We start from the raw sequence: 55,969 nt of genomic DNA, 5'->3' as shown, positions 1-55,969 counted from the left end.
CAGACCTCCCCGGTATGCTCGGAGCCATGGAACCGACCGCGGACGACGGCGGGCGGGCGCCCCGCGCCGTCATCTCGCCGAGCCGAAACGATCCCCTCGTCCACACGCTCTCTGAGGCAGTCGGTGGCCCTCTCGGCAACCACGCCGCACCGGGTCTTGTGCGCAGCGGGTGGTGGACCGCCGAACTGGTGCTCATCATCCTCACGGTGATCGCGGCAATCGCCGGCGTCCTCATGAAGGGCTACTGCCAGGCAGTCGGCTGGAATCCGCCTACCGAGTTCTACGCGACGTGCTACTCGGACTTTCCGACGCTCTTCAAGGAGCGCGGCCTCGCGGACGGTGTCCTCCCCCTCTTCTCGCACAGCGCCCTCTTCGAGTACCCCGTCATCACGTCCCTCATCGCGGGCTTCACCGCGCTCCTCGTTCCCGGGGTAGGCGCCACGGATGCGCGGGCGACGACCTATTTCGACATCAACGCGATCCTCGTCGCCGTCATGTGGCTGATCACCGTGATCGCTACGGCCCGCTCGAATCCCCGCAGGCCCTGGGACGCCGCCTTGGTCGCGATCGCCCCGGGGATCATCCTCTCGGGGTTCATCAACTGGGACATGTGGGCCGTCGCCCTCCTGGCTCTGGGCTTGCTCGCGTTCTCGCGCAACCACCCAGCGCTCGCAGGGGCCGCGATCGGCCTCGGCACGGCCACCAAGTTCTATCCCGTCCTGGTCCTCAGCGTGTTCGTGCTGCTTGCCCTCCGGACCGGCCGTTGGCGCCAGACCCTCGTCGCGATTGGGTCGGCCGTGCTCGCGTGGTTCGTCGTCGATTTCCCAGCAGCGCTCGCGAACTCCCGCGACTGGTCCTTCTTCTTCGCGTTCTCGACGAACCGCGACCCCAGCTTCTCATCCGCCTACTACTCGTGGAACCTGCTCGCCGACCGCATGCATCTGGCCAAGCTCTCAGCAGCCACGACCAACACGATGTTCGTCGTGGCGTTCGGCCTGTGCTGCCTGGCCATCGCCTTCATCGCGCTCCACGCTCCGCGCCGGCCCCGCGTTGCCCAGCTCGCCTTCCTCGTCGTCGCCGCATTCGTCCTCACCGGAAAGGTCTACTCGCCCCAGTACGTCGTGTGGCTCATTCCGTTGTTCGCCCTTGCGCGCCCACGTTGGCGTGACTTCCTCGTGTGGATGGCAGGTGAGGCCCTGCATTGGGTCGCGGTCTGGATGTACATCGGGTGGACCACGAGCAACGGGCCCGTCCAGAACAACATCGACACCCCGTATTACGTCCTGGCTGTCGTCGTTCACATGATCACCCTGCTCTACGTGTGCCTCCACGTCGTGGCGGACATCTACGATCCCACCTCGGATCCGATCCGCCGAAGCAGGGAGGACGACCCCCAAGGCGGTGCCTTCGATGGGGCACCTGACCGGTGGACGCTCGCGAGCCTGTGGAAGCCGCGGGAGCCGGTGGAAAGCAGTGCCCCCTGAGCTTGGTGCGCCAGTTCGATCTCGAGGCCATAGGGTCCGGTCTCGTCGTTGCCCAGATCGAGGACCGGCTCACGCGCGCCCTCGCGCTTGAGGGTGCGGCCGCCGTCGTGCAGGCCCCGCCGGGGACTGGGAAGACGACCCTCATTCCGCCGCTCGTCGCCAATCTTGTAGCCGTGCGGGCGGACGAATGGGCGCCGGCCACCGCGCGTCGTCGTCACCCAGCCGCGGCGCATCGCGGTGCGGGCAGCGGCCCGGCACCTCGCGGCGCTGGACGGAACCCCTCTGGGCGACCGAGTCGGTTTCACCGTCCGCGGCGAAAGGAAGGTCGGCTCGGGAACGCTCGTTGAATTCGTGACACCGGGCATCCTCCTCCGGCGGCTCCTCGCCGACCCCGCGCTTGAGGGCACGGCCGCGGTCATCCTCGACGAGGTGCACGAGCGCGGCCTCGAGACAGACCTTGCAGTCGGCATGCTCGCGGACGTGCGCGCGCTGAGAGGCGACCTCGCACTCGTGGCGATGTCCGCAACTGTCGACGCTCGCCGCTTCGCCGAGCTCCTCGCGGACGACGGCGGAGACCCGGCACCCGTCGTCGACTCACCGGCCGCGCTGCACCCACTCGAGGTGGCGTGGGCGCCGTCGTCCGTTCCGCGCCTCGACGAGCGCGGAGTGACAAGGGGATTCCTCGACCACGTCGCCGAGACCACCGCCGATGAGCATTCCCGTCTGCTCAGGACCGGCCAGCAGGTTGACGCGCTCGTCTTCCTGCCCGGGGTCCGCGAGGTCCGTGCCGTCGCCGAGCGGCTGCGGGCACGTCGGGACGGCGTGAAGAGAGAAGTGCTCGAACTCCACGGTCAGGCTGCGTCAGCCGAGCAGGATCGGGCCGTCGGCGGGCGGCGGCCCGGGGACCCGCCCCGGATCGTGGTCTCGACCGCCCTCGCCGAATCCTCGCTCACCGTCCCAGGCGTGCGGCTCGTGATCGACTCCGGCCTTTCTCGCGAACCCCGGCGGGATGCCGGCCGAGGGATGACGGGACTCGTCACGGTGTCCTGCTCGCGCGCGTCCGCAGAGCAGCGGGCCGGGCGCGCCGCGCGGCAGGGACCGGGGCGCGCGGTCCGGTGCTACGACGAGCGCTCCTACGCGGCAGCGCCAGCACAGTCCACCCCGGAAATCGCGACCTCGGACCTCACGGAGGCAGCTCTGGTCCTCGCATGCTGGGGAGCACCCGGCGGCCGTGGTCTCGCTCTCCCCGATGCCCCGCCCCCCTCTGCGCTCGAGGACGCCACGCGGACGCTCGACGATCTCGGGGCCATCACCAAGGAAGGCCTCGCGACCGACCTCGGGCGCACCCTCGCCGGAATACCTGCCGACCCGCGCCTCGGTCGCGCCCTGCTCGAGGGAACGCCCCTCGTTGGCGCCCGCGTCGCGGCCGAGACGGTCGCCCTCGTCGCGCGGGACCTGCGCCCGCCCGGGGCAGACCTTCCTCGGCTTCTCGCCTCGCTTCGCTCAGGGCACGACGCGTCTGCACGTTCATGGGATGACGACGTGCGGCGCTTGGAGCGCATCGCACGCGAACATCCGCGGGCCGGCGGGAACGCGGAGCCACGTGCTCCGCTGCCGGAGACGGATGCGCAGCGGGTGGCCCTCGTCGTCGCCCTCGCCTTCCCGAGGCTTGTGGCACGGCGGGTGCCCGGCGCGGAGGAGCGCTATCTGCTCGCATCGGGAACGCGCGCTGGGCTGCCCTCGGGAAGCCCGCTCGCCGGCCACGAATGGCTTGCGATCGCAGACGTTGCACGTGCCGAGGGTCGCGACGCGGCGGGCACGGGAGCCATCGTGCGTGCGGCCGCCCCGTTCGATCGGGCTGCCGCGGAGTTTGCGGCCGGTCACCTTCTGAGCGAAGAGGTCGAGGCGCGGTACGAAACTGGGCGAATCGTCGCGAGGCGGGAAGCCCGGCTCGGGGCGATCGTGCTCTCGTCGACACCCGTCCGGCCGTCCCCCGCGGACGGTCGCGCCGCCGTCGCCCGTGCGCTGGCGGCGGACGGATTGGGCGTCATCGGATGGTCGCCCGCCGCGGAGGCGCTGCGGCGCCGGCTCGCGCTCGTGCACCGCGAGCTCGGCGAGCCGTGGCCCGATGTCTCCGAGGCCGCGCTCCTCGCACGGCTCGACGAATGGCTCGGTCCTGAGCTCGAGGCGCTCGCAGGCGGGGCCCCGATGCGGGGCATTGACCTCGCCGAGCCCCTCCGGCGGCTCCTGCCGTGGCCCGCGGCAGCGCGCTTCGGCGAGCTCGCGCCCGAGCGGCTCGAGGTTCCGAGCGGCTCCCGCGTGCGCATCGAGTATCCGGCCGTGGGCGAGATCGGAGCCGACGACGGCGCTCGGCCGGTCGTCGCGGTCAAGCTTCAGGAGTGCTTCGGGTGGGCGGAGACGCCACGCCTCGTGGACGGGCGCGTGCCCGTGCTCTTCCACCTGCTGTCCCCGGCGGGCCGCCCCCTCGCCATCACCGACGACCTGGCCTCATTCTGGTCCGGCCCCTACGCCCAGGTCCGGTCCGAAATGCGAGGGCGGTACCCCAAGCACCCGTGGCCGGAGGATCCCTGGACGGCGGTCGCGAGCGCGAAGACCAAGCGGCGCCTCGAGGGTCGGTGAGCGCTGGGCGTCGGAACGGGAGACGGCCGGGGGCCCCTCAGGACCGATCCTCGTTCAGTACTCGCCCTTGATGACGAAGAACGAGCCGCGAATGGTCCCCGCGAGCCTCGACTTCTGGCGCGCGAACTTGAAGCTGGCCGCCAGTTCCTCAGGCACTTCCATTCCCTCGGCCAGCTTGAATCCCACTGCCCGCTTCGCTCCGTCCTCGATGCCGTACATCACGTTGATCGAGAGCCCCGATTCGTAGAACACATAGGCCATTCGGAAACCCTCCACCTCGAAGGAGGTCACCTCGAGCGGTCGGGAGGAAATGACGAGGTTGCGTTCTTCAGAAAGGATGCGGCTCACCCAGTCGAGCGTTTCGGGTGCCTCGCTCGCGGGCGTGACGGTGAAGACGTGATCGTACTTGTTCTTGAAATAGCGGGCCTCATTGGCCCGCAGCCCTGCCAGCGCGTCGGCTACCGGGGACGTTTCCAACCCGGTTGTGGACACTTTCTCGAAGTCAACGGTGTAGGGCATTAGTCCTCCTGACAATGGTTCATTCCCAACCCTCACCCTAGGTCCCTATCGCCTTGGCCGCTTCTCGATTCCTGATCGATTGGGCGTCAGCCGACGGGACCGGTCGTGACCATCACATCCATGCGTCCGGTCTGGACGGTCTCCCCGTGCTGGTTGCGCAAGGTCAGCTGGCGCTCGACGATTCCGTACTGGCCCGAACTCGTGGGTCGCGTCGAGAGGATCTCGACCGTGCACGTGAGCGTGTCTCCGATGAAGACGGGCGCAGTGAACTGCCATTGGTCGATCCCGAGCAGAGCGACGGCACTTCCCTCGAAGACTCCTGTGCGCGCTATGAGTCCCAGGCACAGGGACGCGCCGAGCATGCCGTGGACGATCCGTTGGCCGTAGCGGGTGTGCTTGGCGAATTCCGCGTCCGTGTGCACTTGATTGTTGTCGTTGGTCCAGGCAGCGAAGGACATCACGTCCGCCTCCGTGATGGTGCGTCCCGGCGTCACGAAGGTCTGGCCGGCCCGCAGGTCGTCGAGGTACAAGGGCATTTCTGGATTCCTTTCCATTCCGCCATTCATTCTCACTCGTGACCGGATCTACAATGCGCTATGGCCAGGACCCCTTCGGTAGCCCGTCGCACATTCGATGCGTCCGCGGCCGGCCGCTTCCCCGAGTTCGATGGGTTGACCGGCGTCGCCCAGGTCCGCAGCGGAGAGGATCTCGTCTTCGAGGAGCAATTCTTCGACACCGAGGACTTCCGGCTCGGCTCCCACGGCATTGTCGTGTACCGCCGCTCAGGCGGCCCCCTCGAAGGGTGGCACCTCGAGCTCCCCGATGGGCGGACAGCCGTCGAACCCTTGGGTTCGCATCAGTCCCCACCGGAGTCGCTGACCGATGGGCTCCAGTTCTACCTGCGGGGCCGGCACCTCGTGCGGAGCGCCGACGTCACGATCGTCCGCAGGGTCGCCCTGCTGGTGGCGGACGACGGCGGCGAGCTGGCCGAGGCGGCCGACGAGCACCACCGTGCGGAGCCCCTCTTCGCGAACGGCTCGCCGCGGGCGTGGCGGCTGTGGGACTACGAGGTTCGTGAGCCCCGGAACAAGAGGCTCGCGAAGGAGCTTCAGGCGGCGTTCGCCGAATCGGGGGCGGAACCGGGGAGCCGCAGCAGTTCGCTCCTGACCCTCGCGGCCTCGACTCCGCCTCCCGCCAAAGCGGCTCCCAAGACGGCCGCCCTCAACGGGCACCGCCCGGGGAAGGGTCCACGGAAGGCACAGCGGCCCGCGAAGGGCCAGCGGGCATTCGCCGACTATGTAGCGGAGCAGCTCGCCCACTGGGAAGAACTGGACCCTCAGGTGCGCGCAGCGGTCCCCGACTCTGTCCACAAGCTCCGTGTCGCGGTCCGCCGCCTTCGCTCGTGCCTCTCCGCGTTCCGCAAGGACCTCGATCCCGAGACCGAGCGAGCGCTGCGCGACGAGCTCCAGTGGCTGGGCCAGGTCCTCGGCCGGCTGCGGGACGCCGAGGTCATGCGCGACCGCCTTCGCGAGCAGGTGGACAACGAACCGTCTGAGCTCGTGCTCGGGCCCGTGAGGCGGTCCTTCGACGAGTCACTGGGAGCCGAGCACAGCGAGGCGGCAAGGGAGCTCACCGCCGCCATGCACTCGGAGCGGTACTTCCGCCTCATCGACGGTGTCAGCGCGCTCGCGGCTTCGGTCACCGAAGCCGACGGGAAGTGGCAGACCAAGGCGAGTGTCTCCGGCGTCGTGCGCCGTGACACCAAGCGCCTGGGTGCGGCGATCCGCACCGCCGAGGACCTCGAGGGCACGGAGAAGCACGACGTCGGGCTCCACGATGTGCGCAAGGCAGCCAAACGCCTCAGGTACGCTGCCGAGGCCGCAGCCCCCTTCGACGCCAAGAAGGCAGCACGCCTCGGGCGCCGGGCCCAGAAGATCCAGAAGGTGCTCGGCGAGCACCAGGACTGCATCATCACTGCGGACCTCGTGCGCAGGATCGGGGTCGAGGCGTACGGCCGCGGCGAGAACGCGTTCACTTATGGGCGCCTGCACGCGAGGGAGCTCCGGCTCGCCGAGGAAGCGGAGGCGCGCTACGAGCGCCTGCTGCCGAAGCTCTCCGCGAAGCTCGGGGTCAAGGGATGACCGAGCCGTGCCGACGGTAGTCGTGACCGGCGGCTCGGGGTTCCTGGCCGCCCACGCTATCGCCCAGCTCCTCACGGGCGGCCACGATGTCCGAACCACGCTGCGTTCCCTCGGCCGCCAGCCCGACGTCGAGCAGATGCTGGCCGTGGCGGGCGCGCCGCACCAGGAGCGCGTCGCCTACTACGCTGCGGACCTCCGGTCCGACCAGGGCTGGGCCGAGGCCGTGTCCGGGGCCGACTACGTGCTCCACGTCGCCTCCCCGTTCCCGAGCCGGCAGCCGAAGGATCCAGACGAGCTCGTAGTTCCAGCCCGCGACGGTGCCCTTCGCGTACTGCGGGCCGCGCGCGACGGCGGGGTCCGGCGGGTCGTCCTGACGTCCTCGTTCGCTGCGGTCGGCTACGGGCACGAGGACGTGCACCACATCTTCGACGAGGGCGACTGGACCGATCCGGACGCGCCCGAGATCACCCCTTACGTGAAGTCGAAGACCGTCGCAGAGCGGGCGGCGTGGGACTTCGTGGAGCGGCAGGGCGGAAGCCTCGAGCTCGCCGTCGTGAACCCGGTCGGCATCCTCGGGCCCGTGCTCGGCCCGGACCTCTCGAGCTCCGTCCGGATTGTCTCGACCCTCCTGAGCGGCCAGCTTCCCGCGGCCCCGCCGATGTGGATGAACGTCGTCGACGTCCGTGACGTCGCCGACCTGCACGTTCGGGCGATGACGAATCCCGATGCCGTGGGCAAGCGCTTCCTTGCCGTCGCCGGGCAGCCGATCTCGTTCCATGAGATCGCCCTCGCGTTGCGTCGCGCCCTCGGCGCGGCCGCTTCGAAGGTGACCACCCGCACGGCGCCGGCGTGGGTCTTCAAGGCGCTCGCCGCCGTCGTCCCTCCCGTGCGGGAGATCTCGCCCCAGCTCAACGTCATCCGGGCAGCGAGCAACGCGAGAGCCCGCAGCCTCCTCCAGTGGGAGCCGCGCCCGAACGAGGAAGCGGCGGTCTCGTGCGCCGAGAGCCTCCTTCGGCTCGGGATCGTCCGCACGAACTCGGATCGATTCCCCAAGGCTAGGCCTCGACGGGGCTTTCCCCAGCATTCTGACTAACCGACGCAGCATTCTAGGTGCGGCCGTGAGGCGCCAGTAGGCTGAGCCGGTGGGGAACATTCGCGCCGCTTCGCTTGTCTTGACAGCCTTCCTCGTGGGAGCCGTCCTGACGTCGTGCGACGACGGGTCGAAGGCCGCCGCCGAAGCCGCCGCGAAAGAGCTCAGCACTGGGCTCTCGTCGCTCGACGTCTCCCACGTGACCTTCACCGGAACGGACCCGTCCGCGGCCCAGGATCAGCTCAAGACGGTCGTCGCAGGGCTCGGCGACGTCAAGCCGGCCGTCACGGCGGGCCAGGCCACGAGCTCGAACGGCACCATGTCCGTGCCGCTCGACTTCCGCTGGGATCTCTCGGGCCGCGAATGGAAGTACACGACGACGGCGGAGATCGCCCAGTCGAACGGGCACTGGGGTGCGAAGTGGGCGCCGGGGCTCCTCGCCCCCGGGCTCCAGGCAGGCGAGGTCCTCATGCTTCGGACGACGGCGCCCGCCCGCGGCGACATCCTCGGGGCCAACGATGCCCAGCTCGTCACGGAGAGGCCCGTCAAGCGGGTGGGCATCGACAAGGCGAAGACCCCCTCTTCTGCCCTCGACTCCTCGGCCCGCGCGCTCGCCGCCCTCGTGGGCCTCGACCCGGCCGAGTACTCGCGACAGGTCGCGGCCTCCGGGCCTCAGGCGTTCGTCCAAGCCGTCGTGCTGCGCAACGTGCCCGGACGAACGCCGACAGACGACCAGATCGCCGCGATCCCGGGCGCGTTCGCGCTTGACGGCACCCTGCCGCTCGCCCCGACCCGCGAGTTCGCCCGTGCCGTGCTGGGGACAGTCGGCGATGCGACCGCCGAGCAGATCCAGAAGTCCAACGCCGAGCTGCACGCGGGCGACCAGACCGGCCAGGGCGGGCTCGAGGCGAAATACGACGATCAGCTGCGCGGAAAGGACGGCCTGACGGTTCTCGCGGTACACCAAGACGGCGCGTCGGCGACGTCGAGCGCGAGCCCCAGTCCGTCGTCGTCCTCCGGATCCCAAGCTGGGAGCCAGCAGTCGTCCCCAACCCAGCCGGACCAGCCCCGCACGCTGTTCACGGTCCCTGCCCAGGCGGGAACCCCGCTCCGCACGACGCTCGACCCGAAGCTCCAGCAGCTCGCCGACGACACGCTCGCGTCGGTCGGGCCGGCGTCGGCCGTCGTGGCGATCCGCCCGTCGGACGGCTCGGTGCTCGCCGCGGCGAGCGGCCCCGGCAGCAATGGCTACAACACCGCAATGCTCGGCCAGTACGCGCCCGGCTCGATCTTCAAGACCGTCGACTCGCTCGCGCTCTTCCGCCAAGGAGCGACCCCAGACCTCAAGGTCCAGTGCACCCCGACCCTCACTGTCGACGGCAAGACGTTCCAGAACGCGACCGGCTACCCCGACGACCACCTCGGCACCATCACCCTCGAGGACGCCTACGCTCACTCGTGCAACACGGCCTTCATCTCCCAGCGGGACAAGGTCTCCCAGGGACAGCTCGAGGCGGCGGCGACCTCGCTCGGCGTCGCAGTCGACGCCCCGCAGCTCGGTGCCGACGCCTTCATGGGTTCGGTGCCGGCCACGGCCGGGACGACCGAGCACGCGGCATCGATGATCGGCCAGGGCCAGATCCTCTTGTCACCCCTCTCGGCGGCTGTCATGGCGGCCTCAGTACAGAAGGGCGGCCTTGTCTCGCCACGGCTCGTCGTGAACGCAGGCGAGGACACCACGTCGTCGTCTTCGAGCGCGGCCCCGAGCGGCTCCGCGGCCCCGAGCGGCTCCGCGTCGGCCGCGCCGGACAGCGCAACCGCGAGCCCGGCTCAGGCCGCGGCCAAGCCGATCACCCCCGCCGAAGCTGCCCCGCTCCAGGCCATGATGCGCGCTGTGGTCACGAGCGGCCATGCCGGATTCCTGCTCTCGGTGCCAGGCGCACCCGTCGGCGCCAAGACCGGCACCGCCGAATTCGGCAGCGACAACCCGCCCAAGACGCACGCCTGGATCATCGGGGTCCACGGCGATCTCGCAGTCGCAGTGTTCGTGGACGAGGGCGGCCTCGGCGCGACCATCTCCGGCCCGCTCCTGACGAACTTCCTCACGAAGGCGGCCCAATGACCACGGATGGCGAGCAGAACATGACAGTCGGCACCGAGGCTTCGGTGGACAGCCGGGCGGTGGGGCGAGCGGCCATCGCGACGTTCATCATCTTCGCGACCAACGGCTTCATCTTCGCGAGCTGGGCGGCCCGTATCCCGGCCGTCACCCAGACCCTCGGGCTCTCGACAGGCGAGATGGGACTCGTCCTGCTCGTCGGAGCCATCGGATCGCTTTGCTCGATGCCCCTGGTCGGGCCCATCTCGAACCGCGTGGGCATCGTACGGACCGTGCGTCTCGGCGGACTGCTCGCCGTCGTCGCGGGCGCCATGCTCGCCGTCGGACTCCTCGTCGTGTCGGTGCTGGTCGTCGCCATCGGCCTCGCCGTGTTCGGCATTGGGATCGCGCTGTGGGACGTGGGGCAGAACATCGAGGGGGCCGACGTCGAGCACCGCCTCGGCCGCACGATCATGCCCCAGTTCCACGCGGGGTTCAGCGGCGGCGCGTTCCTCGGCGCGATCGTCGGGGCGGGGCTGAGCGCGATCGGGGTGCCACTGCCGCTGCACCTCGGCGCGATCATGGCCGCCGTCCTCGTCATCATGGTCCTGGTCCCGCGCCACTTCCTGCCGCTCACGGCCCACGGGCCCGCGCCCGAGGAGACCGTCCCCGCGGACGTGCCTTCCATGAACGCGTCGTCCGGGAACGCGCGCGACGACGCGTCCCCGGCTCCCGCGGCGAAGGCTCGAGGCGGGGCGAGGGGTGCGTGGACCGACGGCCGGACCCTGCTGATCGGCGTCGTCGTGCTCGGCGCTACCCTCACGGAGGGCGCGGGCAATGACTGGATCGCGAAGGGGTCCGTCGACGGCCTCGGCACAAGCCAGGCCGCCGGTGCCGCCCTCTTCGCGCTCTTCGTAGGCGCCATGACGCTTGCGCGCTGGTTCGGCGGGCGCGTCATCGACCGGCTGGGCCGCGTCGTCGCCCTGCGCCTCAGCATGGTGTCGGCACTCATCGGCCTCGCGGTCTACGCGCTCGCGGGGTCGTACTGGCTTGCGGCCGTCGGCGCGCTCCTGTGGGGACTCGGCGCGGCGCTCGCGTTCCCCATGGGCATGTCCGCAGCGTCGGACGATCCGCGCCACGCAGCCGCCCGCGTCTCCGTGGTGGCGACCATCGGCTACGTGGCGTTCCTTGCCGGGCCGCCATTCCTCGGCTTCCTGGGCGACCACGTCGGCCTCCGCAATGCGCTGCTGGCCATTCTCGTGCCGATCGCCGTCTCCCTCGTGCTCGCTGGAGCCACGCGCAAGCCCGACTGACGGCACGCGTGCCGACGGCCGGGTCCTGCTGGTGGCAACCAGCGGACCCTGTCGTCAGCCCCTGAGGACGGTCAGCCCTGGGTAGGGCTAGAAGCCGCTGACGCCGTCGGGGGTGCCGAGGCCTGTGGGGCCGTCCCAGCCGGCCCGGGCGTTGCACCACTGGGCTGGCGTGCAGTTGCCGTTGCTGCCGGACGCCACGTCGAACAGGCTGCTGGCGTGGCCGTAGGGGATCGAGTTCGCGTAGGTGCCGGTCGCCGCCGAGCCGGTGTTCCCGCTCAGCGCGTACACCGACGCGATGATCGGCGAGGCTTCGCTCGTGCCGCCGAACTGGCCCCAGCTGGAGGCCGAACTCGACGTCGGGTAGTAGACCGCGAGGCCCCCGTTGTTCGGGTCCGAGGCGGCCGCGACGTCGTTCATCGCCCGCCCCGCGCAGCCCGTGCCGTCGGCAGAAGCCGCCGGGAGCGCGGCGTTGAGGCTCGAGCAGCCCGATCCGGTGCCGCTCCAGACCGTTTCGCTCCAACCGCGCACGTTGGCAGCCGGGACGAGAGACGTCCCTCCGACAGCGGTCACGTAGCTCGAGGACGCCGGGTACGAGGCCCCTTTGTAGCCGTTGTCGCCTGCGCTCGCGGTGACCGCGATGCCGGGGAAGCTGTAGTACTTCCCGTACGTCGAATCGGCCGCGTCGGATCCCCCGTAGCTGTTGGAGATGGCGGAGACGCCGGGCAGTGTCGCGGCGGTCTGGACGGCGGTGCCGAGGTCGGTGAACGAGGCAGAATTGGCCTCCAGCACCACGATCCTGCAGTCGGGGCATGCGGCCGAGACGGCGTCGACGTCGAGGGACTGCTCCTGGGCCCAGCCGAGGTTGAAGCGGGGGAGCTTGGTACCGCCGGTCTCGTTGACCACGCTCAGGCAGCCGTTCGACGTCGTGCACGCGGGGAGGCCGAACTGCGAGCGGTACGTCGCGAGGTCGCGGGCCAGGTTGGGGTAGCCGTAGGCGTCCACAATCGCCACGGTGCGTCCCCCGGAAGCCGTCCCCGTGAGCTGGTAGGCGCTCCGCAGCTGCGACGGCGTGAGCCCGGTCGCGGGCGGAGCGACCGCGTTGGAGACGACGTGACCCGAGGGATCCACCGCCTGACGCGCGGTGCAGGCCGCCTCGCCGGCGCTCGGCGTCGGACAGACTTAGATCGAGCGGTCTCCGTGTGCGGAAGGGCTCGGCGCTGCTGACGCCGGTGTGGCGGTCACGGCGAGACCCGCGACGAGCAGCAGCGCCGAGCCCATGCCTGCGAAGATCTTCCTGTTCACGAGACATCCCCTTTGTCCGGCGACCGCAGGAGATTGACAGGAAATATCAATGCGGTCTGCAGGACCTTCGCAGGCCACGGCGCCGACCACAAGACTCCGAGGACTATTTCGAGACTATTCCCAGCTTCGCTAGTCTGCCGCAGCGCGGGAGAGGGACCGCCGCACGAACCACGCAAGGCCCCCGATCACCAGTAGCACAAGGATCGCAACCGGGATGGCCCATACGGGGAAACCGCCCGAGGAATCGGTGGGGGAAGCCGATGCCGCCGCTGCCGGCGTCGAGGCGCCGCCCGCCTGTGCTGCGGCGCTCGAGGAGCCCCCGCCTCCGGCCTTTGCGGTGAACGTGAAGGTTCCCTCGATCGGGTGCGAATCGGAGGAGACAACCCGCCACACCACCGTGTACTTGCCCGCCGGGGCATCCGGCTTGATGGCCTGCGTCACGTTGTTGTCGACGACGGTGGCCGAGCCGTCGGATTCGTTCGTTCCGTTCGCGTCCTTGACCTGGATCTCAGTGCCGATGGCGATCGGCGTGTGGTCATAGGTCAGCACGACCGAATCCGGGACCGACGCGACCGTCGAGCCGTTCGCGGGGTTGGTCGCCTCGAGGACGTCATGTGCCTGCGCGGCCGCCGCCGGCAGGGCGAGGCCAACGGCCAGGCCCACGACGGCGGCGGCACGCGCGAGGGTGCGGAGTCCGCTGGTCACCGATCGGCTGCCTTGCGGCGCCCGCTGAGGACGAGGCCCAGAGCCGCGGCCCCGAGGACCGCGCCGATGGCGCCGAGGATCAGGCCCCACGTGCCGGTCGCGTCACTCGTCTGCGATGCCGGCGTGGCGGTGTTCGCGTTCTGGCCCTGCGCGGCGGCCGACGCGCTTGCCGTCGGCGCGGGGCTCGCGTCGTCGGCTGCCGTCGTCGTGAACGAGGGTGCCGGGTGCTCCGGCTCCGGCTGGCCGTCCTGCGCGATCTGATCCCAGTTCACGACCGTTCCGTCCGTGTACGTCTGGGTGGCCGGCAGGACGATCTTCGTACCCGCGGCGGGCAGAATCCCAACGGAGAGCGAGAACGCCTGGTACTGGTTCTGGCCGATCTCGTGGGCGGGGTCATTCGCGGTCCACACGACCGACGTGGGGGCCTTCGTCACTGTCGAGCCGGAGACCTGGACAGGCTTCGGCAGGGTCGTCGTGACGACCTGCGCTGTCCAGCCCTCGACGGGCTTGACCGAGACGGAGGTGAAGGGGGTGTCGGTCGGCAGCTTGACCTCGAGCTTGTTGGTCTTGGCCGTCGCGGACTCGTTCGGCATGTTGAACGTGAGGTGCGTGTAGCCGTTCGCGGCAGGGTCGTCCGGATTGACCGTGACGTGGGCCGAAGCCGCTGCGGCGCCGGTCGCGATGAGCGCCGCTGTGGCCACGGCCGTGCCGAGGGTCTTGAGGCTGCGGCTGATGGTCTTGTTCATGGTGTGGTTGGCCTTCAGGATCGCCGGGCAAGCAGGTGCCCGGGCGGATGGATGAGGAACCCGCCGAGGGCGGGGTAGCTGAGGCCGTCTCAGACAACGGCGAAGGCCGACGGCGGCCCCCGCCGCGCAGGCAGGCGCAGGCTGCGCCAGGCGCGGGGGAGCGCCTCCTCGGTGAAGGCGGGGGCTGTGGGCCTCGGCAGCGGCGAGGCAGCAACGAGAAGCCGGACCAGGGGGCGGAGCCAGGCGAGGAGGGCCCAGAGGGCGGCCTCGCCACGCGCGAGGAGCAGTGCAGTCAGGACCGTCGCAATCGCGTGCGCGACGAGCATCGACGTGCTGTTGCTGCCGCCGTGGAGGTGGCCCGGGATGCCGGGCGCCGAGAGGGCGGCCAGCACGTGGACGTGCTCCGCGCTCGGGGAGAGGGCGGAGGGGGCGGAAGCGGAGTCGGACAGGGCGCCGAAGACCTCATGCAGCCCGAACTGCCCCGTGCCGAGCACAGCGAGCATGAGCCACGGTCGGATCTTCCGCCCTGTGAGCGTCATGACAGCCAGGGCCACGAGCGCAAGGATGCCGGCCACGATCAGCGGATCGGGCAGGATCCCGCCCCCCGCAACGTGCGCTCCGGCAGCGAGGAAGACGGTTGCGGCTGCGATGACGACGGCGCGCGAGAGTCTGAACAGCGCACGCATGATCGCACCGCCTCTCGCCAGCACCTCGGGGAATGACTACTACTGTACGGAAACGGACCGTCTTGCGGGAATTCAGGCAGTGCGCAGCTCAGAAGTGCAGCGGTTCCTGCCGTCAGTTGCCGCCGGAGGACGCTGGTGCTGTCGCGCGGTTGCGCCCGCCGTACCCGCCGGTGCCGAAGCCGCCCGTCCCCGTCCCGTTCTGTCCCCCCGCACCAGGCGAGAACTGCGAGTAGGTCCCGCGTCCGGTCGTGCCCGTCCTCGTGTCCACGGCCTTCTGGATGGCTGCGCCTCCGAGCGATCCGGCAAGGACGAGGCACACGCACACGAGTACCTTGGTGAAGCGCCCGATGCGGTACCTCTTGGCTGGGACGAAGGGTTCGTCGTCGGCAAGGGCGTCACCGGGGCCGTAGGCGAGGGCGACGGGTCCGCGGTCGACGCCGGGTGCCTCAGCCCCAGGACGGGGCGCGGGCGCGCCCCAAGCAGGCGCGGCCCATCCGGGCGCCGTCGTCGTGCTCGTCTCGGTGCGCTCAAATCGTTCGGTGGGTTCAAATCGCTCGGTGGGTTCAAATCGCTCGGCGGGAGCGTCGCCCGCGGCGACGGAGGCGAGCTCAGCGGTGCGTTCGGAATCGGGCATCTCCGATCTCTTCGTCATGGAGGGCTCTATTCGTAGCGGAGGGCGTCGATGGGACGGAGCTTCGCGGCCTTGTTGGCCGGGTAGATGCCGAACACGAGCCCGATGCCTGCGGAGACGACGACACTCAGCCACACCGTCCACCACTGGACCTCGGGGTGGACGCCGGCGATCGTGAAGCTCGAGGCGCCGAAGCCGATGAGGATGCCCACGATTCCGCCGAGGACAGAGATGATCAGCGACTCGATGAGGAACTGCATCACGATGTTGCCGCGGGTCGCCCCGATTGCCTTCCGGATGCCGATCTCGCGCGTCCGTTCCGTGACGGTGACGAGCATGATGTTCATGACGCCGATGCCACCCACGAGGAGGCTGATGCCCGCGACGGCGCTCAAGAGGACCGTGAGCGTCTGGGTGGTCGTCGTGGCGGTCGAGAGGATCTGCGCCTGGTTGCGGACCTGGTAGTCACGGTTGGCGCTCGTGACGCGATGCCTGGCGTCGAGGATCTGCTGGATCTCGTTCTGCGCCTGGGTCATGACGTCCGAGCTCTTCGCCTGGACCTGGATCGAGGAGAGGCTCGGCGAGTAGCCCGTGAACTTGTCCTGCGCCGTCGCGAAGGGGACCATCGCGACGTCGTCCGGATCGTTGAGCCCGCTCGTGCCCTTCGGGCCGAGGACGCCGACGACGGTGAAGTTCTGGCCGTTGAGCGAGACGGTCTGGCCCACGAGCGTTGCGACATTCGTGGCAAGGTCGACTGCCACGCTGTTTCCGAGGACGACGACGGGCTGACCGGCGTCGGAATCATTGAGGATGCGTCCGGCCGCGGCAGCGAAGTTCGTGATGCCGAAATAGGAGGGCGTCGTTCCGAGCGTGGAGGCTATCGAGTGCGTCGAGGAACCGAGCGTCGCCGTGACGGACTGCGCCTGGATCACGGGTGCCGTCGTCGCGATGTCCGGAGCGAGAACAGGGTCGTCGAGCGACTGCTGGTCGCTGCTCGTGAGGTTGGTCGACTGGGTCCGCGTGCTCGTCGCGCTCCCGCCCGTCGTGCGGCCGCCGGTCGACTGGGCCCGGTTGACCGTGAGGACGTTGGTTCCGAGCTTGTCGATCTGGTCCTTGATCATGTTCGACGTGCCCGCCCCCACCGCGAGGAGCGTGATGACGGCGCTGATGCCGATCACGATTCCGAGCGTCGTGAGGACTGAGCGCATCCTGTTCGCCGAAATGCCGGAGAGCGCGAAGCGTACGGCCTCCGCGATCACCGCACGACTCCTGTGTCGGCGATGATCTTGCCGTCCTGCATGCGCACGACCCGCTGCGCCCGCGCCGCAACCTCCGGCTCGTGCGTGATCATGACGATCGTCCGGCCGCGGGCGTGCAGCGACGCGAAGAGGTCGAGGATCTCCTCGGACGAGTGGGTGTCGAGGGCCCCAGTGGGCTCGTCCGCGAGCAGCAGCACGGGTTCGGTGACGAGGGCCCGGGCGATCGCGACCCGCTGCTGCTGACCGCCCGAGAGCTGGGACGGGAGGTGGCCGGCGCGCGCCGAGAGCCCGACGGCGTCGAGGGCCTCGAGTGCCCGGGCGTGCCGGACGCGCCGGGGCACCTTGCGATATGCGAGGGGCATCGCGACGTTCTCGACGGCGCGGGTGCGGGGGATGAGGTTGAAGCTCTGGAAGACGAAGCCGATCTTGCGGTTGCGGATCTGGGCCAGCTGGAACTCGTCGAGCTCACCCGTCTCGATGCCGTCCATGAAGTAGCGGCCGGACGTGGAGGCGTCGAGGCAGCCGATGATGTTCATCATCGTCGACTTGCCGGAACCGGAGGCGCCGACGATCGCGACGAACTCCCCCCGGCCGATGGTGAGGTTCACGCCGTCGAGCGCGCGCACCTCCGCCTCGCCCTGCCCATAGCGCTTGCTGATGCGGTCCAGCGCGATGACCGGACGTCGTGCCGGGCGGCCGGCCGGTGCCGTCCAGGCCTCACTTGCCGGTGCTGGAGTTGCTGCCGCCACCCGTGCCCCCTCGCGTGCCCGAGCCGCCGTTGCCCGAGCCCCCGCCGAAGCCACCGGCTCCGCCGAGGCCGCTCCCGCCGAGGAGGCCGCGGTTGGTGTTGCCCTGCGTGCTCGTGTCCGTGCTTGTAGTGACGCTCGGGAGGACGATCTGGTCGCCTTCGTTGAGCCCCGAGTCCACCTCCGTGCGGCCGTTCGCGGCGATCCCGGTCGTGATGGCAACCGTCTGCTCGCTCCCGTTCCGCTCGACAGTGACCGTCTCGCGGCCGCCCGTCGATGCGATCGCGAGGGATGGGACCACGAGGGCGCCCTCCGCCGTCGCGGTCGTGACCAGGATGTCGGCGCTCTCGCCGAGGCGCACGGCGGCGGGCGGGTCGGCGATGGAGACCGTCACCGGATAGGTGACGACGCCGTTCGTTGTCGTCGACGTCGCGGCGATCGCAGTGACGGTTCCGGTCACCGCAGGGGCGTTCGCGGCCGCCTTGATGGCCGGGAAGGTGAAGGTGGCGGCTTGGCCCACCTTCATGTTCGCAACATCGGATTCCGAGAAGCCCGCGACGACCTGGAGGTGGCCGGTGTCGGTGAGCGTGACGAGCCCCGAGTTCGACGACGAGGACGACGCCCCGGCCGCCCCGCCGCTGGAGGCACCGGAGCCGCCTGACCCGCTCGAAGCGGACGACGCCGAGGAGGTGGCACCCGAGCCGCTGCCGGCGCTGGCACCGACCACCGCGCCGATTGCTGTGACGGTGCCGTCCGAGGGAGCCTTCACCGTACAGTCGGCGAGGTTGGTCTCCGCCGTCTGGAGCGCGATCTGGGCCGTCGTCGTATTCCCCGTAGCCGAGTTCGCCTGCGAGTTGGCGGCCGAGTTCACGGAGACCTGGGCTGACGCTATCGCCTGCTGGTCCTTGAGCACCGTCGACTGCTGCTGGTTCTGGGCCTGGGTCAGCGCCTGCTGATCCTTCGTGAGCTGAGCCTCAGCAGCGGTGAGCGCAGTGGCGGCCGAGGTGCTCTTCGGGTCTGCAGTGGCGTTCGCCTGATCCTGGGTGACCGTTGCCTGATCGCTGTCGACCAGCTTCTGTGCGTTGGCCACTCCGTCCGCCTGCTGCTGGGCGTCGAGCCGCTGCGTCTGCTGAGCATTGGTGAGCTGCTGCTGCGACTGGGCGACGGAGTTCGCGGCCGAGGCGGCCTGCTGGTTCTCCTGCGCGGACGCGGCCTCGAGCGCGGCCTGAGCGGAGTCGACCGCATTCTGCTCGTTCGTCGGGTCGATGTCCACGAGTTCCTGACCGGCCTTGACGGCCTGGCCCACGCTCACCTTCACGGCGGTCACCGGGCCCGCGCAGTTGCCCGCACCGACCGCCGTCGTCGTCATCGAAGACACGTTTCCGGACGCCGTCGCCGTCGCCTGGACGTTCGCCCTGCTCACCGCGACAGTCCGGGCGCTGACCGTGCTGGCCGGCTTCGCGGTGGCGGTGATGGTTGCGAAAGTCCCGCCTGCCAGCAGGATGGCGGCCGCGCCGAGGGCAGAGTTGATCGCGACGGTTCTTCGGTTCACGCGAGGAACGTAGAGGCGGATGCTATGTCTTTGCTGTGCGGAACCCGAACGTAAACCGTGGGTTACCAATGTGACGGCAACCCTTAGTCCTCGAGGAGGATACGGTCCACCCAGGTTCATCCCCCGGAGCGTCGCGTCGCGGCGTCGTCACCCCTAGCGTGGAACCGTCAGCCAATTCAGGAGGGGACATGATCCAGGCAACCGACCTGGCGAAGGTCTACGGCGCCAAGACTGCCGTCGACGGCGTCACGTTCACCGTCCAGCCCGGCCGCGTGACCGGGTTCCTCGGTCCGAACGGAGCCGGCAAGTCCACCACCATGCGCATGATCATGGGTCTCGACGCCCCGACGCGGGGAAGCGTGACCGTCAACGGCGCACCCTACATAAGGCATCGGGCCCCCCTGCGTGAGATCGGCGCACTGCTCGAGGCCCGCGCGGTGCACCCGGGACGGACCGCGTACAGCCACCTCTCGTCCCTCGCGGCCACGCACGGCATTCCTGCGAAACGGGTGGACGAGGTCATCGAGATGACCGGACTCGGCGCAGTCGCGAAGAAGAAGGTCAAGGGATTCTCGCTCGGGATGGGGCAGCGGCTCGGCATCGCCGCCGCCCTGCTGGGCGATCCGCAGGTCGTGGTCCTCGACGAGCCGGTCAACGGCCTCGACCCGGAGGGCGTCGTGTGGGTGCGGAACCTCGTGAAGTACCTCGCGAGCGAGGGCCGCACGGTGTTCCTCTCGAGCCACCTCATGAGCGAGATGGCACAGACCGCCGACCACCTCATCGTGATCGGCCGGGGCCGCATCCTCGCCGACGCGCCGATCGCCGATGTCATCGCGAGCCAAGGCAAGGCCAGGACCCGGGTGCGGACGGACCGCCCCGAGGAGTTCTCGCGCCTCCTCGCCCGCTCGGGCGTGACCATCCAGACCCCGGAGCACGAGGTCCTCGAGGTGGGCGGCCTCGACCCGCGCAGCATCGCCCAGACCGCCCTCGACCACCAGGTCCTCGTCTACGAGCTGACGCCGCTCCAGGCGTCGCTCGAGGAGGCCTACATGCAGCTCACGAAGGACGACGTCGAGTACCGCTCGCACGATGCGAGCCGTCACGACGAGCCACCGACGCCGACCGCGGACGGCACTCCCGCCGGGGCCGCGTCCAGCCCCCAGGCTCCCAACCACACGCAGGAGGCAGCGCGATGAGCACCGCGGTCCACTCGCACAGGCACTCCGCGGCGCCTCAGGAGCGCCTCGCGGGACCGAACTTCCTTCGCGTCCTCAACTCGGAGCGCATCAAGTTCCTCTCACTCCTCTCGACGCGCATCCTGCTGCTGTGCGGCGTCGTCCTCCTCGTCGGCTTCGCCGCACTCCAGGCGTGGGGCATAGGGCAGGTCACGAGGAGCGTGCAGAACGGCGGGACCGCTGGCCCGCGCGCCGAGGCTCTCGACACGACGTCGGCAATCCTGCACCTCCCCGCCGCTGGAGTCTCCTTCGCGCAGCTCATCGTCGGCGCACTCGCCGTCCTCATGATCAGCTCGGAGTTCACCACAGGCATGGCGCGCGCGACGTTCGCGGCCGTGCCCACCCGTTGGCCAGTCATGGCTGCGAAGGGCGTGTACACGATCGTCGTCGGCTTCGTGCTCACCTACGTGGGCGCGTACATCGGTGGGCTTGTCGCCCAGCCCATCCTCGGCAACTACAACCTCCACCTCGACATGGGGGCCTGGGACGTCCAGCGGTTCATGCTCCTCAACGCCGTGTACGTCGCTGCCGTTGCCCTCATGGGCCTCGCGCTCGGCGCGCTCCTGCGGAACTCCGCCGGGGCGATCGTGACCCTGGTGGCGCTCCTGTTCGTGCTGCCGATCATCTTCCAGCTCATCCCCGGCGACTTCTTCACGGAGGCACGCAAGTACCTGCCCACCAACGCCGCGGACGCGATGTTCGAAGCGGGCTCGAGCGGCGCCCTCAATACTGCGTACCTGGAGCCCTGGCAGGGGACGCTCATCCTGGCGGCCTACGTCGTCGTGCTGCTCGGCGCCGGTTTCGTCACTCTGCGACAGCGGGACGTCTGACGAAACGGCAACAATGGACATCATGTCCCGCGTGATCAAGACGGGAGGTGCGCAGCCGGCAGGCAGCGCACCTCCCGCAGGCGTTCCCGACGCGGCTGCTGCCCCTGCCCGGATGCCGGAACCGCTGGGGGCCACCGCACCCACCTCGGCGCTGCCAGCGCGAAGGGGCCGACTCCGGCAGTTCCTGTACGAACACCCCCTCGCCATGGACGGGCTCGTCGTGTTCGCCAGCACCGCGCTCTCGATCAGCTCCCTCGTGGAGACGGCTCGGGGCGGATTCTGGTGGCAGTTCGCCGTCGTGCTCCTCTCGCAGGCAGCGCTCATGCTGCGCCGCCGCGCGCCATGGCCGCTTCTGGCCGGGATCGTCGCGGCAGACGCCGTCGTCCTGTTCGCCACCCCCGAACTCGGCAGCATGAGCGCGGCTGTCTGGTTCGCGCTGTACGTCGTCGCGCTCCGGCTCCGTACCGTCTGGGCGCTCGTCGTCGCCGTCACAGCGAGCCTCCCGGCAGCCGCGTACTTCGCCTTCGCATACCGGCCGGGGGAGGAATTCCTCGCCCAGCACGGTCCCTTCATCGGCCTCGTCGCGTCGGTGTCGGTGGTCCTCTCGAACCTCGTTGCCATTGGAGTGGGGATCGTGGTGCGAGGTAACCGCATCCACCAGGCCGAAGTGCGCGCGTGGGCAATCCGGCGCGCCCAGCTCGCGTCAGTCCAGGAGCGGAACCGGATCGCGCGCGAGATGCATGACGTCGTCGCCCACTCGCTCACCGTCATGGTGGCGCTCAGCGACGGGGCGGCCCGAGCCCTCGACCGGGACCCAGAGAAGGCTCGCTCGGTGCTCGGCGAACTCTCGAGCACTGGGCGTGCCGCGCTCGCCGACATGCGCCGCGTCCTCGGAGTCCTGCGCGCGGACAGCGGCGCCGTGGGGCGGAAGCCCACCCCGGGCGGGCTCCAGGCGCTCGTCGACGGTTTTCGGGCGGCAGGCCTTCCCGTCGTCCTGACCCAGGAGGGCGAAAACCTTCCCGACGACGCCGCATTCCAGCTCGCCGTCTTCCGCATCGTCCAGGAATCCCTCACCAACGTGCTGCGGTACGCGAGGGGAGTGGGGCGCGTCGACGTCCTCGTCGCCCGCGACCGCAGCCTGGTCCGGGTCCGGATCGACAACGACGGCGGAACGGCGCCGGACGGCGAGGACCCGGCGCTCGGGACGGGCGGGGGCCTTGCAGGCATGCGAGAACGGGCCGCCATCTTCGGCGGTTCGTTGACAGCGGGACCGCGCCCCGGCGGAGGGTGGCGGGTCGAAGCCCAACTGCACTGTACGGAAGGGGACCAATGACAGCCCATCCGGAGGACCCCTCGACCCCGGACGAACGCAGCCTCCGACTCCTGCTCGTGGACGACCAGCCCCTCCTGCGCGTCGGGTTCCGCATGGTCCTCGAGTCCGAGGAGGGCATCGAGGTGGTCGGCGAGGCCGGCGATGGTGCGGAGGCCGTGCGCCTCACGCGCGAGCTCGCGCCCGACGTCGTCCTCATGGACGTGCGCATGCCGAGGATGGACGGGATCGAGGCAACGCGCCTCATCGCTGCAGCCCAGTCGCCGGCACGGGTCATCATCCTCACGACCTTCGACCTCGATGAGTATGCGTTCGCCGGCCTTCAGGCTGGTGCGTCCGCCTTCCTTCTCAAAGACGTCGCCCCCGCCGATCTCGTGCAGGCCGTCCGGCTCGTCGCGAGCGGCGACGCCGTCGTCAGCCCTCGCGTGACCCAACGGCTCCTGGAGACCTACGTTCGAGCGGTCGCCGGCGGCGCCAAGCCCCACGAAGTCCAGCCAGACCCGCTCCTCCAAGACCTCACCCCGCGTGAGCTGGAGGTGCTGCGCGCCATCTGCGAGGGGCTCAGCAACGCGGAGATCGCCGGACGCCTCTACCTCTCAGAGGCGACGGTCAAGAGTCATGTGCGGCGCATCCTCTCGAAGCTGCACCTCCGGGACCGCGTGCAGGCGGTCGTGTACGGGTACGAGACCGGCCTGGTCGTCCCGAGCAACCCCGATTACTGAGGCACAGCTGGCCCGGGCGGCATCGCTGGTCCGGGCTGGTTCTTCCCGCCCGGTTGTTTCTCCTCAATCAGTGGTGGCCTCGGCGTGTCGGGGCGGACCCGCCACGTGCCTAGGTGGAAGTGGGCCAGCGGAACGCCGCATCACCCGAGTCCCCTTCCGGCCGCCTAATGCGCGGAGCAGAATGTCCGCATGCGCCCGTTCCTGCTCCTCGCTACGCGCGACAACGACGTCGTCGCCGACGACGAGTACCGAGCGTTCTGCGAATACGGCGGCCTCGACCCGGACGAACTGCGGCGGGTGCGCGTCGAGGCCGGTCCCCTCCCCGAGATCGACCTCCACGAGTTCTCGGGGGTGATCCTTGGCGGCAGTCCGTTCACGGCGTCGGATCCCGTGGAGGAGAAGAGCCCCGAGCAGCTCCGCGTCGAGGCAGAGATCGGCAGGCTCCTGGACCGGATCGTCGAGGAGGACTTCCCATTCTTCGGCGCGTGCTACGGCGTCGGGCTGCTGGGCCGGCATGAGGGCGCGGTCGTGGACCGTCGCTTCGGCGAGCCAGTCGGGCCGGTCCGTGTGAAGCTGACCCCGGCTGGCCTCGTCGACCCGTTGTGCGCGGGCCTGCAGCCTTCCTTCGACGCGTTCGTCGGCCACAAGGAGGCCGTGCGGACGCTGCCCTCGAACGCGGCGCTGCTTGCCGGCTCGGCGAGCTGCCCGGTGCAGATGTTCCGCTTCAGACGCAACCTCTACGCGACCCAGTTCCATCCCGAGCTGGACCTGCCCGGCCTCGAACGCCGCATCGACGTGTACCGCCATTCTGGCTACTTCCATCCTGACGAGGCGGACGCGGTCAAGCAGCGCGCGCGGGAGGCCAAGGTCTACGAGCCGCAGCGGATCCTGCGGAACTTCGTGGAGCGCTACGCCCGCTGACGCGCTGGCTAGACTCGGGACCATGCCTACCGCTGCCCATCGCCACGCTCAGGATCTCGGCCGTTTCGTCGTGGCCTCGCCGTCGAGCTTCCACGCGGCGCACGAAGGCGCCCGCCGGCTCGCGGAAGCCGGGTTCCGGGTGCTGACGGAAGCGGAGGAATGGCCGACGGCGCCGGGAGGCTACGCGGTAGTCCGGGACGGCGCGCTCATCGCATGGGTCGTGCCCGACGGCGCAGGCCCCCTCACACCGTTCCGGATCCTCGGGGCGCACACGGACTCGCCCTCTTTCAAGCTCAAGCCCAAGCCGACCACCGGTGCCTTCGGCTGGCTGCAGGCGGGCGTGGAGGTCTACGGCGGCCCCATGCTCAACTCATGGCTTGACCGGGAACTGCGGCTTGCGGGGCGCATCGTCACGGTCGACGGCGCCGAGCACCTCGCCGCGACCGGCCCCCTCCTGCGCTTCCCCCAGCTCGCGATCCACCTCGACCGCACGGTCAACGAAGGCCTCACGCTCGACCGGCAGCGCCACATGAACCCGGTGTGGGGCTTGGGCGAGGTGAGCTCGGCGGACCTGCTCGGCCTCGTGGCGCGGGAAGCGGGGGTCGATCCCGAACTCGTGGGCGGCTACGACCTCGTGGTCGCGGATGCCCAGGAGCCGGCGGTGTTCGGCGGGAACGACGAGTTCTTCGCGTCGGGCAGGCTCGACAACCTGTCGTCCGTCCACGCAGGGCTCACCGCTCTAGCCCGCGCGTTCGACAGGACCGGCGAGTGGGCCGGTGACCCCGTCATCCCCGTCCTGGCCGCCTTCGACCACGAGGAGGTCGGGTCCTCGACGCGTTCCGGTGCGTGCGGCCCCTTCCTCGAGGACGTCCTGGCCCGCATCGGGGACGGCCTCGGCGCGACTCCGACCGACCGGCGCCGAGCGTTCGCCGCCTCCTGGCACGTCTCCGCCGACGCAGGGCATGCGGTCCACCCGAACTACCCCGAGAAGCACGACCCGGCGAATCGCCCCGTGCTCAACGGCGGCCCGCTGCTCAAGATCAATGCCCAGCAGCGTTACGCTACGGACGCCGCAGGCGCGGCTCTCTGGGCGCGGCTCTGTTCCGAGACCGAGGTTCCGTACCAGGAGTTCGTCTCCAACAACGACGTCCCTTGCGGCTCGACCATCGGCCCCCTCACCGCGACCCGGCTCGGGATCCGTACGGTGGACGTGGGTGTGCCGCTGCTCTCGATGCATTCGGCACGCGAGCTCGCTGGCGTGCAGGATCCGTGGCGGCTCGCGCTCGTTGCGGAGCGCTTCTTCGTGAATTGATGGCGCCTAGGGCCAACCGCTCTCCGGGCGGCTGAGAGGCTCAGCCGCCCTGGGTCGCCAGCCCGATCACGAGGTTGATCGTCGCGGCGAGGATGACGGTAGAGAAGACGTAGCCGAGGATGCCCTGTTTGAGCGCCTCCGTGCGGATCTGCGTCGTGGTCAGGTTGGTGTCGGAAACCTGGAACGTCATCCCCAGGGTGAAGCCGAGGTACGCGAAGTCTGTGTACTTGGGTGCGACGTCCTGATTGAACTCGACGCCTCCTGGCTTCGCCGCACTGTAGTAGAGCTCGGCGTAGCGCAGGATGAAGATCGTGTGGAGCAGGAGCCAGGATGCGGCGACGACGAGGACCGCGAGGAGGGCGAGGGTCACCTTCCCTGCGCCCTTGGCCTGATTGCCGGAGACCATGACCATGATGACGGCGACGATGGCGGCCAGATTCGCGCACAGGATGAGGAACTCGCGCGTGGTCCGTCGAGGATCCTCTTCGCGGGCATGGTTCCGGGTCTCGTCGGCGTTCATCGGGAGGATCCTGGTCAGGACCCAGATGTCGTAGAGGAGCGCGGCCGCGCCCCAGCCCGCCGCAGCCGCATGCCACCACGAGGAGAAGAGGCCGGTCAGGACGGCGGCGACGATGCCGACAGCCAGCATCGCCCACATCCTGCGGCTGGCGGTGACGGCGCGAGGCGAGCGTGAGGAAACGGGCTGTGAGGTCATGGGACGATCCTCGCACCGGCGCATCGCGAGCATCGACTGTGCCTCCACAATGGCGGCGACGGCGTGTCGTCCACAACGCTGCTGAGAGGACGGACGACGGCGGTGGGCGGCTATAGCGTGGTGGTCATTGGAGGGGAGCGCTCACCCCGCTGGGTCCCCGGCGCAGGATCCGGTAGCATAGGGAAGTCTGTGCTGCGGTCGGTCGCTCAAAGGCTGGCGCGCGCGGACGAACGCAAATGAACCTCCTGTTGCGGAGAGACCGCAACCGCTTAGCCCAAAGGAGGTGGGTTCACATATGCGTGCTTACGAACTGATGGTCCTCGTCGATCCCGAGGTCGACGAGCGCACCGTGCAGCCGTCGCTGGACAAGTTCCTGAATGTGATCACCACCGACGGTGGAACCGTCGACAAGGTGGACATCTGGGGTCGTCGCCGTCTGGCCTACGAGATCAAGAAGAAGAACGAGGCCATCTACGCCGTCGTCAACTTCACTGCTGAGCCGGCCACGGCCCAGGAGCTTGACCGTCAGCTGAACCTCAACGAGACGATCATGCGCACCAAGATCATCCGCCCCGAAGACCAGAAGGTTTCCGCCAAGTAGTCTTGGCGTGAATCCCTTCGCTCATCCGTAAGAACGTCCAAGGCTCGGACCAGGAGGCAGCATGGCAGGCGAAACCACGATTACGGTGATCGGCAATCTGACGAACGATCCGGAACTCCGGTTCACGCCGTCGGGCTCTGCCGTGGCCAATTTCACGGTGGCTTCCACGCCGCGCACCTTCGACCGCCAGTCGAATGAGTGGAAGGACGGGGAGACCCTGTTCCTCCGCGCATCCATCTGGCGTGAGGCTGCCGAGAACGTTGCAGAGTCCCTCACCAAGGGCATGCGCGTGATCGTCAGCGGCCGGCTCAAGAGCCGTTCCTACGAGACCAAGGAAGGCGAGAAGCGCACCGTCATCGAGCTCGAAGTCGACGAGATCGGCCCGAGCCTGCGCTACGCCTCCGCCAAGGTGAACCGCACCCAGCGCTCCGGCGGCCAGGGCGGGAACTTCGGCGGTGGCAATGCCGGAGGTAACTTCGGCGGCAACTCCGGAGGCTACGGAGGCAACCAGGGTTCGCAGAACCAGGGTGGCTCCGGCGGCTGGAGTGGCGGCGGCGCGCAGAACGACGATCCGTGGGCAACCCCGGGCGTCAGCAACTCGGGTGGTTGGGGCAGCGGTCCCGACACCGAGCCGCCTTTCTGATCACTGACTGATCACTTACATCAACCATCCCGTGGCATAGCCACGGGCTCCGCGAGACTGAAGGAGCTCCACGATGGCCAAGGCTGAAATCCGCAAGCCGAAACCAAAGTCCAACCCCTTGAAGGCCGCTGACATCACTGTCATCGACTACAAGGACGTCGCCCTGCTGCGCAAGTTCATCTCGGACCGCGGCAAGATCCGCGCCCGCCGAGTGACCGGCGTGACCGTGCAGGAGCAGCGGAAGATCGCGCAGGCGATCAAGAACGCCCGCGAAGTTGCCCTGCTCCCCTACTCCGGCGCTGGCCGCGGCTGAGAAGGGAAGCTGAAGAACCATGGCAAAGATCATCCTGACCCAGGAAGTGACCGGACTCGGCACCCCTGGTGACGTCGTCGAGGTCAAGGACGGCTACGCCCGCAACTACCTCTACCCGCGTGGCTTCGCGCTGCGCTGGACGCGTGGTGGCGAGGCACACGTCGAGGCGCTCAACGCCGCGCGTGCCGCCAAGGCCCACAAGACGCTCGAGGCTGCTCAGGAGCAGGCTGCTGCTCTTGCGAAGACCCCGGTGCGCCTCGAGGTGAAGGCCGGCAAGGAGGGTCGCCTCTTCGGCACCGTCCGCACCGAGGCCGTCGCCTCCGCCGTCGAGGCCGCTGGCCTCGGCTCGGTCGACAAGCGCAAGGTCGTCCTCCCCGGCCACATCAAGGCGACCGGCAACTACGACGTCACCGTGCGCCTGCACGACGAGGTCACCGCGACGATCAACCTCCAGGTTGTCGCCCCGAAGTAGTTCCGTGCCAGCCGGATGGCTGTTGGACTGAGAGAGGGCCCCCGCCGAACACGGCGGGGGCCCTCTTGTCCTTCTCGTCTTGCGAGACGTTCCGTGGTCGGGAATAGGTTTGAGGCCCCCTCGGTTGTGGAGGTAGATGCAAATGCATGGATTCGGAGGGAGACCAGACATCATGGGTGCGAAGAAGATCGTGGTCGTCTCAGCAGGCCTCGGGACGCCGTCCTCGAGCCGCCTTCTCGCTGACCAGCTCGCTGACGCGACTGTGCGCCAAGCTGCCGAGCTCGGGACTGAGACCCGCGTGGCGGTCTACGAGCTGCGCGATCTCGCCGTCGACATCGCGAACAACTTCGTGACGGGCTATGCCACCCCGAGGCTCGCGGAGGCCATTGACGCAGTCGAAACGGCGGATGCCCTCATTGCGGTCTCGCCGGTCTTCAGTGCGTCGTACAGCGGCCTGTTCAAGTCGTTCATCGACCTCTTGGACAACAAGTCCCTCGAAGGGAAGCCCGTGCTGCTGGGTGTGACAGGCGGCTCCGAGCGCCACAGCATGGTCCTCGACTTCGCCATGCGCCCGCTCTTCAGCTATCTGCGCGCCAAGACCATTCCCACCGCGGTCTTTGCGGCTCCGATGGACTGGGGGTCGGGTTCCGAGGGCGATCCGACCCTCGCGGGCAGCCTGAGCTCGCGGGTCGAGCGGGCAGCGTCGGAGCTCGCTTCAGAGCTCGTGGAGGACGGCTCCGTCCGAGCCCCCAAGGTCGCGACGCGGCCGGAGGACAAGAGCTTCGAAGAGCTCCTTTCGGACCTCACGGGACGGAACTGACCGTCGTCGTACGATGGCGGGATGCATTCGGAGCGCGTCTACGCCCCCGTCGTCGACGGACACAATGACCTTCCCTGGGCCCTTCGCCAGGATTTCGGCTACGACATCTCGGCCGCGGGCCTCGATGTCGGCCAGCCGCGACTTCACACCGACATCCCCCGTCTGGGCCGGGGCGGCGTGGGAGCCCAGTTCTGGTCGGTGTTCGTCCCTTCGACCCTGACGCCGGAGCAGTCCGTCGTGGCCACGCTCGAGCAGATCGACTGCGTGCACCGGCTCGTCGCGGCCTACCCGGAGACGTTCGAGTTCACTCGGACTGCCGCCGAGGTCCGCGCCGCCGTCGAGCGCGGCCGTATCGCGTCGCTCATGGGTATGGAGGGCGGGCACAGCATCGCCGGATCACTCGCCGTCCTCCGGGCCATGGCGGAGCTGGGAGTCCGCTACATGACCCTCACGCACAACGACAGCCTTCCCTGGGCCTCCTCCGCGACCGGCGAGGGCGAAGATACTGGACTCAGCGATTTCGGCCGGTCTGTCGTCGTCGAGATGAACCGTCTGGGCATGATCGTCGACCTCTCCCACGTCTCCGAGCGCACGATGCACGATGCCCTCGACACGACGCGCGCGCCAGTGATGTTCTCCCACTCCTCGTGCCGCTCGGTGTGCGGCCACGCCCGGAACGTCCCGGACGCCGTCCTCGAGCGACTCCCCGACAATGGCGGTTTGCTCATGGTGACGTTTGTGCCCAAGTTCGTTTCCGAGGCCTGTCGCGAGCATGCGGAGGCCGTCCAGGCGAAGCGCCTCGAGCTCGGCCTTCCGGTGGGGTTCCACGACGTCGCTCCCCTGGAGGACCCGACTGCAGCCGAAGCCTTCACGGTTTGGCTGCGGGAGCATCCCGCGCCGAAGGCGAGCATCGCCGACGTCGTCCGTCACCTCGAGCATGCGCGCGACGTCGTCGGGCCGCGGCATCTCGGCCTCGGCGGCGACTTCGACGGCGTCCCCGAGCTTCCCGAGGGGATGGACGGGGTGGCTGGCTATCGGCCCCTGCTCGATGCCCTCGCCGAACGGGGCTGGTCGCGCGACGAGCTCGACGCGCTCTGCTTCGAGAACGCGCTGAGGGTGCTCGAGGCTACTGAGGAGGCAGCGTCGCCCCTGGCGTGACTCGCGTGACTGGCGTGAGGTCGTGTCAGAGGAGCTCGACGAAGGCGCGCGCCTCTTCGATGCTGATGTCCGAATGGCGCCAGAGCATCCGTGCTGCGTCCTCGGCGTCGCCGATCTGCGCGAGCGCCTTGATCTCGGCGTAGATCTCGTCATTCAGCAAGTTGCTCGCCACCTCGAGCGTCTGCTGCCCGTTGCTGACGATGGCGCGATAGCGGTAGGGGTAGCGGGTCGTCGAGCGCTCACCGAGAGTCGTCGGCACCTTGGGCTTCTGCGAGGACGACGGCGGTGCCTCCTCGCGCGGGTGTGGGGCCGCAGGCGCGGGGACAGCGGCGTCCGGCTCGCTCCGTCCGGCCGCTTCGTCTGCGGTCCCGGGCACGGCGTGTTCGTCGGCGGAATCGCCCACAGGCCCGGCGTGCAGGCTGCTGCCCGGCTGGGCGGCCTCGTCCCGGGGCAGCCCTTCCTTGGGCAGGTCCTCCTTCGGAAGGACCTGTTCGCCCACACGTCCCGCGCGGCCCCCGAAGGCCTGGGGGTAGCGGTCCATCAGGAGGACGGCGTTCCGAGCCTCCACGAGTCGGGTCCCCGTCGCCTGACGGTAGGCGGCGATTGCCTGCACCGTGAGACCTTGGGCGATGAAGGAGTAGACCACGCGATGCTGCTCCTCGTTGAGCTTGGACGAGGCGGCCGCAGCAGCCTCCGGGCCGCCGGGGAGCACCCCGTCCGCCGAGTGCTTGGACCTTCGAGCCCCCCTGCGCAGCATCAGGATGACGATCGCAACGACGCAGAGCAGGATGAGGAGGGGCGGCAGCAGGTTTTCCATCGGAGCTTCCGGGTCGGTGCGGAGGATGTGAACTCGGCCCCAGCCGGGGGCAGTTCCAGCGTAATACGCGGTGGGCGGCCGAGCACCCGGCGGAGAACCAGGAGGTGCGGGCCGACATATGTCGTGCCGGGAATGCTGCACCGGGACTCTATGTGGGGCAAATCACATGTTTCAATCCGGTTGCCTGAAATCACAAACGCTTGCCCAAATATCCCCCGAGGGCCTGTGGATTCCCGATGTGGACAAAATTATTTGTTCCACACTCTGTGGGCGAAGTCTTCGCACGTCAGGGCGCGATTCTGCTACCTCCTGAGAAGATATCCACACTTGTCCACAAGCTGGTGAACATCTGGAAGGAGTTATCAACAGCGATATCCCCAAGGCCTGTTCACTTCAAAGTTCCCGATGTCGGTGGGCACGAGTACGGTCTGTGAGCATCCAGCATTCTGCGCCGCAGTCTGGTCTATCTTCCTTGCGAGGTGCTTCTCATGTCCGCTGCCCAAACCGAGTCCGCTCCCTCCTATCGAGACTCGGACACGGGCCGAACGCCTCCTCAGGACATCGTCGCCGAGCAGTCCGTGCTCGGCGGCATGATGCTCTCCAAGGACGCGATTGCGGATGTCGTCGAGGTTCTTCGCGCCCCGGACTTCTACCGTCCGGCCCACGAGACCATCTTCGAGGCGATCACCGACCTGTACAGCCGCGGCGAGCCCGCCGACGCGGTGACCGTGAGTGACGAGCTCACGAAGCGCGGCGAGATCAACCGCGTGGGCGGCCCGGCGTATCTCCACGAGCTCATCCAATCCGTCCCCACCGCGGCGAACGCGGGCTACTACGCGGAGATCGTGGCCGAGCGCGCCGTCCTGCGCCGCCTCGTGAGCGCTGGGACGAAGATCGTGCAGCTCGGGTACGGGCAGGACGGCGAGGTCGAGGATCTCGTCAATCAGGCCCAGGCCGAGGTGTTCGCAGTCGCCGAGCGCCGTCAGGGCGAGGACTACGTCGCGCTTTCCGAGGTGATGGAGTCCGCGATGGACGAGATCGAGGCCGCCGGCCACCGGGGCGAGGGGATCACCGGCGTACCGACCGGCTTCTATGAGCTCGACGAGCTCACGCACGGCCTGCACGGCGGCCAGATGATCGTCATCGCGGCGCGCCCCGCGGTGGGAAAGTCGACCTTCGCGCTCGACTTCGCTCGCTCTGCCGCGATCAGGCACAGGCTCCCGACGGTCTTCTTCTCGCTCGAGATGAGCCGGAACGAGATCGCTATGCGCCTGATGAGCGCGGAGGCCACCATCCAGCTCCAGGACCTCCGGAGGGGCACGCTCCGCGACGAGCAGTGGGCCAAGATCGCCAAGGTCATGGGTCCGCTCAACGAGTCCCCGCTCTTCATCGACGATTCTCCGAACATGTCGCTCATGGAGATCCGGGCCAAGTGCCGCCGCCTCAAGCAGCAGCACGGCCTCAGGCTCGTCGTCCTCGACTACCTCCAGCTCATGAGCTCTGGGAAGAAGGTCGAGAGCCGTCAGCAGGAGGTCTCCGAGTTCTCCCGTGCGCTCAAGCTCCTCGCGAAGGAACTCGATGTGCCGGTCATCGCCCTCTCGCAGCTCAACCGTGGCTCCGAGCAGCGTCAGGACAAGCGTCCGATGGTCTCGGACCTGCGCGAGAGCGGATCGATCGAACAGGACGCCGACATGGTGATCCTGCTCCACCGCGAGGACGTCTACAACAAGGAGTCGCCCCGTGCGGGCGAAGCGGACATCCTCGTCGCGAAGCACCGCAATGGCCCGACCAAGGACATCGTCGTGGCCTTCCAGGGCCACTACTCGCGGTTTGCCAACATGGCTGCTGATTCGGGCGACGGCGAGGGAGGCGGCTTCTAGGCCGCCCCGCCGGACGGATCTCCCTCAGTGAGCGTCTCCTCAATGAGCGAGATCTCGACGCTCCGGAGGCGCTCCGGATCGGCCACGACGTCGACCGAGGATATGCGGTCGCCGTCGACCGTGAACGCGAGTACGAGCCGAAGGCGGCCCCGCGGCGCAACGACGAGCCCCGGGGCGCCATCGAGCAAGGCGACGCGCGCGAACGGTGCCCGGAGCGCGGAGGCCACTGCTGCCCGAGCCACTTCCTGGGAGCCGCGGAGCATGGCGGCGATGTGTGCGGGGGTGGCGGCGGCGTCGGCCGTCAGCACGACGTCGGGAGCCAGCAGGCTGATGAGCGCCTCGAAGTCTCCCGAGCGGACCGCCGCCAGGTAGGCCTCCACGGCTCGCCGCTGCCTGGCCGCGTCTGGGCTCGGTGCCGCGGATCCCCTGACCCGGCGCCGCGCTCGGCTGGCGAGCTGACGGGCTGCCTCGGGCGTCTTGCCGAGGATCGCTGCGATGCGGTCGAACGGGACGTCGAACATGTCGTGCAGCACGAAGGCCAGGCGGTCGGCTGGCTGGAGCGAGTCGAGAACCACGAGCAGCGCGAGGCCGACGGCGTCTGCCATGAGGGCCTCCTCCTCGGGATCGCTTCCGGGCCTCCGCTCGGCGGGTTCCGGGATGGAATCGTCGAGGGGCAGCTCCCCGTGCGCCACCCGCGACCTCAGGATGTTGAGGCAGATGCGCCCGACGACCGTGGTGAGCCATGCGCCGAGGCTCTCGATGGCCTCCACCTCCGTCGTGGTCAGCCGGACCCACGCGTCCTGCACGGCATCGTCCGCCTCCGAGAGCGACCCGAGCATCCGGTACGCCATGGCGCGGAGCCGGCCGCGCTCAGCTTCGAATCGGCGGGCCAGGAGATCGGAGGCATCCACAGCTGTCACACTCCAGCACCTTCCCGTGTCATGCAAGCACTGGAGACGATGAGGGGGAGAGGAGCACGACCATGGCACAGCCAGTTCTCGTGACAGGTGGAAGGGGCACGCTCGGCCGGCAGGTCGTCGCCCGGCTCAGGGAAGCGGGGCACCCGGTTCGGGTGCTGAGCCGACGCGCGGCGACGTCCGACGACGGCGTTGCGTACGCGAGCGGGGATCTGAACACGGGGGCGGGGATCGACTCGGCGGTCGACGGCGTTGAAACGGTGGTCCACTGCGCGGGAACCCAGAAGGGCGACGGCGACAAGGCCCGCCAGCTCGTCCGCGCAGCTTCCGCAGCCGGGGTCGCCCATATCGTGTTCATCTCCGTGGTGGGCGCGGACGCCATTCCTGTCGACGGAGCCCTGGACCGCGCCGCCTTCGGGTACTTCGCATCCAAGCGGGACGCCGAACTCGTCATAGAGGGATCGGGGATTCCCTGGACTACTCTGCGCGCGACCCAGTTCTACGAGCTCACGCTGCTCACCGTCCGTGCGATGGCGAAGCTGCCGGTCGTCCCGGTGCCCCGTGGCTTCCGCTTCCAGCCGGTGGACTCGGGCGAGGTTGCTGACCGTCTCGTGGAGCTCGCCCAAGCGTCGCCGGCTGGGCTGGTACCGGACCTCGCCGGACCGACTGTGTACCGAATGCAGGATCTGATCCGCTCGTATCTCGAGGCAACGCGGCAGCGCCGCGCGCTCCTCCCCGTCCCGATGCCGGGAGATGCCGCGCGGGCCATTCGGTCCGGGGCCAACCTCTCTCCCGGTCGGGCCGTCGGCCGCAGGACGTGGGAGGAGTTCCTCGCTTCGGCTGGGCGGGCGTGAGTTGGGCCAAGTGACGCGGAATCGACGTCAGAACGGGACGCCGCAGCGGATCCCGACGTTAGCGTATGGCGTGGCCTCTCCGGTGCGGATCAGGATTTTCGCCGAGGCCAGAAGGGATTTGAAGCGCTCGTGCGGGGTGAAGTCGGCATGGGTGAGGCGCTCGCGGATCCATGCCTCCACGCGTCCCCCTCTACATTCTTCCGCGACGAGGGCGGACTCCACCACGAGTTCGTCCAGGAGCGCGTCGAGGACCGCTGTGAAGGATGGCGTCCCCGGTATGAGGGCGAGGTCGACAATGGGCCCGTTGAGGGGAAGGGGCAGTCCGCAATCGGCGATGACAACAAGGTCACCGTGCCCGAGAGTGGCGATTGCACTGCTGAGCGGCGCATTCAGGATTCCACGCTTCTTCATTCGACTGTCTCGGCTCTCATTCGGCTGATTCCGGTAGGACGTCCTCGGGTCCTGGATATGAGGGTTGAGCACCGTGGCGGGTAACGGCAAACGAGCCGACTCGCACTGCGAACCTCACGGCCTCTTCAAGCGGGGCTCCGGTGGCGAGGCGGGAGCTCAATGCGCCGACGAAGGCGTCGCCCGCACCGGTGGTGTCAACTGCCGTGGTGCCTGGGGCCGCAAGCCTGACCGGAGGGCCTCCGTTCGAGAAGATGGCTCCTGCGGCACCGAGGGTGATGACAACGGACGGTATCCCCTCGGCTAGGAGGGCCTCAACCACGTCGCCATCGGTGCCGGTGACCTCTGCCTCCCGGAACATCGCCAATGCAAGTCGTCCCTCGTGTTCGTTGACCACGAGGGGGTCAGCTCGGCGGATGATCTCCTTGTCGAGCGGGATGACTGGCGCGAGGTTCAGGATGAGGCGTGCAGAACCGGAGGCAGCGGCCACAGCTGCAGCATCCGGCGGGATCTCGCCTTGCAGGACGACGACTGCCGCGCTCTCGAGGAGGCCTTTGTGGCTCTGGACGAGGTCTCGGTCCACTCGCGCGTTCGCACCGGGGACCACGACGATGGAATTCTCCCCCGTCCGGTCGTCCACGGTGACGAACGCTTGGCCTGTCGGCCCCGGTACAGCTACGATCCCGGTCAGATCCACCCCCGCGTCGCGAAGGCCTGCGACCGCGAGATCCGCGTAGGCATCGGTCCCAGTCGCTCCGATGAATGCCACCGCTGCCCCGAGGCGCGCAGCGGCCACAGCCTGGTTCGCGCCCTTTCCTCCCGGGTGGACCTCCACCGAACTCGTGACCGTCGTCTCGCCGGGTAGGGGGTGAGTCGGGACCCGGAGGACGATGTCGGCATTGATCGAGCCGACTACGGCGACGAGCCCACCCCCATACGGACCGCCGGCTACGCTCTGGCTCTCGTTGTCCTGGACCCCGCCTCTGCTCACCTGCATGGATAAGTGATTTATCACACGAATGTACAACAAAGCTAACAGTGCGCAGAAGTAGTGCTTGGGACTCCAGTTATTGACAGGCCACAGCGCGCTCCATATGGTGTATCTAACATGGATCGGCGAGCAAGATCACATAAAACATCACACGAAGCTCGCATCCCATTCTCAGGAACGTGGAACGTTCCGACGTGAGAACGGGCAGAAGTACAGGAGTCCAGCGTTTGGCTTGGATGCGCCAATGGGGGCGAGGAACGGGAGCAATGATGCGCGCAGTTGTATTCACAGCAGAGGGCGATCTGGCGCTTGAGGAGCGGCCGAGGCCCGAACCGGGATACAAGGAGATCCTCATCGAGACGGCCGCGGTCGGCATCTGCGGCACGGACACGCACGTGTTCGACGGGGAGTTCGAGGGGACCGTGTTCCCTCTGGTTCCGGGCCACGAGGCGACCGGCACCATTGTCGAACTCGGCGAGGGTGTCAACGACGGGGTCTTCGACTTCAAGGTCGGCGACCACGTCGCCGTGAACCCGAGCACGACGTGCGGCGAATGCGAATTCTGCCTCAACGGGCACCAGAACCTCTGCCGGTTCTGGAACGGCCTCGGCGTCGTGGCGTCCGACGGCGCATCGCAGCAGTTCTTCACGGCCCCCGCCAGCAACGTCTACAGGCTCAAGCCCGAGACAGACCTGTACGAGGCCGCGCTCATCGAGCCGCTGGCCTGCGCGATCCGAGGCTGGGACGTCCTCCCCCGCCGTCTGGGCGACCACGTCCTCGTGTACGGCGCAGGCACGATGGGCCTGCTCATGGCCCAGCTGGCCAAGAAGGCAGGAGCCGCGACCGTCACCATCGTCGACCTCAACGAGGAGCGCCTCAAGACCGCGGAAGAGTGCGGCATCGAGCACCGCTACACCACCCCCGACGACGCCGAGCGGGAGAAGTGGGACGTCGTCATCGACTGCACGGGCAGCATCCGTGCGATCGAAGATGCCCTCACGCGGGTGAAGCCCGCCGGCTTCTTCCAGGACTTCGGTGTGGCCCCCGCCGACCGGACTGCCCAGTTCTCCCCCTTCCGCATCTACCGCGACGAGATCTCCGTCGTCGGGACCATGGCGGTGCTGAACTCCTTCGGGCGCGCCGTCGAACTCTTCGAGGCCGGAGCGATCAACGCCAAGGCGATGATCAGCCACTCCTTCACCCTCGACGACTACCCGCAAGCGCTCGAGATGTTCCGCAGGGGCGAGGGACGCAAGCTGCAGATCCGCCCCAATGACAGCGAATCGCGGGTGCTGATCGGATGAGCGCTGCGACCACCCACACTGCAGTCAAGCGGAAGGGTCTCAACCCGGCCGGCAAGCGATGGATCTGGATAGGCGTGGCGGTCGTGCTGCTGCTGGCGATGTTCTTCAGCACGAAGATCGTACCGGCCGGCTCGGGAGCTGCCCAGGGCCCTGCCGCCTTCAACGCCGCCGACTACGGCAAGCAGCAGTTCCCAAAGCAGCAGGCCTTTATCGACAAGAACGCTGTGGACGCCGCGACCTTGGCCGCGGCAATCCAGGCTGATCCCGCGGCGGCCTCCCAGAAGTACGGGAAGACCACAGACGGGGCTACGTATGTGATCGCGGTGAAGTTCACCGGAGTGGTGGGCAAGGTCCCCGCAGACGGCTACACCCCGATCACCGTCCCGGGCTTGCCGCCGGCAACCAAGGTCGGCCTTCAGCTCGGTCCGGCGATCAACGGCACCGATCTCCGTGACGTCACGGGGGATATTACCCTGAACAACTTCCAGAACCAGATTCAGTTCCAGGACGCAGGCTCTGCCATCAACGACCAGCTCAAGACCGAGCTCAATAGCGTGAACGCACCATCGCTCACCGGCAAGACGATTCAGGTCTACGGGGCCTTCACGCTGATCAACCCCCAGCAGTGGAACGTCACCCCCTCGCGTATCACGGTGGAGAGGTAGCCGTGAGTGAGCAGAGCCGGTCTACCCGGCAGCATGGGGGGGCGCCTGTCCTGTCGGCCCGCGACGTCGTCAAGACTTACGGCGCGACGCAAGCGCTGAAGGGTGTGAACTTCGACGTCCATCGCGGCACGGTGACAACCCTGTTCGGCGAGAACGGAGCGGGCAAGTCCACTCTTATGAAGATCCTGTCCGGGGTCGAGCAGCCGACGTCGGGTCGGATCATCCTGGACGGCGAGGAAGTCGAATTCGTCGACACCAACGACGCGCGCGCTCATGGGATTTCGATCATCCATCAAGAGCTGAGCCTCGCGCCGAACCTTTCTGTCCGAGACAACCTGTTCATGGGCTCGGAGCTGCGGAACGGCCTCGGTGTGGACTACAAGGAGGAGGAGCGCCGCAGCCGTCAGGTGTTGACGGAGCTCGGCCTCGACATCGATCCGCTGACTGCTGTTTCCGAGTTGCGCCTCGGTCAGCAGCAGCTGGTTGAGATCGCCCGCGCCCTGCTTGCGGACTCGCGCATCTTGATCATGGACGAGCCCACATCCGCGCTATCGGCCACCGAGGTGGAGATCCTGTTCGGGGTGATCGACGACCTGACCTCCAAGGGGGTTTCGATCGTCTATATCTCCCATCACCTTGAGGAAGCCCTCCAGGTCACCGACTACGCAGTCGTCCTGCGGGACGGGGCCATCACCGCCAACGCTTTGGCCAAGGAGATCGACCTCGAATGGATCGTCCGCCACATGGTGGGCGAGAACTTTGACCTCGGCTCTCCGCCCACTGGCTATGATTTCGGACCTGTCGCCCTGGACATTGATGAACTCAGCGTGGCCGATCCCAAGGAACCGGGCCGGCTGCTCGTCGACCACCTCTCCCTCCGAGTCCGCGAGGGCGAAATCGTGTGCATCTACGGCCTCATGGGGGCCGGGCGCACCGAGCTCCTCGAGGCCGTCGCAGGAAGGATCCCCACTGCGGGGGGCAGCGTCCGAATGCACGAGGGCGAGATTTCGAGATTGAGCCTCAGAGAACGCCTGGCTGCCGGCCTGGGACTCGTTCCCGAGGATCGGCAGCGCGACGGGCTTGTGCAGACCATGACCGTCGGGCAGAACATCTCGCTGGCCAGCCTCGGCACGTTTGTGAGAGGCCTTTTCGTTTCACGCAATCTCGAACGTGTGCATACCCAGGACGCGATCAGGGACGTGCGCGTCAAGACTGCTGGAGGCGGAGCCCTCATCGGCTCGCTCTCCGGAGGAAACCAGCAGAAGGTCGTCATCGGCAAGATCGTCTCGACTGGACCGAAGGTCCTGCTTCTCGATGAGCCGAGCCGAGGCATCGATGTGGGGGCCAAGGCGGAGGTCTTCAAGCTAATCGCTGAGCGTGCCCGCGAGGGCCTCGCCGTCGTCTTCTCGACGAGCGAAGTGGGGGAGTGCCTAAGCATCGCCCACCGCATCGTGGTGATGCGACGAGGCAGGATCGCCGCCGAGTTCGGGCCGTCCACCAGCAAAGAAGAGATCATGGCCAGCTCCGGTGAAGCGGTTCTGGCGTAGGAAAAGTGACTATTTCAAAGGAATCCCATGGCTGAAGCATCGGTCTCGCGCCGGCGCAATCCCTTCGAGGGCCTGACGATCGGTGCGGTCCTCCTCGAAGCACGTGCGTTCCTTGCGCTCGTCGTGATCTTCGTCGTCTTTTCGCTCCTCGCCCCGAGCGCATTCCCCACCCTTTCGAACATCATCGTGATGTGCCAGCAGGTTTCGGTGTACGCCATCCTCGCAGTGGGCATGCTCGTTGTAATCCTTGACGGCGGCATCGACCTCTCGGTCGGATCCACCCTCGGCCTGTCCGGCATGGTGGCCGGACTCGCGCTCCAAGGCTTCCCCGTCGGCGGGGTTGTCCTCTACCCGCCGGTCTGGGTCGTCGTCGTCATCGCGATCGCGGTCGGGGCGCTGATCGGGCTGATCAACGGCGTGCTCGTCGCACGTCTCAACGTCGCACCGTTCGTAGCGACGCTGGGCACCATGTACGTGATGCGCGGCTTGGCGTCCCTGACAACCAATGGCCTTACCGTCAACAATCTGGGAGGCCGCGGCGACCTCGGCAATACCGGTTTCGAGTGGCTGGGGTTCAACTCGCTCCTCGGCATCCCGGTTGGCGTGTGGATCCTGCTTCTTGTCGCGGTCGTCGCCAGCCTCCTGCTTAACCGGAGCGTCTACGGTCGGTGGCTGTATGCCTCGGGTGGCAACGCTCGGGCCGCCGAACTGTCCGGAGTTCCGGTGAGGAAGGTCCGTGTCCGGGCCTACGTGATCTCCGGCGTGTGCGCTGCAATCGCCGGCGTGATCCTCACCAGCGAACTCACTTCGGCCGGCCCGACGCAGGGCACCTCCTATGAGCTGACGGCGATCGCCGCCGTCGTCATCGGCGGCGCGTCCCTCAGCGGCGGCAAGGGCACCGTGCGTGGCACGCTGCTCGGCGCTTTCGTCATCGGCTTCCTTGCAGCCGGCCTGACCATCGTGGGCATCTCGGCTTACGTGCAGACCGTCTTCACGGGCGCCGTCATTGTCCTGGCGGTCCTTCTGAACGGCATCCAGGTCAGGCGCCGTCGACGCGCACGGGACGGCGCTGGGTCTCCTCCGGCCCCTTCCCCACTGCCCCCCTCCGCAGCCGACAACGGCGGCTCGGTTTCGTCAGCTCTAAACAATAAGGCCGTCTGAGCTCCTCAGCCGGGAAGCGAAAGAAAGAGAGCAAAGGAATCTATATGTTCCGCAAAGCTATTGGCGCAGCATTGGTGCTCGGCGTCACAGGTGCGGTCGCAATGACTGGCTGTTCCGGCGGAAGTGCCCAGTCTGGATCGTCGGCGTCGTCCTCCAACGGAAATGCGGGCGGGCCGATCACGATCGTCGTAAACGACCCCTCGAACCCCTACTGGCTCACGGAGGGGAACGTCGCGAAGGCCGAAGCGGAGAAGCTCGGCTATCAGGCGACGGTCGCTGCGTCCAAGGGCGACGTGAACACGGAATCGACCATTATCGACACCGCAATCGCAAACCATTCAGCCGGCATCATCCTCGACCCGGCGAACGCGGATGGCTCGATCGGCAACATCAAGCGGGCGATGAACGCGAAGATTCCGGTGTTCCTTGTCAATGCTGAGATCAACCAGACCGGCGTCGCACTCGGTCAGCTGGTGTCGAACAATGCCCAGGGTGCTGCCATTGGCGCCCAGCAGTGGATCAAGGCTGCGGGGACCAAGGGAGACTACGCCGAGCTGTTCGGCCTCCCGTCCGATAACAACGCGGCGACCCGCTCGAACGGTTACAAGACCGTCATCTCGCAGTACCCGGACTGGAAGCAGGTCGCCAAGCAGACTGCGAACTGGGATCGCGCCCTGGGCCAGCAGAAGATGCAGTCCATCCTGCAGGCGAACCCCAACATCAACGCCGTGATCTCGGGCAATGACGAGATGGCCCTCGGGGCCATCGCCGCACTCAAGCAGGCGGGCAAGACCAACGTCATCGTCGGCGGCTTCGATGGCTCGCCCGATGCGGTGAGCGCGGTCAAGGACGGCTCTCTCGCCTATACCGTCCTGCAGCCGGTGGCGACCTTCGCGAAGAAGGCAGTGGACGAGCTCGACCAGTACATCAAGAACGGAACGAAGCCCTCCCAGGAGAAGCAGTCCTTCGACTGCATCCTCATCACCAAGGCCAATGTCGACAAGATGACGGCACCGTTCACCTACTCCGGCTGACCGGAGCTGAGCGACTGGCCGCTCGCTCCCGTGCGGCCGTCGGGGGCGGATGCAATCCTCAGGCATCCGCCCCCACCCCCAGTTCACGAGAGGGATCATGAGCTACGTTCTGAACGAATCGGCTATGTTCGCCGATGAGTCCGCTGACGGCTTCGTCGCCGCCCACCGTAATCTCGTCCGCCGCGTCCGTGGTGGCGTCGCGCGTGCCACTGCGACTCCCCCCGGGCAGGTGGCCGTAGTGATCGGCGGCGGCTCCGGCCATTACCCCGCCTTCGCCGGCCTCGTGGGTCCTGGGATAGCCCATGGTGCGGCAATGGGGAACGTGTTCGCCTCCCCAAGCGCGCGGCAAGTGGTCGCGGTCGCGCGCGCAGTCGCCTCCGATGCCGGGGTACTCCTCGCGTATGGCAACTACGCGGGGGACGCCCTCAATTTCGATCAGGCGCAGGACCAACTGCGCTCCGAGGGAATACCGTGCGAGACAGTTCGGGTCACGGACGACATCTGTAGTGCACCTGCCCACGAGCAGGAGAAGCGTCGCGGCATCGCTGGTGACCTCGTGGTTTTCAGGACCGCAGGATGGGCCGCGGAGCAAGGCTTCGACCTCGAATCCGTCGCTGGGCTCACAGCCCGCGCTAACCAGCGAACACGCTCCGTGGGGGTCGCTTTCTCCGGGTGCACCCTTCCCGGGGCTCCTGAGCCGCTCTTCACGGTTCCCGCGGGGATGATGGCCGTGGGAATGGGCATCCACGGCGAACCGGGGATCGAGACAGTCCCGATGTCGTCTGCCCGCGAGCTTGCCGAACTACTCACGGCGCGGGTCCTCGCCGAGCGACCAGAGGGCGTTTCCGCCGAGGGAGGGAGGATCGGCGTCATCATCAACGGGCTTGGTTCTGTCAAGTCCGAGGAGCTCTTCCTGCTCTACGGCGCGGTAGCCTCCCTGATGCAAGGCGCCGGGCTCACTATCGTGGATCCAGAAGTCGGCGAGTATGCGACGAGCTTCGAAATGGCTGGGCTGTCACTCACTGTGGTCTGGCTTGACGACGAGCTCGAGCGGGCGTGGCGCTCACCGGCCTATACACCGGCCTTCCGCAAGGGAGCCGTGCACGTCGCGGAGACACCGTTGATCGCCTCCGAGGAGGGCGAAGCGGACGTCTGTGCAATCGTCGCGGCCTCCGGGGAATCCTCTGCCGCGGGAGTCAGGGTGCTCAAAGCCCTCGATTCCATCCGGCAAGTGATCGACCGCGAAGCCGACGAACTTGGCCGCCTCGATGCGATCGCTGGGGACGGCGACCATGGGATCGGCATGCGGCGAGGCGCCAGAGCCGCGGCCGCAGCGGCGACGGCTGCCAGCGCTGCGGGAGCTGGAGCTGGCACCGTCCTCATTCAGGCCGGAGAAGCATGGGCCGACAAGGCCGGTGGTACTTCGGGAGCGCTCTGGGGCCTCGGCCTCCGGACCATGGGCGAGCACATCGGTGATGCCGAAGCACCCGATGCTGCCGCAGTGGCCCAAGCAGTCGCAGAGGCGCGGGCGGCAGTGCAGCGCACAGGAAAGGCTCAGGTCGGAGATAAGACACTCGTCGACGCGTTGGTGCCCTTCTCGGAGCGTCTGACCGGCCTTGTCTCGGACGGCCAGGAACTGGCCACCGCCTGGACGGCGGCCGCGGCCGCTGCAACAGGCGCCGCGGCCGCGACCGCAGACCTCCTGCCACGGCTCGGACGGGCCCGGCCGCACATGGAGAAGAGCCTCGGCACCCCTGACCCGGGCGCCGTCTCGTTCGCTCTCGCGGTGACCGCGGTGGGCGGCGCCCTCTATGAACACGAACTGAAGGAGAACTGACGTGGGCCGAACCTGGCGAATCGTGGTGGGATCCGACGATGCAGGCTTCCAGTACAAGGAGGCGTTGAAGGCCGATCTCGAGAACGACCCGAGGGTCTCTGTGGTCATCGACGTCGGAGTCGACGCGCAGGACCACACGGCCTATCCGGCCGTTGCCATCGCAGCCGCCGAGAAGGTGCGCGACAACGAGGCTGACCGCGCGCTCCTCGTGTGCGGCACCGGTCTCGGTGTCGCCATTGCAGCCAACAAGGTCCGCGGAATCCGAGCGGTGACCGCTCATGACAGCTACAGCGTCGAGCGCGGCGTCCTCAGCAACAACGCTCAAGTCCTCACGTTTGGGCAGCGGGTCGTCGGCCTCGAGCTTGCCCGTCGGCTTGCCCGGGAATGGCTTGGATACGAGTTCGACGACTCCTCGGCTTCCGCGAAGAAGGTCGCGGTCATCGAAGGATATGAGGGCACGGGGTCCTGTGACTGATCCTGCCGCTCGGCTCCGAGGCGGGAGCCATGCCCCCATCGTCCTCGCCGTGAGCCTCAAGCTCTATCTGGGTGTCGAGAGCACAGTGCAGTGGTCCAAAGCGGTCGCAGACCTCGTGCGCGAGCACCCGGCAGTCGCAGAAGGCAGAGTCCAGCTTTTGGTGTTGCCCTCGTTGCCAGCCCTCCCAGATGTCCGGAATGCATTTGCGGGAACCCCAGTTAAGGTCGGAGCCCAGGATCTGTTCTGGGAAGACAGGGGCGCCTTTACGGGGGCTGTCAGCGGGGCTGACCTGAAGGCGGTTGGATGTGCGTATGTCGAGGTCGGGCACGCCGAACGGCGAGCGCTGTTCGGGGACGACGACGAAGCCGTCCGGCTCAAGTTCGCGGCTGCATTGCGGAACGGCCTTACACCTGTCCTGTGCGTCGGGGAGACGTCGAGGGCTGAATCGGCAGCCGCAGCACGGCAAGCGGGCGAGGAGCTTGCCTCCGCGCTCGCTGGTCTCCCACCCGGCGCCTCCGGGTGTGACATCGTCGTGGCCTACGAGCCGCAGTGGGCCATCGGGCAGGCGGAGGCGGCGGATCCCGAGCATGCGGGTGCGGTCATCGAAGGGCTGCGGGCGAGCCTCGACGCCGACAGCCGCATCGGCTCCGCATTGGTCCTCTACGGCGGAAGCGCCCAGCCGGGGACGCTCTCCGCCTTGGCAGGAAGAGCAGACGGGCTTTTCCTCGGCCGGTTCGCCCACGACCCTCGTCGGCTCGCGCTGATCCTTGACGAGGCGGCTCTGCTAAGTGATCCTCATGTGAGCACTGGGTGAGTTTGAGAGGTATGACGCTGAAACCGGACGAGGCTTCGACCGCTACACGCCAGAGCCGGCAGATGCAGCGCCAGCGCGCGATCAGCGATGCCGTTATGGCGGAGGGCGCGATCCGCATAGAGCAACTTGCCGAACGCTTCGGCATCAGCGTGATGACTGTCCACCGCGATCTGGACGAACTCGAGAACCAGGGGCTCATCCGGAAAAATCGGGGGATTGCAACGGCCACGTCTACGGCCCTGGTGGAATCCAGCGATGTGTACCGTTCAAGTCGGCAGCTGGCCGAGAAGGAGACCATCGCCCAAGCAGCCCTCGAGTTCATCGAACCGGGTCAGGCGATCATCCTCGACGACTCGACCACGACGCTCCATCTGGTGCCGCATCTGAGGGACCGGGCCCCCCTCACAGTCATCACCAACACCCTGACGATCATCAATGACCTCCGCGGAACGAACGGGATCTCGCTTCTCGCGCTCGGTGGCCAGTACTACAACTGGTGCAGCGCATTCATGGGCCGTATGACCACAGAGGCAATTGCGTCGCTCCGTGCGGACGTCCTCTTCATGTCGACGTCGGCAATCACCGATGACATTGCCTTCCACCAGACGCAGGAGACGGTCGACGTGAAGCGGGCGATGTTCGACGCCGCTGCAAAGCGGATCCTGTTAGCTGACCACACGAAGTTCGAGAAGCGGGCCTTGCACGCGATGCTGTCGCTGGAGCGGTTCGACGCTGTGATTGTCGATGCCGGAACTGACAGTGAGCACATCGCCCGCCTGCGTGACAAAGGCGTACGCGTTCTCGTCGCCCGCAAACACCCTCGACAGTAGAAAGGACCACCATGACGAGTCTGGCTGGGAGAACTGAGCCGAGTGCGGCGCTGCCTGCGATGATGCGGGCCGTTGTCTGCCGCGGGCCTGAGGACTATCGGCTGGAAGAGGTGCCCGTGCCGACGCCTGATCAGGACGAGCTGCTCATCAAGGTCGAGGCCGTGGGGGTCTGCGCAAGCGACGTAAAGTGCTATCACGGGGCCGCCAAGTTCTGGGGCGACGAGAACCGGCCAGCATGGGCGCAGAAGGGCATCATTCCTGGACATGAGTTCGTCGGCACTGTAGTGGCCGCCGGCCAACGGGCTCTCTCGCAGCGCGCCCTCGAGTTGGGCACGCGGATCGTGTGCGAGCAGATCGTGCCGTGCGAGGAGTGCCGGTACTGTCAGCGCGGCCAGTACTGGATGTGCGCCCCTCACGAGATGTTCGGGTTCCGTGGCTTCAACGGTGCCATGGCCGAATACCTCGTTGTCCCTTCGCGGGCACGAGTCCACCGGGCCCCGTCTGGCATTCCGGCACAACACGCAGCGTTCGCCGAACCCCTTTCCTGTGCGCTGCACGCCGTAGAGCGCGCTGAGATCAAGTTCGAGGACGTCGTCGTCGTCGCCGGGTGCGGTCCGATCGGGCTCGGCATGCTCGCTGGCGCGCGCTCGAAGAATCCCGCGATGGTGGTGGCGCTGGACACTGTGGACGAAAAGCTCGAACTTGCAAAGAAATGCGGGGCCGATCTCACCATCAACGTTGGCAAAGAGGATGCGGTCCAGATCGTGAAGGATCTCACCGAAGGCTATGGGGCCGATGTCTACCTGGAGGCTACCGGCCACCCATCGGCCGTCTCCCAGGGGCTCAACATCCTGCGCAAGCTCGGCACGTACGTCGAATACTCCGTGTTCCGGTCGGAAGCCACGGTCGACTGGTCGATTATCGGCGACGACAAGGAGCTCAACGTCCTCGGGGCACACCTCGGCCCTCACTGCTGGCCTGCGGCCCTCCGACTGCTGGAGTCGGGTGCCCTCCCCATGGAGGAGATCTGCAGCCACCAGTTCTTCCTCGAAGGATTCCTGGACGCGATCAACCTCGTTGCCAACCCTGCAGGTGGATCGGTCAAGGTGTCTATTCTGCCCTGATCCGCGCTTCGGGGCTCCAGCGCATCAGGTCCCGCGGCTCCATCCGGCGTGTCGGACCGCCGTCCTACAGTGGACAGCATGGACCGGAGGCAAGGGGCAAAGGAGCAGGGCGGAGACGTCGGCGCTCAAGAGGACAGGGGTGCACGCCGCCCACACGCGATCGACGGGGCGGCGCCTGCCCGGTCGGTCGCCCGCGAGATCCTCCGCCTCGCCCTGCCTGCGTTCGGCTCGCTCGTCGCGGAGCCGCTCTTCCTGCTCGCCGATTCGGCCATCGTCGGTCACCTCGGCGTCGCCGAGCTCGCGGGCCTGGGCCTCGCGACGACGGTCCTCCAGACGGTCGTCGGGCTCATGGTGTTCCTCGCCTACGGAACGGGCCCTGCTGTGGCCCGGTTCCTCGGAGCGGGTCAGGCCGGGCGGGCGATGGCTGCGGCGCGCGACGGCGTCTGGCTCGCGCTTCTGCTCGGCGTCGTGATGGCAGCGGTCGGCTGGGCCGCCGCGCCCGCCGTCGTCCGCGCGATGGGAGCGGCGCCAGCGGTTCAGGGGTACGCCGTCGACTATCTCGTGTGGTCGATGCCCGGCCTTGTCGGCATGCTGCTCGTGTACGCCGGGACGGGAGTGCTGCGGGGGCTGCAGGACACGCGGACGCCGCTCGCTGTCGCGACTGTCGGATTCGCGGCCAACGCGGCGCTCAACTTCCTGTTCGTGTACGGCTTCGGGTGGGGCATCGCGGGGTCGGCCATCGGGACGAGCGTCGCCCAGCTCGGGATGGCAGCCGTGTACCTCGCGATCGTCGTGCCTCGGATGCGCTACGAGGGGATTTCCCTCGGCCCTCACTGGGGAGGGATCCTCTCCGCCGCCCACGTCGGCTCGTGGCTCATGCTGCGCACGGCCTCGCTCCGCGCAGCGATCTTCGCCACGGTCGTGGTGGCGACCGCGCAGGGAGCCCAGAACCTCGCAGCTCACCAGCTCGCGATGACGATGTTCAACTTCCTCGCGTTCGCCCTCGACGCGCTCGCGATCGCAGCACAGTCCTTGATCGGCAAGGAGCTCGGGGCCTCCAACGCGGAACGGGCGCGGCAGCTCACGGGAACCATGGTCCGCTGGTCCCTCGGGTTCGGTGTCCTGACGGGAGCCGCGCTCGCGGTCGCTGCGCCGTGGGCCGGGTGGATCTTCACGTCGGACCCCGCCGTGCACGAGGCTTTGACGCCGGCTCTGCTCGTGCTCGCAGCGAGCCAGCCCGTGTGCGGATTCGTCTTCGTGCTCGACGGCGTGCTCATCGGCGCGGGCGACGCGCGCTACCTAGCGCTCGCGGGCGTCCTGAACCTCGTGGTCTACGGGCCGCTGCTCGCCGCCGTCGGGGTGTCGGCCGTCGCCGGTCCGGCCGGGCTCGCGTGGCTGTGGGGAGCCTTCGCGGGTGGCTACATGCTCGCCCGGGCCCTCACGCTCGGCCTGCGGGCGCGGGGGAGCAGGTGGATGGTGCTCGGGGCCGGGTAGTTCGTCGTCGGCTAGGGAGGACCGCGATGCGCCGTCGGGTGCCGACTAGACTTGCGACATGCCTGCCGACTCTCCGTCGCCCGACCGTGCCCGCCTCTGGCCTCCCGTTCTGGGCCGTGCACTCGCCGCGCTCGCCTTCGGCGCGGTCACGGTCTTCTGGGGGCAGCCGACGACGACGGGTGCCGCCTGGGTGTTCGCCGGTTACCTCTGGCTCTTGCTGGCCGTGCAGGCGTGGCTGGTCCGCTCGGAGCGGCCGGAGCCCGGCCGCGGCTCGGCGCTGACGGCCCTCGTCCCCTATGCGTTGGCTGCTTGCGGCGGAATCGTGATTGTCGCGGTCCCGTCCTTGGGCATGCTGGCGGGGACTGGAGCGCTGGCGCTCGTCCTCGTGGGTGCCTCAGACGTGGTTCGTGCAGTGCTCGCGCGCCGCGGCGCGGCGTCGGGCGTTGCACCACTGGGGAGGGACCTCCCCATCACCGGTGTCGTGAGCCTCGGCGCCGGAGCCCTGCTTCCGTTCTTCGCGGGACTCGGACCGCACGCGCTGCTGGGCGTCGCCGGGGGAGGGGCCATCATCACGGGCGTCCTGCTCGCGATCGCCGCCCTGAGCCTCAGGCACGATTCAGCAGGCGCGGCCCGAGTGGCCTAGAATTGAAGGGTTCTGCTTTCTACTTGGCGTAGAACTCCCGGCCAGGCATGAAGCGCAGAGCCCGAGATTCACCGCCGCACCCACAGCAGCGCTGACAGCGCAAGGAGGGCCCATGACCGAAGAATCCCCACGCGGACCGCGCGTTGGCATCAAGGGACCCCTCATGTTCTCCGCCTTCTTCGGCGTCGTCGCGTTCGTCGCCGTCCTGTTCTTCGCCTCGGGCGGAACGGGCCATGGAATGCGGTTCGACCTGGCCTTTGCTGGTGGTGGAATCGCGTTCATCGCATGCCTCGTCGGAGCTGCGATGCTCTCGATGACGTACAAGGAGAACCCCGAGCACCTCAGCCAGGGCTCGGGAGTCAACCTGCGGTCCGAGGATCGCCTCAAGCGGCCGAAGTCCCAGCCGGGCGCTGCCGACGACGGTGCGTCACGGCCCGAGGAAGGCTCTGCGGGCGGAGCCCCGAAGGACCCCGAGGGCCAGTCCTAGTCCAGGCGAGTCCTAGTCCAGGCCAGTCCTAGCCCTGGCCAGTCCTACCCCACGCCAGTCCTAGTCCAGGCGAGTCCCTAGCGCTCGTCCCGCTTCCGGCGGCTGAGGCCGGGGGCGCCGGTCCGGAGCGACGGGCGGGGAGGAATCAGCGGCGGGAGACTCGGGAGACGACGGGCGCCGCCCCGATTTCGACAGCGTCCCAGTGGGCGAGGTCGGCAAGCAGGAGCCGCTTGGTCTCCTCGTCGTCGAACCAGACGAATCCCGCCGGGTGGACGGCCACAACTGTCCCCTCGCGACGTGAAGTCCCGGACGTGAGCGCAAAGCTCTCTCCGCGGCGCAGGCGTACGGCCGCGGCGGCGGGACTGATGATTGTCATTCGATCTCCTAGCGTGCACTCGGATTGTACATGTCCAATGCGTAGTTTCTTTTTGACATGTACATTGAGAGAGCACGACTCCTCCGGCCCAGCCGGCGGGGGCGGACCAGCCAGACGAGACCTTGTGAGCCCATCGCATGACGTACCTCCCCGCGGCCTCCGGCCAGAAGGCCGGGCTTGCCTCAGCAGCCCGCCTTTCGCCGCGCCGTCGTGCCGTGGCTGGCCTCCTCGGCATCTATCTGGGCGCCTTCGGTGCACACCGCTTCTACCTCGGGTACACCGCCATGGGAGTGGTGCAGATCATGGCCGCGATCCTGTTCGCGAAGGCGACCTACGGCGCGGTCTTCCTGTGGGGAATCGTCGAGGGAACGCTTATCGTTTTGGGCGCCCAGCCGTTCCGGACCGACGCGCAGGGGCGCGTTCTCCGCTGACCGCTCAGCTCCACACGGGGCTCTGGTCGGTCCACCCGACCGGCACTCCGAGGCGCTCTACCGTCCCTGGCGTGGAGGTCTCCCCGAGGCCGGTGACTGCGAGGGCGTGGACGACGAGCCGCGTCTGCACCGCGGCGACCCACGACGCCGTGTCCGCGTGCTTGTGCCGGGCATCGACGACGAGCCATACCTGATCGGCGTGCAGGCGCTCCGCGGCGGCGGCATTCGACGCCGTCCAGGCCGGTCGGCCCAGGCCGAACGCGACGACGACGGGCTTCCCGAGGGCCGCGCCCTGCTCGCGTGCAGCGGCAGCCTGCCGCCGGCCTTCGAGACCGGGCCTGCCGTAGGCCTCGAGCAGGCCGGACGTGTACAGCTGGCCGCCCACGGTCTCGGCGAGTGCCATGGCCGGCCCGAGAGCGGCGTCGTGCGGGGCCGCGACGACGGTCAGGCTCCCCGGCGCGCGCAGCGGACCTCCGCCAGCACGTTCATCGACCATGAGCGGCGCGCCGAGCTCGTGCAGCATGGCCGAGACGTCGTCGCCCGGGGCGATGGGCCCGAGGTCGGGGAGGGTGTCGCGCCCGGATTCGACCAGACCGAAGTCGGATTCGTCGACATCGGGAATCACGGCCAGGCCCTCGAAGCGGAGCCTGCGAAGGCGGGCGAGTCCGGAGGGCCGTACGGCCTCCGCGCTGATGAGACGCGCACCCGGACCGAGGGCTATTGCCTTGGACCTGAGCTCGTCGAGCGTGCGCGCCCTCAGCAGCGTGGTGGGCACGTGCGGGTCACCCCCTGAAAGCAGGCGTCGGGCTGGCGGAGGCCGGTGCGTCCGACGGAGACGGAATGGCCTCGTCCCCGCCGACGCGCGGATCAGGGGGAGGCCCTTTCCGAAGGGTACCAAGCGCCTCCCGGATCCCGGCTTAGCCCGCGGCCTTGCGTTCCCTGTACGCGCGGACGTGGGCCCGGTTCGCGCAGTTCCCCGTGTCGCAGTACCGCTTCGAGCGGTTCTTGGAGAGGTCGATGAGAACCGCTTCGCAGTCGTCGGCCGCGCAGACGCGCAGGCGGTCGAGCTCTTTCGAACGGATGACGTCGACGAATGCCATGGCGGCCTCGGTCCCCATGCGCTGGGCGAGGGGGGCTTCGGGGGTGGTGGCGTGGAGGTGCCAGTCCCAGTGGTCGTGCTTGACGAGCTGGGGAAGCGCCTGCGATTCCCGGAGGAGGTCGTTGACGAGGGCCACGGCCTCGTCCTCGGATGCGTCCCACAGGCTCCGGAGCCGGGCTCGCAGCTCGCGCACGGTGGCGAGCTCGTCGTCGTCGTGCGTCCGCGAGCCGGTGAACGCCTCCTGCTCGATGAAGCGGTCCAAGTCGGCGAGCGTGAGCAAGTCGTCGGTTCCATCGGAATCGAGGGTGTTGACGAGGTTCACCGCGCTGCGCAGCGCAACTTCGGTGTCATTGGCGAATAGCACTTTGACTCCTGACTTCCCGGGGTCTAGTGTCACCACCATACACTCGCTTTGGTCCTGACGCGGGCAAGATTCGCTTGGAGCGCAGGATTCCGACCCTTTGGAGGTCTCACCCGTGTCCGCCAACCGTTCGGCGTCTGGCCTCGTCTACGCGCTGCTGTCCGCTGCCACCTTCGGCGGCAGCGGCCCTCTCGGGAAGTCCCTCCTCGAGGCCGGCTGGAGCCCCGGCGCTACGGTCGGCACGCGCATCGGGCTCGCCGCCGCCGTCATGCTCGTGCCGACGCTCCTGGTCATGCGGGGGCACTGGAGCCGGCTGCGTCAGGGACTCGGGATCATGGCCGCGTACGGCACGGTTGCCGTCGCGCTCTGCCAGTTCTGCTACTTCAACGCGGTGGCCCGCATGAGCCCGCCGGTGGCCCTCATGCTCGAATACCTCGCCCCGATCGTCATAGTGGGCTGGCTGTGGCTGCGGAGCCGCCGTCGTCCGGGGCTGCTGACGATCGCCGGAACCGTCGTCGCCATGTTCGGACTCGTGCTCGTCCTCAATCTCTTCAGCGCGACCCGGGTCGACCCGATCGGCGTCCTCTGGGGCGTCGGAGCGGCCGCGTGCCTCGCCGTGTACTTCGTGCTCTCGGCCAAGGCCGACGGCGTTCTGCCGCCTTTCGCGATGGTGGGTGGGGGCATGGTGTTCGGTGCCGGTGCGATCGGCGTCCTGGCCCTCGTCGGCGTCCTTCCCCTCTCCGCCACCTTCGGTTCCGTCCGGCTGTGGGGCACGGAGACAAGCTGGCTCGTGCCGATCCTCGGCATCACCCTCGTGGCGGCAGTCGCCGCCTATTCGCTCGGCATCGTGGCCGCACAGCGTCTCGGTCCGAAGGTCGCGAGCTTCGTCTCGCTGACCGAGGTGCTGTTCTCGGTGCTGGCCTCGTGGCTCTTCATCGGGGATGTTCCCGCCCCGATCCAGGCACTCGGCGGCGCGCTCATCGTCGCGGGCGTCGTCCTCGTCCGGGTGGACGAGCTGCGCGCACCCCTTGCTGAGCCGTCGCTCGAGGACGCCGGGCCGGAACCGCTGCCGACCCGGTCCGCCTAGCGCGCGAAGCGCGTGAGCCGGAGCGAGTTGGCGACGACGAGCAGCGAGCTCGCGGCCATGGCCGCGCCACCGATCATCGGGTTGAGCAGGCCGAGCGCGGCGACCGGAATGCCGACCGTGTTGTAGGCGAAGGCCCAGAACAGGTTCGTCTTGATGGTGCGCAGCGTGGCCCGCGAGAGCTCGATGGCGAGCGCAACCTGCCCGAGGTCGTCCCCCATGACGGTCAGGTCTGCGGCCTCGCGCGCGACATCCGTGCCGGAGCCCATGGCGATCCCGAGGTCGGCCTGGGCGAGCGCCGCGGCGTCGTTGACGCCGTCGCCCGCCATCGCCACCGTCGCGCCTTCCGCCTGAAGGCGGCGCACGGCCTCGACCTTCCCCTCGGGGCTCACGCCGGCGAAGACGTCCGACGGCGCGATCCCCACCTCCGCGGCGACCCGCGCCGCGACCGCGGGGTTGTCGCCCGTGAGCAGGACGGGACGCAGGCCGAGCGCCTTGATGCGTTCGACAGCTGCTGCGGAACCCGGCTTGACCGTGTCGCGCAGGCTCACCGCGCCCGCGGCATCCCCGTCGACCGCGATCCAGACCGCCGTCGCGCCGGATTCCTCGCGCCTGCGGAACACGTCGCGAAGCGACCCGGGAACGTCGATGCCATTCTCGCGGAGCCAGGACGCGCGGCCCACGACGACGCTCTTCCCGCCGACGAGGCCCACTACGCCGCCGCCGGGCACCGCGCGGAAGCCGTCGACGGCCGGCAGGCTTGCGCCCGCTGCGCCCGCGCACGCCGCCGCGACGATTGCCTGGGCGACGGGGTGCTCGCTCGCGGACTCGACGGCGCCGGCGAGCGTCAGCACTTCGCTCGCGTCCCAGCCGGGGACCGGGTCGACGGCGTCGACCGAGAGGCGCCCCGTCGTGACAGTGCCGGTCTTGTCGAGTACGAGCGCGTCGACGTGGCGGGTGTCTTCGAGGACCTGCGGACCGCGGATCAGGATGCCGAGCTGCGCGCCCCTGCCGCTGCCGGCGAGCAGGCCGACAGGGGTCGCGAGCCCGAGCGCGCAGGGGCAGGCGATGACGAGGACGGAGACGGCGGCCGTGGTCGCGGCGTCGATGCCCCCGCCGGTGAGGAGCCAGCTGCCGAAGGCGATCACCGCGATGGCGAGGACCACTGGGACGAACACCCCGCTGATGCGGTCCGCGAGCCGTGCGATGGGTGCCTTCGAGGCCTGTGCCTCGGACACGAGCCGGGCCATTGCGGCGAGCGTGGTCTCCGACCCCACACGGCTCGCCTCGACGACGAGCCGACCGGAGGCATTGACTGTTGCGCCCGTGACTCGGTCGCCGGGCCCGACTTCGACCGGCAGCGATTCGCCGGTGATCAGCGAGGCATCGACGGCCGAGCTCCCCTCGCGCACGACTCCGTCTGCGGCGATCTTCTCGCCCGGGCGCACGACGAAGAAGTCGCCCGGCGCGAGCTCGTCGGCCGGGATCCTGTATTCGACGCCGTCCTCGAGGAGCGCTGCGTCCTTCGCGCCGAGATCCAGCAGGGCCTTCAGGGCGCTTCCGGCGCGCGCCTTCGCTCGCGCCTCCAAGAACCGTCCCAGCAGGAGGAACGTCGCGACGACGGCGGCGACCTCGAAGTAGAGGGTTCCGCTTCCCATGCTGGGGTCTGCCGTGAGTGCGGGATCGGCGATGAGCTGCCCGAGCGAGAAGGCGTACGCAGCGATGACGCCGAGGGAAACGAGCGTGTCCATCGTCGACGAGCCGTGGCGAGCGGCGATCGCCGCCGCTCGGTGGAACGGCCAGGACGCCCAGGTCGCCGCGGGCAGGGCCAGGGCGGCAGCCCACCAGCCCCAGTTGGGGAACTCCAGCCCGGGAAGCATCGAGAATGCGAAGACCGGAACGGTGAGGATCGCAGCCACGGTGAGGCGCGGCACAAGCCGAGCGCCAGGGCTGTCCTGCTCCTCGCTGCGTTCCGCCGCCTCGTGCAGTCGCGCGGCGTAGCCCGCGGCCGCGACCCGATCGATGAGCTGCTGGTCATCCACCGTCGGGGGCACCAACACGCGGGCAGTTTCAAGGGGGAGGTTCACGGTCGCGTGCACCCCCTCGAGCGCGCCGAGTTTGCGTTCCACCCGGCGCACGCACGAGGCACAGGTCATGCCCTGGATGTCGAGTTGGACGACGCGGGCAGCATCGCGGACAGGCATGCTTCCGATCCCCCTCAGCAGCGGACGGCCTGTCACCTCAGGCCTGATTGTCGACGACGAGATAGCCTGCCTCCGCGATCGCCTCGCTGATGGCCTCGTGCTTGAGCTTGCGGTCAGAGTCGATGGTCACTTCGGAGATCCCGCCGGCGTTGAGATCCACTGAGACCTCTTCAACGCCGTCGATCGATTCGAGTTCCTCGGTGACAGCTGCGACGCAGTGGCCGCAGGTCATGCCGTCCACGTGCACGGTGGTCTTGAAATGCGCCATCTCGGCTCCTTCGTCAGGGGCTGTCTGGTTTCCGGGCTTCATCGCGGGGCTCGTGCTGGACACGGCCCCGGCGCTACCGGAGAAGTCGTCCGATCGCATCGGCTGCCTCCTTGACCTTGGAGTCGATCTCTTCCGAGCGCCGCTCGGGGTCGGGTTCATTTGCAGCGCCCACAACACAATGGCCGATGTGCTCCTCGAGGAGACCGAGGCTGACTGCGTGGAGGGCTTTCGTAACTGCCGAGACCTGAGTCAGGATGTCGATGCAGTACTTGTCGTCCTCCACCATCCGGGCGATGCCGCGGACTTGGCCTTCGATCCGCTTGAGCCGGAGCAGGTACGCGGACTTGTTGGCGGTGTAGCCGTGGACTGGAGTGGGTGGATCCGTGGCGCTGGCTTCCATTTCCATACCGGGAAGCTATACCCGGAGGGGGTATCGGTCAATACCCCGACGGGGTATGCGATCCCGGTGCGGCCGCTCTGGCAGGCGCTGTGTTGGAGCCCACAGCTCCTCGATTTGCCGCGACCCGACGGGGCCGGTAATGTATTCCGAGTCGCCGACGGAACGCGGAACACCGCGAAGGCCTCGGCGGCCGAAACCCTCCTCCGACAGTCGAACGGCAGCGATGCTGCGTGTGAGACGACGGACGGAGCAGATCAATTGCCAAACCTCGGAAGACCGAATGGGAATTTGAGGGAAAAGCGAGGATCTGGTAGGTTAGGAAAGTTGCTTCGGAGCGGGCCAGAGGTTCTGGTGGGTTCCGGAGGGGCCTGTTGTTTGAGAACTCAATAGTGTGCCATGTTTGATTCGATGCCGTTTTTTTGAATGGCTGGATTGTCTGGCCTGTGCTGCCGTTGTGGTGGTGTGGGCTGGGTTTTTTGG

56 protein-coding genes and 1 pseudogene are annotated in these 55,969 nt (G+C 68.2%); 35 read left to right on the top strand and 22 right to left on the bottom strand.

Translation table 11 applies throughout. The annotated features are described in order from the left end of the window. Positions 1-26 precede the first annotated feature (26 nt). Together E6A21_RS14495 and hrpB are read left to right on the top strand one after the other, a co-directional pair. Positions 27-1,484, top strand: a complete 1,458-nt coding sequence (locus tag E6A21_RS14495) for a glycosyltransferase family 87 protein (protein WP_171041417.1) — start codon at positions 27-29, stop codon at positions 1,482-1,484. 5 nt (positions 1,485-1,489) lie between these two features. After that, positions 1,490-4,124: pseudogene (gene hrpB, locus E6A21_RS14490) on the top strand (ATP-dependent helicase HrpB). 54 nt (positions 4,125-4,178) lie between these two features. Here the strand turns inward: hrpB and E6A21_RS14485 are convergent. Both E6A21_RS14485 and E6A21_RS14480 read right to left on the bottom strand, forming a co-directional pair. Further along, the gene (locus E6A21_RS14485) at positions 4,179-4,643 is read right to left on the bottom strand and encodes a phage tail protein (RefSeq protein WP_138444876.1); all 465 of its coding nucleotides are present in this window, start codon (positions 4,641-4,643) and stop codon (positions 4,179-4,181) included. Positions 4,644-4,729: 86 nt separating this feature from the next. Then, positions 4,730-5,179 carry a MaoC/PaaZ C-terminal domain-containing protein gene (locus tag E6A21_RS14480; RefSeq protein WP_138444875.1) on the bottom strand — a complete coding sequence of 150 codons (450 nt, stop codon included), beginning with the start codon at positions 5,177-5,179 and terminating at the stop codon, positions 4,730-4,732. Positions 5,180-5,239: 60 nt separating this feature from the next. On the opposite strand from E6A21_RS14480, the gene E6A21_RS14475 reads away from it, so the two are divergent. The 4 genes from E6A21_RS14475 to E6A21_RS14460 are packed head-to-tail and all read left to right on the top strand — an operon-like array spanning position 5,240 to position 11,285. Further along, positions 5,240-6,784, top strand: a complete 1,545-nt coding sequence (locus E6A21_RS14475) for a CYTH and CHAD domain-containing protein (RefSeq protein WP_138444874.1) — start codon at positions 5,240-5,242, stop codon at positions 6,782-6,784. Positions 6,785-6,791: 7 nt separating this feature from the next. Then, positions 6,792-7,877, top strand: a complete 1,086-nt coding sequence (locus tag E6A21_RS14470) for an SDR family oxidoreductase (protein ID WP_138444873.1) — start codon at positions 6,792-6,794, stop codon at positions 7,875-7,877. Positions 7,878-7,926: 49 nt separating this feature from the next. Next, positions 7,927-9,996, top strand: a complete 2,070-nt coding sequence (locus tag E6A21_RS14465; RefSeq protein ID WP_138444872.1) for a penicillin-binding transpeptidase domain-containing protein — start codon at positions 7,927-7,929, stop codon at positions 9,994-9,996. A 20-nt stretch (positions 9,997-10,016) separates the two neighbouring features. After that, on the top strand, positions 10,017-11,285 hold the full coding sequence (locus E6A21_RS14460; protein ID WP_138444919.1) for an MFS transporter: 1,269 nt from the start codon (positions 10,017-10,019) through the stop codon (positions 11,283-11,285). Positions 11,286-11,372: 87 nt separating this feature from the next. On the opposite strand, the gene E6A21_RS14455 is transcribed toward E6A21_RS14460, so the two are convergent. The 9 genes from E6A21_RS14455 to E6A21_RS14420 form a co-directional block, all read right to left on the bottom strand. Next, positions 11,373-12,413, bottom strand: coding sequence for a S53 family peptidase (locus tag E6A21_RS14455; RefSeq protein WP_138444871.1), 1,041 nt, complete (start codon positions 12,411-12,413; stop codon positions 11,373-11,375). A 51-nt stretch (positions 12,414-12,464) separates the two neighbouring features. Then, positions 12,465-12,587, bottom strand: coding sequence for a hypothetical protein (locus E6A21_RS18320; RefSeq protein ID WP_281281582.1), 123 nt, complete (start codon positions 12,585-12,587; stop codon positions 12,465-12,467). 129 nt (positions 12,588-12,716) lie between these two features. Continuing rightward, positions 12,717-13,292, bottom strand: coding sequence for a copper resistance CopC family protein (locus E6A21_RS14450; RefSeq protein WP_138444870.1), 576 nt, complete (start codon positions 13,290-13,292; stop codon positions 12,717-12,719). Continuing rightward, entirely contained in the window at positions 13,289-14,038 is a 750-nt protein-coding gene (locus E6A21_RS14445; protein WP_138444869.1) for a YcnI family copper-binding membrane protein, read from the bottom strand. Before E6A21_RS14445 ends, E6A21_RS14450 begins: the two co-directional genes overlap by 4 nt. 89 nt (positions 14,039-14,127) lie before the next feature. Next, positions 14,128-14,724: a hypothetical protein gene (locus E6A21_RS14440; RefSeq protein WP_138444868.1), complete on the bottom strand. Its 597-nt coding sequence runs from the start codon at positions 14,722-14,724 to the stop codon at positions 14,128-14,130. Positions 14,725-14,836: 112 nt separating this feature from the next. Then, positions 14,837-15,376, bottom strand: a complete 540-nt coding sequence (locus tag E6A21_RS14435) for a hypothetical protein (protein WP_138444867.1) — start codon at positions 15,374-15,376, stop codon at positions 14,837-14,839. Positions 15,377-15,384: 8 nt separating this feature from the next. Beyond that, entirely contained in the window at positions 15,385-16,614 is a 1,230-nt protein-coding gene (locus E6A21_RS14430; protein ID WP_246036529.1) for an ABC transporter permease, read from the bottom strand. Continuing rightward, a complete protein-coding gene (locus E6A21_RS14425; protein WP_138444866.1) occupies positions 16,611-17,363 on the bottom strand; it encodes an ABC transporter ATP-binding protein in 753 nt (250 codons plus the stop codon). The genes E6A21_RS14430 and E6A21_RS14425 overlap by 4 nt, the downstream gene beginning before the upstream one ends. Continuing rightward, positions 17,332-18,912 (bottom strand): efflux RND transporter periplasmic adaptor subunit, encoded by a 1,581-nt coding sequence (locus E6A21_RS14420; protein ID WP_171041416.1) that lies wholly within the window; start codon positions 18,910-18,912, stop codon positions 17,332-17,334. The genes E6A21_RS14425 and E6A21_RS14420 overlap by 32 nt, the downstream gene beginning before the upstream one ends. 188 nt (positions 18,913-19,100) lie before the next feature. Here E6A21_RS14420 and E6A21_RS14415 point away from each other — a divergent pair, with 188 nt between their 5' ends. The 6 genes from E6A21_RS14415 to E6A21_RS14390 all read left to right on the top strand — a co-directional run bounded on the left by E6A21_RS14415 (position 19,101) and on the right by E6A21_RS14390 (position 25,262). Further along, entirely contained in the window at positions 19,101-20,108 is a 1,008-nt protein-coding gene (locus E6A21_RS14415; protein ID WP_138444864.1) for an ABC transporter ATP-binding protein, read from the top strand. Then, complete coding sequence (locus tag E6A21_RS14410) at positions 20,105-20,977, top strand: ABC-2 transporter permease (RefSeq protein ID WP_138444863.1); 873 nt, start codon at positions 20,105-20,107, stop codon at positions 20,975-20,977. The genes E6A21_RS14415 and E6A21_RS14410 overlap by 4 nt, the downstream gene beginning before the upstream one ends. A 22-nt stretch (positions 20,978-20,999) precedes the next feature. Next, positions 21,000-22,310 (top strand): sensor histidine kinase, encoded by a 1,311-nt coding sequence (locus E6A21_RS14405; RefSeq protein ID WP_246036527.1) that lies wholly within the window; start codon positions 21,000-21,002, stop codon positions 22,308-22,310. Continuing rightward, positions 22,307-23,029 carry a response regulator gene (locus tag E6A21_RS14400; RefSeq protein ID WP_138444862.1) on the top strand — a complete coding sequence of 241 codons (723 nt, stop codon included), beginning with the start codon at positions 22,307-22,309 and terminating at the stop codon, positions 23,027-23,029. The genes E6A21_RS14405 and E6A21_RS14400 overlap by 4 nt, the downstream gene beginning before the upstream one ends. 189 nt (positions 23,030-23,218) lie before the next feature. After that, positions 23,219-23,950, top strand: coding sequence for a glutamine amidotransferase (locus tag E6A21_RS14395; RefSeq protein ID WP_138444861.1), 732 nt, complete (start codon positions 23,219-23,221; stop codon positions 23,948-23,950). A gap of 22 nt (positions 23,951-23,972) precedes the next feature. Then, the gene (locus E6A21_RS14390) at positions 23,973-25,262 is read left to right on the top strand and encodes a M18 family aminopeptidase (protein ID WP_138444860.1); all 1,290 of its coding nucleotides are present in this window, start codon (positions 23,973-23,975) and stop codon (positions 25,260-25,262) included. Between the two features lie 40 nt (positions 25,263-25,302). Here E6A21_RS14390 and E6A21_RS14385 read toward each other — a convergent pair whose 3' ends face one another. Then, positions 25,303-25,977 (bottom strand): DUF1345 domain-containing protein, encoded by a 675-nt coding sequence (locus tag E6A21_RS14385; RefSeq protein ID WP_138444859.1) that lies wholly within the window; start codon positions 25,975-25,977, stop codon positions 25,303-25,305. Positions 25,978-26,272: 295 nt separating this feature from the next. On the opposite strand from E6A21_RS14385, the gene rpsF reads away from it, so the two are divergent. From rpsF to E6A21_RS14355, 6 genes are all read left to right on the top strand, one after another. Beyond that, positions 26,273-26,578, top strand: coding sequence for a 30S ribosomal protein S6 (gene rpsF, locus E6A21_RS14380; protein WP_138444858.1), 306 nt, complete (start codon positions 26,273-26,275; stop codon positions 26,576-26,578). A gap of 61 nt (positions 26,579-26,639) precedes the next feature. Beyond that, the gene (locus tag E6A21_RS14375; RefSeq protein ID WP_138444857.1) at positions 26,640-27,221 is read left to right on the top strand and encodes a single-stranded DNA-binding protein; all 582 of its coding nucleotides are present in this window, start codon (positions 26,640-26,642) and stop codon (positions 27,219-27,221) included. Between the two features lie 73 nt (positions 27,222-27,294). Beyond that, the gene (rpsR, locus tag E6A21_RS14370; RefSeq protein ID WP_010144869.1) at positions 27,295-27,534 is read left to right on the top strand and encodes a 30S ribosomal protein S18; all 240 of its coding nucleotides are present in this window, start codon (positions 27,295-27,297) and stop codon (positions 27,532-27,534) included. A gap of 19 nt (positions 27,535-27,553) precedes the next feature. Beyond that, entirely contained in the window at positions 27,554-28,006 is a 453-nt protein-coding gene (gene rplI, locus E6A21_RS14365) for a 50S ribosomal protein L9 (protein WP_138444856.1), read from the top strand. Between the two features lie 172 nt (positions 28,007-28,178). Next, on the top strand, positions 28,179-28,826 hold the full coding sequence (locus tag E6A21_RS14360; RefSeq protein WP_138444855.1) for an FMN reductase: 648 nt from the start codon (positions 28,179-28,181) through the stop codon (positions 28,824-28,826). Between the two features lie 21 nt (positions 28,827-28,847). Next, entirely contained in the window at positions 28,848-29,984 is a 1,137-nt protein-coding gene (locus E6A21_RS14355; protein ID WP_138444854.1) for a dipeptidase, read from the top strand. 25 nt (positions 29,985-30,009) lie between these two features. Here the strand turns inward: E6A21_RS14355 and E6A21_RS14350 are convergent, their stop codons facing one another. Next, positions 30,010-30,801 (bottom strand): hypothetical protein, encoded by a 792-nt coding sequence (locus E6A21_RS14350; protein WP_138444853.1) that lies wholly within the window; start codon positions 30,799-30,801, stop codon positions 30,010-30,012. 488 nt (positions 30,802-31,289) lie between these two features. Here E6A21_RS14350 and dnaB point away from each other — a divergent pair, with 488 nt between their 5' ends. Beyond that, a complete protein-coding gene (dnaB, locus tag E6A21_RS14345; RefSeq protein ID WP_138444852.1) occupies positions 31,290-32,681 on the top strand; it encodes a replicative DNA helicase in 1,392 nt (463 codons plus the stop codon). Here dnaB and E6A21_RS14340 read toward each other — a convergent pair. Beyond that, the gene (locus E6A21_RS14340; protein ID WP_246036526.1) at positions 32,678-33,601 is read right to left on the bottom strand and encodes a sigma-70 family RNA polymerase sigma factor; all 924 of its coding nucleotides are present in this window, start codon (positions 33,599-33,601) and stop codon (positions 32,678-32,680) included. The genes dnaB and E6A21_RS14340 overlap by 4 nt on opposite strands. 62 nt (positions 33,602-33,663) lie before the next feature. On the opposite strand from E6A21_RS14340, the gene E6A21_RS14335 reads away from it, so the two are divergent. Then, on the top strand, positions 33,664-34,452 hold the full coding sequence (locus tag E6A21_RS14335; RefSeq protein WP_138444851.1) for an SDR family oxidoreductase: 789 nt from the start codon (positions 33,664-33,666) through the stop codon (positions 34,450-34,452). Positions 34,453-34,479: 27 nt separating this feature from the next. Here E6A21_RS14335 and rbsD read toward each other — a convergent pair whose 3' ends face one another. Then, a complete protein-coding gene (gene rbsD / locus E6A21_RS14330; protein WP_138444850.1) occupies positions 34,480-34,863 on the bottom strand; it encodes a D-ribose pyranase in 384 nt (127 codons plus the stop codon). A gap of 16 nt (positions 34,864-34,879) precedes the next feature. Continuing rightward, positions 34,880-35,857 carry a ribokinase gene (locus E6A21_RS14325; protein WP_138444849.1) on the bottom strand — a complete coding sequence of 326 codons (978 nt, stop codon included), beginning with the start codon at positions 35,855-35,857 and terminating at the stop codon, positions 34,880-34,882. 260 nt (positions 35,858-36,117) lie between these two features. On the opposite strand from E6A21_RS14325, the gene E6A21_RS14320 reads away from it, so the two are divergent. From E6A21_RS14320 to E6A21_RS14260, 13 genes are all read left to right on the top strand, one after another. Then, complete coding sequence (locus E6A21_RS14320) at positions 36,118-37,155, top strand: zinc-dependent alcohol dehydrogenase family protein (RefSeq protein ID WP_246036525.1); 1,038 nt, start codon at positions 36,118-36,120, stop codon at positions 37,153-37,155. Continuing rightward, complete coding sequence (locus E6A21_RS14315) at positions 37,152-37,820, top strand: DUF2291 family protein (RefSeq protein WP_138444848.1); 669 nt, start codon at positions 37,152-37,154, stop codon at positions 37,818-37,820. Before E6A21_RS14320 ends, E6A21_RS14315 begins: the two co-directional genes overlap by 4 nt. A 2-nt stretch (positions 37,821-37,822) precedes the next feature. Next, entirely contained in the window at positions 37,823-39,367 is a 1,545-nt protein-coding gene (locus E6A21_RS14310; protein WP_138444847.1) for a sugar ABC transporter ATP-binding protein, read from the top strand. A 27-nt stretch (positions 39,368-39,394) separates the two neighbouring features. Next, positions 39,395-40,528 carry an ABC transporter permease gene (locus tag E6A21_RS14305; RefSeq protein ID WP_138444846.1) on the top strand — a complete coding sequence of 378 codons (1,134 nt, stop codon included), beginning with the start codon at positions 39,395-39,397 and terminating at the stop codon, positions 40,526-40,528. A 44-nt stretch (positions 40,529-40,572) separates the two neighbouring features. Next, complete coding sequence (locus E6A21_RS14300; RefSeq protein WP_138444845.1) at positions 40,573-41,562, top strand: D-ribose ABC transporter substrate-binding protein; 990 nt, start codon at positions 40,573-40,575, stop codon at positions 41,560-41,562. Between the two features lie 97 nt (positions 41,563-41,659). Further along, positions 41,660-43,399 (top strand): dihydroxyacetone kinase family protein, encoded by a 1,740-nt coding sequence (locus tag E6A21_RS14295; RefSeq protein WP_138444844.1) that lies wholly within the window; start codon positions 41,660-41,662, stop codon positions 43,397-43,399. 1 nt (position 43,400) lies between these two features. Then, positions 43,401-43,874: a ribose-5-phosphate isomerase gene (locus E6A21_RS14290; protein ID WP_138444843.1), complete on the top strand. Its 474-nt coding sequence runs from the start codon at positions 43,401-43,403 to the stop codon at positions 43,872-43,874. After that, on the top strand, positions 43,867-44,688 hold the full coding sequence (locus E6A21_RS14285; protein ID WP_246036524.1) for a triose-phosphate isomerase family protein: 822 nt from the start codon (positions 43,867-43,869) through the stop codon (positions 44,686-44,688). The genes E6A21_RS14290 and E6A21_RS14285 overlap by 8 nt, the downstream gene beginning before the upstream one ends. 11 nt (positions 44,689-44,699) lie before the next feature. Then, positions 44,700-45,518, top strand: coding sequence for a DeoR/GlpR family DNA-binding transcription regulator (locus E6A21_RS14280; RefSeq protein WP_138444841.1), 819 nt, complete (start codon positions 44,700-44,702; stop codon positions 45,516-45,518). A gap of 11 nt (positions 45,519-45,529) precedes the next feature. Continuing rightward, positions 45,530-46,642: an alcohol dehydrogenase catalytic domain-containing protein gene (locus E6A21_RS14275; protein WP_138444840.1), complete on the top strand. Its 1,113-nt coding sequence runs from the start codon at positions 45,530-45,532 to the stop codon at positions 46,640-46,642. A 78-nt stretch (positions 46,643-46,720) separates the two neighbouring features. Beyond that, the gene (locus E6A21_RS14270; protein ID WP_138444839.1) at positions 46,721-48,136 is read left to right on the top strand and encodes an MATE family efflux transporter; all 1,416 of its coding nucleotides are present in this window, start codon (positions 46,721-46,723) and stop codon (positions 48,134-48,136) included. A 58-nt stretch (positions 48,137-48,194) separates the two neighbouring features. Further along, positions 48,195-48,779, top strand: coding sequence for a hypothetical protein (locus E6A21_RS14265; protein WP_138444838.1), 585 nt, complete (start codon positions 48,195-48,197; stop codon positions 48,777-48,779). A gap of 112 nt (positions 48,780-48,891) precedes the next feature. After that, positions 48,892-49,266, top strand: coding sequence for a hypothetical protein (locus tag E6A21_RS14260; RefSeq protein ID WP_138444837.1), 375 nt, complete (start codon positions 48,892-48,894; stop codon positions 49,264-49,266). Positions 49,267-49,411: 145 nt separating this feature from the next. On the opposite strand, the gene E6A21_RS14255 is transcribed toward E6A21_RS14260, so the two are convergent. Further along, positions 49,412-49,642 (bottom strand): hypothetical protein, encoded by a 231-nt coding sequence (locus E6A21_RS14255; protein ID WP_138444836.1) that lies wholly within the window; start codon positions 49,640-49,642, stop codon positions 49,412-49,414. A gap of 137 nt (positions 49,643-49,779) precedes the next feature. Here E6A21_RS14255 and E6A21_RS14250 point away from each other — a divergent pair, with 137 nt between their 5' ends. After that, the gene (locus tag E6A21_RS14250; RefSeq protein ID WP_138444835.1) at positions 49,780-50,073 is read left to right on the top strand and encodes a TM2 domain-containing protein; all 294 of its coding nucleotides are present in this window, start codon (positions 49,780-49,782) and stop codon (positions 50,071-50,073) included. A gap of 4 nt (positions 50,074-50,077) precedes the next feature. Here E6A21_RS14250 and E6A21_RS14245 read toward each other — a convergent pair whose 3' ends face one another. Both E6A21_RS14245 and E6A21_RS14240 read right to left on the bottom strand, forming a co-directional pair. Then, positions 50,078-50,848 carry a hypothetical protein gene (locus tag E6A21_RS14245; protein ID WP_138444834.1) on the bottom strand — a complete coding sequence of 257 codons (771 nt, stop codon included), beginning with the start codon at positions 50,846-50,848 and terminating at the stop codon, positions 50,078-50,080. Positions 50,849-50,990: 142 nt separating this feature from the next. After that, the gene (locus E6A21_RS14240; protein ID WP_138444833.1) at positions 50,991-51,536 is read right to left on the bottom strand and encodes a CGNR zinc finger domain-containing protein; all 546 of its coding nucleotides are present in this window, start codon (positions 51,534-51,536) and stop codon (positions 50,991-50,993) included. A gap of 112 nt (positions 51,537-51,648) precedes the next feature. Here E6A21_RS14240 and E6A21_RS14235 point away from each other — a divergent pair, with 112 nt between their 5' ends. After that, positions 51,649-52,620, top strand: a complete 972-nt coding sequence (locus E6A21_RS14235; RefSeq protein WP_138444832.1) for an EamA family transporter — start codon at positions 51,649-51,651, stop codon at positions 52,618-52,620. Here the strand turns inward: E6A21_RS14235 and E6A21_RS14230 are convergent. The 3 genes from E6A21_RS14230 to E6A21_RS14220 form a co-directional block, all read right to left on the bottom strand. Continuing rightward, positions 52,617-54,821, bottom strand: a complete 2,205-nt coding sequence (locus E6A21_RS14230; RefSeq protein WP_138444831.1) for a heavy metal translocating P-type ATPase — start codon at positions 54,819-54,821, stop codon at positions 52,617-52,619. The two genes, E6A21_RS14235 and E6A21_RS14230, sit on opposite strands and share 4 nt — an antisense overlap. A 37-nt stretch (positions 54,822-54,858) precedes the next feature. After that, the gene (locus E6A21_RS14225; protein WP_138444830.1) at positions 54,859-55,089 is read right to left on the bottom strand and encodes a heavy-metal-associated domain-containing protein; all 231 of its coding nucleotides are present in this window, start codon (positions 55,087-55,089) and stop codon (positions 54,859-54,861) included. A gap of 73 nt (positions 55,090-55,162) precedes the next feature. Continuing rightward, positions 55,163-55,495: a metal-sensitive transcriptional regulator gene (locus E6A21_RS14220; RefSeq protein WP_138444829.1), complete on the bottom strand. Its 333-nt coding sequence runs from the start codon at positions 55,493-55,495 to the stop codon at positions 55,163-55,165. Positions 55,496-55,969 lie beyond the last annotated feature (474 nt).

The organism is Sinomonas susongensis (assembly GCF_005877005.1).
Taxonomy (GTDB): Bacteria; Actinomycetota; Actinomycetes; order Actinomycetales; family Micrococcaceae; genus Sinomonas; species Sinomonas susongensis.
This window is presented reverse-complemented; position numbering and strand designations above follow the sequence as displayed.

Bases quoted from the DNA above. Each gene is read 5' to 3' on its own strand.
- E6A21_RS14255 (WP_138444836.1), bottom strand. From the start codon at position 49,642: ATGACAATCATCAGTCCCGCCGCCGCGGCCGTACGCCTGCGCCGCGGA.
- E6A21_RS14295 (WP_138444844.1), top strand. From the start codon at position 41,660: ATGAGCTACGTTCTGAACGAATCGGCTATGTTCGCCGATGAGTCCGCT.
- E6A21_RS14335 (WP_138444851.1), top strand. From the start codon at position 33,664: ATGGCACAGCCAGTTCTCGTGACAGGTGGAAGGGGCACGCTCGGCCGG.
- E6A21_RS14220 (WP_138444829.1), bottom strand. From the start codon at position 55,495: ATGGAAATGGAAGCCAGCGCCACGGATCCACCCACTCCAGTCCACGGC.
- E6A21_RS14395 (WP_138444861.1), top strand. From the start codon at position 23,219: ATGCGCCCGTTCCTGCTCCTCGCTACGCGCGACAACGACGTCGTCGCC.
- E6A21_RS14320 (WP_246036525.1), top strand. From the start codon at position 36,118: ATGATGCGCGCAGTTGTATTCACAGCAGAGGGCGATCTGGCGCTTGAG.
- E6A21_RS14410 (WP_138444863.1), top strand. From the start codon at position 20,105: ATGAGCACCGCGGTCCACTCGCACAGGCACTCCGCGGCGCCTCAGGAG.
- E6A21_RS14405 (WP_246036527.1), top strand. From the start codon at position 21,000: ATGTCCCGCGTGATCAAGACGGGAGGTGCGCAGCCGGCAGGCAGCGCA.
- E6A21_RS14280 (WP_138444841.1), top strand. From the start codon at position 44,700: ATGACGCTGAAACCGGACGAGGCTTCGACCGCTACACGCCAGAGCCGG.
- rpsR (WP_010144869.1), top strand. From the start codon at position 27,295: ATGGCCAAGGCTGAAATCCGCAAGCCGAAACCAAAGTCCAACCCCTTG.
- E6A21_RS14260 (WP_138444837.1), top strand. From the start codon at position 48,892: ATGACCGAAGAATCCCCACGCGGACCGCGCGTTGGCATCAAGGGACCC.
- E6A21_RS14250 (WP_138444835.1), top strand. From the start codon at position 49,780: ATGACGTACCTCCCCGCGGCCTCCGGCCAGAAGGCCGGGCTTGCCTCA.
- rpsF (WP_138444858.1), top strand. From the start codon at position 26,273: ATGCGTGCTTACGAACTGATGGTCCTCGTCGATCCCGAGGTCGACGAG.
- E6A21_RS14225 (WP_138444830.1), bottom strand. From the start codon at position 55,089: ATGGCGCATTTCAAGACCACCGTGCACGTGGACGGCATGACCTGCGGC.
- E6A21_RS14440 (WP_138444868.1), bottom strand. From the start codon at position 14,724: ATGCGTGCGCTGTTCAGACTCTCGCGCGCCGTCGTCATCGCAGCCGCA.
- rbsD (WP_138444850.1), bottom strand. From the start codon at position 34,863: ATGAAGAAGCGTGGAATCCTGAATGCGCCGCTCAGCAGTGCAATCGCC.
- E6A21_RS14375 (WP_138444857.1), top strand. From the start codon at position 26,640: ATGGCAGGCGAAACCACGATTACGGTGATCGGCAATCTGACGAACGAT.
- dnaB (WP_138444852.1), top strand. From the start codon at position 31,290: ATGTCCGCTGCCCAAACCGAGTCCGCTCCCTCCTATCGAGACTCGGAC.
- E6A21_RS14275 (WP_138444840.1), top strand. From the start codon at position 45,530: ATGACGAGTCTGGCTGGGAGAACTGAGCCGAGTGCGGCGCTGCCTGCG.
- E6A21_RS14350 (WP_138444853.1), bottom strand. From the start codon at position 30,801: ATGGAAAACCTGCTGCCGCCCCTCCTCATCCTGCTCTGCGTCGTTGCG.
- E6A21_RS14270 (WP_138444839.1), top strand. From the start codon at position 46,721: ATGGACCGGAGGCAAGGGGCAAAGGAGCAGGGCGGAGACGTCGGCGCT.
- E6A21_RS14475 (WP_138444874.1), top strand. From the start codon at position 5,240: ATGGCCAGGACCCCTTCGGTAGCCCGTCGCACATTCGATGCGTCCGCG.
- E6A21_RS14385 (WP_138444859.1), bottom strand. From the start codon at position 25,977: ATGACCTCACAGCCCGTTTCCTCACGCTCGCCTCGCGCCGTCACCGCC.
- E6A21_RS14300 (WP_138444845.1), top strand. From the start codon at position 40,573: ATGTTCCGCAAAGCTATTGGCGCAGCATTGGTGCTCGGCGTCACAGGT.
- E6A21_RS14485 (WP_138444876.1), bottom strand. From the start codon at position 4,643: ATGCCCTACACCGTTGACTTCGAGAAAGTGTCCACAACCGGGTTGGAA.
- E6A21_RS14460 (WP_138444919.1), top strand. From the start codon at position 10,017: ATGACAGTCGGCACCGAGGCTTCGGTGGACAGCCGGGCGGTGGGGCGA.
- E6A21_RS14480 (WP_138444875.1), bottom strand. From the start codon at position 5,179: ATGCCCTTGTACCTCGACGACCTGCGGGCCGGCCAGACCTTCGTGACG.
- rplI (WP_138444856.1), top strand. From the start codon at position 27,554: ATGGCAAAGATCATCCTGACCCAGGAAGTGACCGGACTCGGCACCCCT.
- E6A21_RS14355 (WP_138444854.1), top strand. From the start codon at position 28,848: ATGCATTCGGAGCGCGTCTACGCCCCCGTCGTCGACGGACACAATGAC.
- E6A21_RS14315 (WP_138444848.1), top strand. From the start codon at position 37,152: ATGAGCGCTGCGACCACCCACACTGCAGTCAAGCGGAAGGGTCTCAAC.
- E6A21_RS14435 (WP_138444867.1), bottom strand. From the start codon at position 15,376: ATGACGAAGAGATCGGAGATGCCCGATTCCGAACGCACCGCTGAGCTC.
- E6A21_RS14400 (WP_138444862.1), top strand. From the start codon at position 22,307: ATGACAGCCCATCCGGAGGACCCCTCGACCCCGGACGAACGCAGCCTC.
- E6A21_RS14415 (WP_138444864.1), top strand. From the start codon at position 19,101: ATGATCCAGGCAACCGACCTGGCGAAGGTCTACGGCGCCAAGACTGCC.
- E6A21_RS14305 (WP_138444846.1), top strand. From the start codon at position 39,395: ATGGCTGAAGCATCGGTCTCGCGCCGGCGCAATCCCTTCGAGGGCCTG.
- E6A21_RS14325 (WP_138444849.1), bottom strand. From the start codon at position 35,857: ATGCAGGTGAGCAGAGGCGGGGTCCAGGACAACGAGAGCCAGAGCGTA.
- E6A21_RS14390 (WP_138444860.1), top strand. From the start codon at position 23,973: ATGCCTACCGCTGCCCATCGCCACGCTCAGGATCTCGGCCGTTTCGTC.
- E6A21_RS14230 (WP_138444831.1), bottom strand. From the start codon at position 54,821: ATGCCTGTCCGCGATGCTGCCCGCGTCGTCCAACTCGACATCCAGGGC.
- E6A21_RS14265 (WP_138444838.1), top strand. From the start codon at position 48,195: ATGCCTGCCGACTCTCCGTCGCCCGACCGTGCCCGCCTCTGGCCTCCC.
- E6A21_RS14360 (WP_138444855.1), top strand. From the start codon at position 28,179: ATGGGTGCGAAGAAGATCGTGGTCGTCTCAGCAGGCCTCGGGACGCCG.
- E6A21_RS14495 (WP_171041417.1), top strand. From the start codon at position 27: ATGGAACCGACCGCGGACGACGGCGGGCGGGCGCCCCGCGCCGTCATC.
- E6A21_RS14445 (WP_138444869.1), bottom strand. From the start codon at position 14,038: ATGAACAAGACCATCAGCCGCAGCCTCAAGACCCTCGGCACGGCCGTG.